Source organism: Corynebacterium sp. LK2537, from assembly GCF_040946485.1.
Classification (GTDB): Bacteria; Actinomycetota; Actinomycetes; order Mycobacteriales; family Mycobacteriaceae; genus Corynebacterium.
Genome location: NZ_JAYWLQ010000005.1, coordinates 1 through 55,331 on the forward strand (window position 1 = coordinate 1; position 55,331 = coordinate 55,331).

Below are 55,331 nucleotides of genomic sequence, written 5' to 3' on the forward strand. Positions count from 1 at the left end.
GTGTCCACGATTTGCGGGCAACCCCAGAGACAGACCGCATGACCGGCGTCGACGATGACGAGGACGAGTTCTTCCCCTTCATTGACACCATTGACCTTGCCAAGCAAATACTCGACCGTGGCCCCTACAACCTACCGGCACTCCTTAACCGCCTAGGGCTAGACAACCCCGACGCGCACGCAGCAGTAGCCGATGCGACCGCCACAGTAAACATGCTCCACGCCCTCTTCGGGTTCAAACGCGGCGAAATTGGCCGCAAGATTCTGCGCCAAGGCGAAGCATTCCACGCCACCAACACCTGGCAGAAAAGCCACGCCACACCACTACTCCCCCGCAATATATAGGCCTACTACCAGCACCACCGCTGACATAGCCGAGACGAGCACGTGGCCATATGCTTTAGCATATGGCGGAACATACGCTACAACATATGGCTAAACATATGTCCTGCCATATAGCAGGACATACTAGGTGTTTTACGGCTGCTGCGTGGTGAGCTTTTCGTAGTTGGCGAACAATAGCTCCTGGCGCTGCCGAACAGTTGTCAGCTTTCGGGGCGCGCCAAACGCCTTATCCACCTCACGGTCGAGCACGTCGTGGGCTTTCACGAGTGCAGGATCCATGGCCAGCGGGTTGTAGTGCTCCGCGAGCGAGCGCTCTGGGTGTAGCGCGCGGGCATTGAGCACCTTTCTGCCTGCCTTAATAATGTGCTGCCGCGCCTTCTCTCCCGTTACTGATGCGGAGAAATATTTTGATCAAGGTATTAGTGAAACAGAGTCCCAGTTTAATTCTTCCCCCGCTGCTTGTTGACAGATGAAGAATGCAGGTAATGACGGCACCAAGATCGTTCATAAATACCCTAATTATGGGGCAAAAGAAATAATTGGTAACCGGATTTTATAGCCTAAGGGGTGAGGCTTGTTCACTTGATAAACAGGCTTAGTGGATGGGTCGGTCATGTGAGTTTTGTTTTCACCCTGAGGGAATGGAGAGCATGAGAAATAAGGTCAAACGGCTTACGCTGTCGGTAGCAGTCGCTGTTTCGGCAGCGTGTGTCCCTGTCGCTGTAGCCCAAGCAGATACGAAGGCTGATCTCAACATTGATCGTGTTATTAGTGTTGAGAAAGAACGACAAACCTCAACGCGAAGTGCTTTTACGGAGCAAGCAAGTGATGCGGACAAGGAGAGTGCGCGGGTTTCTGAAGAGGGGATCGCCTTTTCTCTCGGGGAAAATCAGGGGGAAGCTCAACTATCGGCGGGAGGTGCTCTTACTGACGCTGTCCAATCAAACAAGAATGGGGATAACTGGGTTGCCGACTCCAGCACCGTCTATCGCGATACAGATGATGGAGCTGCTGCATACGCTCTTATTCCCAAAGGAGAGTCCTCAACGGAGTGGGAATTGCAGCTTCCCGAAGGGGTAGACGCGAAGGTAAATCCCTCTGGAGAAGTAGAGTTCCAAAAAGCCCTCCAAGAGGGAGGAAATATTACGTATGATGCTTACTTAGAAAAGCCGTGGGCTGTAGATCGTAAGGGGGAAGAAGTTCCGACCTGGTACGAAATCGAAAACGGCAAGATTGTACAAAAAATCGAACGCTCTGACCCTAACGAAGAGGTCCTCGCCGATCCGCGAATTTCTTATGGGAGAGGTGTGTACCTAAATGCTTGGGGACACGAATTTAGGACGCTCCACAGTATGACTACTGTGGGAGTTACTGGTTCCTTCCTTGTTGCCTGTAATGTCTCGAAGCTCCCCACTCCTGCCAAACTGGTTTTGGGCCCCGTTTGTTTGATTGGTGGGGTAAACGCACTTGATCTTGTTAACGTAGTAAAGGCAGTCCCTGAATACGAGCCTAGCACCTGCTATCAGATTAGGATTGCACCTAACATGGGAGATCGTCCGAATCCAGTTGGGGCGCATGAATGCAAAAGATAAAACCTAAGAAATATCACCCAAGACTTACCTGGATCATATTTCTTGTATTAGCGATACTTTTGGGACTATTTTTCGGGTTGGTCCTAGATTTAGGCACCGGTCCTAGGACAGTGGTAGCCCTAATCTTGTTCTGTATTTGGTTCTGGGTAGATTGGACTATGAGAAAGAAGTATCCAGTTGATGAGGACTAATCCTCTCTCTAAAGCCGATATGGGGCATTCCGCTTTAGCGGAAGTTTCCCCATATTGCGTTGCTTTATCCCTTGCTTTCAGCTGGTTTAGGTTGAAAACCGGCAGGTGAAACTACATGTCGGCGAACATGTATTTAAACATATGGCAAGGCATACGGCAGGCCTGACACCTACACATAACTCGACACGCGACGACACAACTTCCTGCCCATAACGGGCAAGAGAAGATGGGCACCCCAGTGCGGGAGTATTGCGAAACCTCCGCGCGCGCATTAGCCTAAAACATGACAGCACAGTTCATCCCTGAATTGCCGCTGCACAATAAAAGGGCCCCAACGAGTGCCAGCTCGTTGAGACCCTCGGGCCTAAAGACCCACGTGAAGCGTCACTGCAATGAGCTTCACGGTTACGGTCGCAAGTGTTATGACCTTGATTGCCACATCGAGCCAGCTAAGCTTCGTGGCGTCAAGGTCTTTTCTTTTTGCGACCGGGTGTATCCAATGAGTGCTTACCCATTGTCTACCTCCCCTTGCGTCGTAGGGTTGTCCGCTCGCCTGAAAAAAGGGCGCGCGGGACAGCCCACGTCACGCGCGGGCCAACCGCGCACCGACGAGGAAGTCACGCCCACGCCCCACTACAAGTAGTGGGGTGTGATTGTGAACCGAAAATAACGTTAGCAGCCGCACCTGACGAGACCTAGAAGCGTGATTCCGCTCCTGCCTTTATAAAGTCGCCCACGAGGGAAAACGCGCACAGAGCTACCCGTAACCATGCTTAAATTCGTCAATTTCTGCGCCTATATCGTGGAGATAAGTACGCGACCGTGCAGGTGTCACTACATAAATGAGGACATATGTTATAGTGTATGCCTTGCCATATGCTTAGGCATATGTCCTGCCATACGGCAGGCACCGTGGGTGCGCAGATTTACCCTCACGCCGCCGACGCTTAGACGTTCTTCAATGCCCGATACACCGTAGGCCGGGTGACCCCGAATTCTCGCGCCAAGGCTGCTTTCGACTCCCCCGCCAGCACGCGCCGCTTAATCTCCGCCACTTGCTGCGGGCTAAGAGCAGGCTTGCGGCCTTTGTACTTGCCAGCCTTTTTCGCCAACGCAATCCCCTCCGCCTGCCGCTCCCGGATAATGGCCCGCTCAAACTCCGCAAAAGAACCCAAAATGCCAAGCATTAAATCCGCACGTGGATCTGTGGTGTCTTTCGCAAAGACAAGATTCTCATGCAGAAAAGTAACAGTCACACCCTTGCCGGTAAGCTCATCAACAATACCGCGCAAATCCGCTAGCGAACGGGCTAAGCGGTCAATCGACGACACGACAAGCTCGTCACCGTCGCGCACATACGCCATACACTCGACAAGCCCAGGGCGCGCAGCCTTGGTGCGGCCGGAAATCTTATCTTCAAAGAACCGGTCAATCCTGCCGGAAGCATTGAGCAGTTCTTTCTGACGCTGATTATTCTGCTCCACCGACGAGACACGGATATAGCCCACCCGCTGCCCACGCGAACCAGAGTCATTGTCCATCAGTCTTCTCCCTGCGGGGGTTTAAAGGCAGCATTCTCCTGGGCAATGACCGCATCACGATACGACTCAACCACCCGCGCCAAGTCAGACAACTGTGCCCCGTCGAGACCATCAGCGTCATGGAAACCGTCAGACGACAACACCACACTCACCACATTCTGTAAGCCTAGGGCTTAGACCCCACTAGACACGTGTAAAACAATGCTAGGAACGACCCTATTTTACAGCAAACATTCTGCCGCAGGCACGTGTAACAATAGGGTGTACCGTTTTAGCCATAGTGAAGACTCATGCAATTTAACCAAAGTTATGCAGCCTAGTGAAATACGGAGTGTGAATTATGACGGAAACGTGGAGTTCAGAAATTTTTTACCAGGAGATACGCCATTTACTAAAGAGGTATTTTCCCTCAGAAAATTGTGTGTCTCCCGATGATGTCGAAGTACGAGCTACCTGGAAAACGTCCAAGTACGCATATTGCGTATTTTCAGTTAAATCCGCGCAAGGACTTGCATATGTTGGCATGGAATTTGCGCTGATTCCACGACACACTCTTGAATCGGGTGAAAGCTACTCATCAGAGGGGAGAACCGCTGTTACGGGGTGGGGAGATCAGTTGGCAGGAAATGCTGTTGCCCCGTATTTAGATTACGGTTCCGACGATAAGATTGAATGGATTGGTGGCGAGAGAGACTACGATCCGAAGCATTTTACGGAACTAAAAAAAATGAAAAGCGAAGGGGCAGATATTTATCTACCCCTAGCCACTCACAACTAGTCAGACAGACTAGCCCCTTCGTCTTTTAGTCGATATTGTGTTCCAAGTTAAACCACCGAGGAGCTACGTCACTACCACCATTGGAACCACGCAGCGGGAAAAGTGTCTTCAACCCACGGGTCTCTTGCGCACCTTCAATGTGAATAGTAGTTTCTACTATTCCCCGAAGTTCAAATGATCTTCCAGATCCAACCTTTAACTGTTCGCTTAGAGTGTAGCTTATAATTCTTCCCAGCCTGACTGGGCTGGATGTTAGATATCCAGCAAACAAGGGTCAGGCCCGTTTTCCGTCAATCAGACCATTAAGTCGACGGTTCTGGCCGTGTCGGGTAGCAGCTATTTACGATGACCTGATGGCGGATACGAGTCATCTCGTATTAAGTGGTCAAGTTCCTTCATGACAATAGTCAAAAGGAAAATCCTTTAATCCTGCATCCATATTTGATTCGAAGCATCATTAAAATCGAGCAAGTCGTTCCATGTAGAAGGAACGAAACTTTTCCTATCTGTTTTCAACCAAGTGATACGGTTTGGATCCTCAAAATCGAGTTCTTTAAGAAATGGTTCACCAGCAATTTCGTATGCCCATAAGTCGTGGACATTTTCATACTCAACCGAGTATTCTCGAAAAGTTCCCTCAGGGTGGAAGATGGCTTCAAACCCCACAAAGGCTGTACCGTTAGGTGTTTCTACTTTCAAAATAATGTATAAGAAGGTATTAATCCAAGCAGCGGCGCCATGGAACCTTGGCAATGATGTGGCGGCTTCACCCCTAAACTTATTTTCACTCAAAGCATCCTTATTAAGGATTTCCGCCAAACAAAATGCAGCAGTCTTTAAATCAAAATGACGCTCTGGGGTTACTGCCATTTCCATAAATCCAAAGTGGGAATATCTGTACTAAACCAGCTGGGGGCCTTGTCGCTCATTCCGTGAGTACCAGTATTGTGAACGGGATACATAGTAGTAATTCCGCGTGGCTCTGAAGCGTTTCCACGAGGTTTCGGCTCAACAATCGCACGGTATGTAAAAGATTCACCAGTGAGCCGGCAAACTGCTCCTACCGGATCAGAGCATTTGACTTGATAAACATCTTCTTCATATTTCATAGAAGGGCCCTGAACCTCTCGTACACAAGAGTTATTAAGCACGGTTTTTATAGACCACAAACTCCAAATGTTGTGTTTATGAACAATTTTGTCGTATCCCCATGGATATTTGTCCGTCGTGTTAAACCATCCACGTCGCAGGAGTATGGGCTCACCACACATATCCCTAGTCTCCAGAAGAAGTTCATCGGTGTAGTCATTGCCTCCAGCAGGTCCGCTGCCCTGTAGGGTAGGTGTATCTTGCTCGAGCCCTGCCCCAGGGAGGTACTCTGGGAAAAACTTTTCTAGCTGGAAACCATAAATTTTTCCTTTTTCAAAGGACTGCTGCTTCCACCCCTCTTGAAAATCTTGTGGATCTCCGGTGGGATACCCCTGATCTTCTCCGATTGCTTCTGCATACACCCACTGCAGTAGTACATCGCCTGTTATAGCGTGAGCGCCGAATTTGGGGTGCCAAACCATAATTCCTTTTTGGAAAAGGTTGTATCGCCCAATCCCGTCAGGTGTTTTTTCTTCGCTGCTGATAGGGAAACCTAAGGTACTCTTTTGGGCTCCCATGTCCTGCCATTTGTCATAGATTCGCCCCTGAATTCCTGCTTGTACTGCAGGAATGGAGTTTCGTGTGTAGATGTAGCCACCTTGGTATTTCTGCTTATACCAGCTATCTCCGAGAGCGATATCATTAGTCATTGGGTACCCGAAGTGCCCGCGTTCCCAACCATGCTTTGCCCACACGACGGTTGCAGGAATGCTAACAGTATGAGCACCTGTCTTTGGATGCCAATAGATAAACCCGTTGACGAATTCGGACCTTTTACCAATACCGTCAGGATTCGTTAGCTCGTTGCTTTTAGGAAACGTTAGAAAGCTTTTCGGTCCGCCAACGGAATCATAAAGTTCCCGGATTGCACCGCATACTTCAAAAGGAGAAGGCCAGTAAACTTTGCAGCCTGGGGCAGAATTTAGGGTCGGATTGTCTTCTTCTTGCAGCTGTGCTTCTTTTGTTTCTGCAAGATCCGCCTCTTCTTTGGTGAAATCACCCGGTATTTCTTCCCTATCGCTACGCATTTCGCCAGGGCGTACAGTAGATTTAGGAGATTTCGTCGGAGTCCACTCGGAGACCTCTTCCGGTGAAAGTTCAGTCTCTACAGTTTCAGACGAAGCCCCCTTAGCCCACTCTGGCAGTACTGGAGTGGGGTATTCATCTGACGTTTCTTTACTGTCGATTTCCTCTACGGAATTTTCACTAGAATCAGCAGGAAAAGTATCCTGTGACGCTGATGACGATAATGAATCAGAAAAAGATGATTGTGCGACTGCAGTGCCGGGGGTGGTACTGATTAATAAGCTTGCTGAGACGAAAGCAAGGAGTTTGCGTGAGAGAGCTTTCATTGGTGGTCCTTAGATGAGAGTGAAACAAGGAGTTGTTCTACTAGGTCAGCTTATAGCTTGGTGGCAGGCTACGCTGGTTAAGTGAAAAAGTTCTCCTTTCTAATCTCGTGGGGTAACCATGAAAATAGTTAAACTCGGTCTTTCTTCTCTAGCCTGCGTATTTACTGCGCTAGGGGCTTGCTCTTCGGTGGCTGTTGCTGCAGATAATGACTTCGCTTCATTGCAGGCAAGCAGTACTGTGCCGGTGAATGATAATCGTATTGCGGCTTTATGGTCGGTAACTCCGAGCTTGGATGACTCACAGCAACAACGTGTTCGGCGTGATTGCACGGCCAGCTATGTAGGGGACAATTTCTGGTTGACCGCGCATCACTGTGTGTCTAATTCACCTTTTATGGATGGTTTTCTCCGCCAATCAGATGGTGAAGTAGCAGGTATCGCTGCCATTTATACCAAGTCTTCTACTGAAGATGTTGCGCTTATTAAAGTCGGTGACGGAATCAATGCCGATTCATTTACCGTGGCCACAGAGCCGTTGAAGATCGGGGATCAAGCCGTACTTACTGGTTATGGTCAACCCCATGACTATGCTTCTTCGGCGGAAACAGTCATTTCCGAAAAAGTAGACTCCTTAAACTTTGGAAACGTTACGTATACCGATCTGCTCAAAGGGAAATCGTCAACGGACTCACGCTCCTGCGGCGGAGATTCAGGAGCACCTATCTACAAAAACAACACTCTCTACGCAGTACACACTGCCGGCGGATTTAACCCAGAATGCATCGATGGGAAAGATAGGCCCATGTGGCATACAAACCTTCCTCCGAGGGCTGACTGGGTACATGAAACCATCCACTCTAACGTGGGACTTTCCCCTCAAGAAAAAGTTAAAGCAGAAAACGGCCTTAAGTATGCTCCCCCTGTAGCTCATCCGCCCGTTGAGCCCCATGTCCCAGATACTCATAAAGAAACACGAAAGAGCTCTTCTGCAATGTCCTCGCTATCAAGCTCAAGCCATTTTTAAAACATCAATACCCCGAGTAAAAGAAGTATGCTCTATATAGTTCCTGGAATACTAGTTGGAATAATTTTTTATCTTATTCTTACAGTAGTGAGCTGGCTCCTTGGGAGTGTATGGCCAAAGAATCAACGACTACATGCACATAGTCGTCTTGCTATCCATTGTCTAGCCGCTATAACGTTTACTATTTTCCTTGTTGTTTCCGGTGGCGGCGGGAATTGGGCTACTCACTTGCAGATTAGCGGTTTCCTATTTGCTGGATGTATGTTGAGCTTCATAACATCAATCCGAGACAACCCTCGTCCTCAGCAAAAAGAAACAGGCAAGTACCTGACGAAAAGTGGAGACAAAAACTCTATTTCTCAGCTATAAGTAACAATGCCAACACCAGTCCTGGGCGATTCTCTGAACTGCTCTCGCTCGCTCTAGGCGCTGCCATCGGCGTACTGCTTGCCGACACCATGACCGCCATACACAGCTGGACGGAGCTGCTCGATCTGCTCGTCTTCTGGCGCTAGCGGCAACACACTATTGGCACTCTTAGTGACACCGGAGCATAATTCATCCAACCTAATCTTGTTAAGAGAGGTTTTACTTAACTGCCTAACGGCAGGGGAACCGTATATTGCTTATGGTGTGACCCCCCTACTCCGGGATTGCCCCTTCAGATCGGAGCGTTCTCAGATGCCGTTTCACGGTTGCCTCTGACAATCCCGTTTCAGTCATAATCTCTCGTCGTGTAGGGAGGCGGTCCATTTCAACCCAAAAAGCCGTCACGAACTGGCCAACAGATTGCTTATTACTAAGCCCTTGTACTTTCTTGCGCTTGTGTGTCTTTTTCATAACGCTTAAGCGGCCTTGTGCGTAATCACCGTCAGGGGCTGTTTTCCAGCGCTCTGCGGCTTTCTTACCGCCTCTGCGGCCCATGGTGGCTAGTGCTTTGCGTTCGCTGCTGGTAGCTTTACCTGGCGCACTAGAGCCGCTGTAGGCCTCGCTCTTGGACTGAGTGACGTAGCCTCGCACTCGCCTTGCCATGGTCTGGCGGTCACGCATCGGTGGCATCTCGCTGCTACGTCCTGCTCCGCCGTGGGCTTGTGCGACGTTGTAGGCATGCTCGTATGCGTCGATAATCGCCGAATCAGTCAGGCGCTGCCTTTGCTGGCGCAAGCGGTGGCCGGTCTTGAGCGCATGGCGGAAAGCGGTTTCGTCGCGAGCTGCGGTGCCTGGGGTAATCCACAGCACGCGCACCCCGTCAATAAGCTCCGGATCGTACTGGTCGAGTCCTCCAGCGATTTCAGCGTCCACGTCTTGGGCCAGGGCTTTGAATGCTTGGGCTTCCTAACGCCGGGCCTTGACCGCGTTGATAAACTCACGGCCAGTGGAAAACTGCTGGTGTGGGGCAGCTTCGAACTGGTCGTGTCCTGCCAAGTCCCTCACCTTTTTACCAAGTCTCCAAGACGCATCACCCTATTGTGCTGCCTGTACCAACGATAAGCGGTCGGAGCTTTGCCCGTGTAAAAAGGGTTTCGGCTAAACCGGTGGGAAAAGTGCGGGTCATGGTCTAAAAGCTCCCCCAGTACGCGCGTAGTTGCTGCCAGTAGCTTCATCTGCGCTGATTTACCATCACGGTAGGCGTAGACGGGGTCGATAAGCCAGATGAACTGGGCTTTCCCGTTCGTGGGGTTGATTCCACCCCAGGCCGGCCCGATGTTGTTCGAGATAAGTGAGCGCACCACGCTACGTACAAAGGGTTTGAGCCAAACCGCCTTAGTAGGACTTCGGCGGGACCGAGCGCTGTTCTTCACCGACGTAGGCAGACAGCGGACGGATGAGCGAGTTGTTCTCGTTTTGCTCCACGATGTGGGCGGTCCAGCCGGTGATGCGGGACATCACGAAGATGGGCGTGAAGAACTCAATGTCGAAGCCCAGGATGTGGTAGGCCGGGCCGGCCGGGAAGTCCAGGTTCGGGCGGATCTTGATGGAGGTGTTTTCGTACATGGTCTTCGCCATGATGTCGTACATCTCGACCCACTGTTCCTGGCCGTGCTCCTTGGCCAGCTCCTTGAAGGCGGCCTCCATGGTGGGCACGCGGGAGTCGCCGTTCTTGTAGACGCGGTGGCCAAAGCCCATGACCAGTTCCTTGTTGGCCAGCTTGTTCTTGGTCCACTCCTCCGCCTTGGCCGGGTCGCCGACCTCCAGGAAGTTCTTCATCACGGCCTCGTTGGCGCCGCCGTGCAGCGGGCCCTTGAGGGCGCCGATGGCGGCCACGATGGCGGAGTAGGTATCCGACATGGTGGAGGTGACTACGCGGGCGGAGAAGGTGGAGGCGTTGAAGGAGTGCTCCGCGTAGAGGATGAGCGACTTGTCGAAGGCCTCGATATCAGCGCGGTTGTTGGCCGGGGAGCCTTCCTCCTCGCCGAAGACCATCCACAGGAAGTTCTCGGCGAAGCCCTTCTTGCGGGACGGCTGGATGTAGTCCTCGCCGCGGCGGCGGCGGATGTCCAGGGCGATGATCGTCGGGATCTTGGCCATCAGCTCTAAGGCGGTGCGGCGGATGTGCTCGGAGTCGCGGGTGTAGGCCTCCGGGTCCTGGGCGCCAATATAGGAGATGGCGGTGCGCAGGACGTCCATCGGGTGGCAGGACAGCGGCATCGACTTGATCAGGTCGATGAGGTGGCGGTCCAGGTGGCGCAGGGCCTTTTCCCGGGCGGAGAAGCGGATGAGGGATTCCTGGCCGGGCAGCTTGCCGTTCCACAGCAGGTAGGCGACCTCCTCGAAGCAGCAGTAGCGGGCCAGTTCCTGGACCGGGTAGCCGCGGTAGGTCAGGGAGTTGGTCTCCGGGACGACCTTGGAGATGGCGGTCTCGTCGACGACGACGCCGTAGAGGCCCTTGCGGATCTCCGGTTCCTGGTTCTTGGTATCAGCTGCGGTATCAGACATGGTGAATGCCTCTTTCTTTCAACGAAGGTGGGTGGTGGGGTTTAGAAGGTAGGACGGTAGGAGTCCTTGGAGTAGGTGAACACCGAGTTGTCGAAGGCGTTGTACTCGTCGTAGCGAACCAGCTCGTAGAGGCGGGAGCGGTGCTGCATGCGCTCGAGCCACTCGGTCTGCAGGCCGGTGTCCGCCATGTCGCGGAGGAAGTCCTCGGTCGCGCCCATGGCCACGCGGAAGGTGGAGACCGGCCAGATGACGGCGTTGTAGCCCAGATCCTGCAGTTGCTGGGCGCTGAGCAGCTCGGTCTTGCCAAACTCCGTCATGTTCGCCAGCAGCGGGGTGTCCACCGCGGCGCGGAACTTCTCGAAGTCCGCGGGGCTGTAGAGCGCCTCCGTGAAGATCAGGTCGGCGCCGGCGTCGGCGTAAGCCTTGGCGCGCTCGATGGCCTCGTCGATGCCGTGGATGCCGGCGGCGTCCGTGCGGGCACAGATGACGAAGTTCTCGTCGCGGCGCTCGTTGACGGCGGCGGTAATGCGGCGCACCATCACGTCGGTTTCCACGACCTCCTTGCCGTCCAGGTGGCCGCAGCGCTTCGGGTTGACCTGGTCCTCCAGGTGGCAGCCGGCCAGGCCGGCGTCTTCCAGCGCGGCGATGGTGCGGGCGGCGGACATGGGCTCGCCGAAGCCGGTGTCGGCATCGACCAGCACCGGCAGGTCGGTCACGCGGGCTATCTGCCCGGCGCGCTGGGCCACCTCGGTCAGGGCGGTCAGGCCGATGTCCGGCAGGCCCAGGTCGTTGGCCAGCACGGCGCCGGAGATATAGACGCCGCCGAAGCCGCCGATGTCCTGGATGAGCCGCGCGGTCAGCGGGTTGAACGCGCCGGGCAGCGTGGTGATGTTCTCGTCCGCCAGGGCTTGGCGCAGCGCCTGGCGCTTCTCAGTATCGGTGACGGTGGAACCAAACAGGCCAGCCATTAGAAGAGTCCTTCCGGGGTGTTGGGGGCTTGGGCGAGGGCGGCATCGTTAAGCCGGACGTTGAGCTCGCTCAGATCGGTGAGTTCGCGCAGGTTCTGGGCGGCGGCCAGGAATCGGTCCTGCTCGGCCGGGTCGACCTGCCCTTCGGCGAGGGTGCGGAACTTGGCGATGTAGTTGTCGCGCTCGAACGGGCGCGCGCCCAGCGGGTGGGCATTAGCCACGGCCATCTCGTCCTCGACCACGGTGCCGTCGTTGAAGGTGATGACGGCCTTGGCGCCGAAGGCCTTCTCGTTCGGGTCGTGGGAGTGGTAGCGGCGGGTCCACTCGGGGTCTTCCACGGTGGAGATCTTGTGCCACAGCTCCACGGTGTCCGGGCGGGCGGCGCGCTCCGGCAAGTAGGAGTCCACGTGGTGCCAGCCGCCGTCCTGCAGGGCCACGGCGAAGATGTACATGATGGAGTGATCCAGGGTCTCGCGGGAGGCCTGCGGGTCCATCTTCTGCGGGTCGTTCGCGCCGGTGCCGATGACGTAGTGGGTGTGGTGCGAGGTGTGCAGGACGATGGACTCGATGTCAGCGGTGTCCAGGCCCTTGTCCGCCAGGGTCTGCTTCATGCGGATGGCCAGGTCGATGGGCGCCTGGGACTGGTATTCCGCGGAGTGCTCCTTGGTGTAGGTGTCCAGGATGGCGCGCTTGGCCTCGCCGGGGGCCGGCAGCGGCACAGTGTAGGTGCGCTCCGGGGAGTGCAGCATCCAGGCGATGAAGCCGTCCTCGCCCTCCCAGATGGGGGCCGGCGCGCCCTCGCCGCGCATGGTGCGGTCGACGGCCTCGATGGCCATCTTGCCGGCGAACGCCGGGGCGTAGGCCTTCCAGGAGGAAATCAGGCCCTTGCGGGACTGGCGGGTGGCGGTGGTGGTGTGCAGCGCCTGGCCCACGGCCTGGTAGATGGTCTCGGTGTCCAGCTCCAGCAGGGTGCCCAGGCCGGCGGCCACGGACGGGCCGAGGTGGGCGACGTGGTCGATCTTGTGCTCGTGGAGGCAGATGCCCTTGACCAGGTTGACCTGGATCTCGTAGCCGGTGGCCACCGCGCGGATGAGCTCCTTGCCGCCCAGGCCCTTATGCTGGGCGACAGCCAGCAGCGGCGGGATGTTGTCGCCGGGGTGGGAGTATTCCGCGGCCAGGAAGGTGTCGTGGAAGTCCAGCTCGCGCACGGCGGTGCCGTTGGCCAGGGCGGCCCACTCGGCGGAGTAGGTGCCGTCGATGCCGAAGACGCTGGCGCCGCCTTCGGTAACCGGGTGGCCCTCGGCCATGCTGCGCGCAGAGGTGACCGGGCGGCGGGTGACGGAGGCAACCGCCACGGCCGCGTTATCGATGATGCGGTTGATGATCATGTCCGCGACCTCGTCGTCGACGGCCACCGGGTCCGCGGCGACCTGCGCCACCTTGTAGGCCAGGTGCTCCTCCAGCGGGAAGTCCTCCGCGGACTTGTGGGTGCGTACTTGGTGCTCGATCATGGTCTGCCGTGCCTGCCTTTCTAGGCCCCCATTGTGAGGGCCGTAACACTTGTTTGCGTTTCACATCACACTAGGCGCTTGCCGCGGGCCCAGACCACAAGTAAAGTTTGCGGAATAGAGTGGAATATGACGGCAATTCCCGCAAAAGCTGTAAAAACCGCAGCACACGGGCTCCAGAGGAAGGTTAAAAACGATGAGCAAGCACTACGCAGGGGCAAGGATCCACGCGCTCCGCAAGTCCCGCGGCCTCACCCAGGTCGCCATGGCCAAGGAGCTGGACCTGTCCACCAGCTACCTCAACCAGCTGGAAAACGACCAGCGCCCGCTGACCGTGACGGTACTGATGCAGCTGACCCAGCGCTTCGGCGTGGACCCGACCTATTTCTCGCCGGTCAAGGACGTGCGCACCATCTCCGACCTGCGCGCCATCTTCCCCCAAGCGCCCGAGTCCACGCTCTCCGAAATCGCCGCCCGCTACCCCGAGCTCATGCCGGAGCTCGTCGACATCGCCCGGCGCGCGCCCGACTCCCGCCCTGCCGGCTCCTACGAGGTCGTGCGGGATTTCTTCTACGACACCAACAACTACATCCACGAGCTCGACGTGCTCGCCGAGGAGCTCTCCGGCCGGCTGGGTGACAGCCTCTTCCGCCTGACCCAGCTGTCCACGCTGCTCGACCGCGAGCTCGGCGTGCAGGTCCGCTTCCGCGCGGCCGGCCCGCACCTGCGCCGCCACTACGACCCTGAGACCCGGCAGCTGGATCTGCAGGACGGGCTGACCGATGCCCAGCTGTGCTTCCAGATGGCCCTCCAGTACTGCCTTCTGGCCTACCGCGACGTCCTGGACAACCTGGTCTCCGAGCTGGCCGATGCCGGCTCCCGCGACCTGGCCACCTACGGCCTGGCGCAGTACTTCGCCGCCGCCGTCACCATGCCGTACACCGCCTTCCTCGAGCAGGCCGAGGATTTCCGCTACGACGTCGAGCGCCTCGGCACCGCCTTCGGCACCAGCTTCGAGGCCACCGCTCAGCGGCTAGCCACCCTGCAGCGGCCCGGCGCCCAGGGCGTGCCGTTCTTTTTCATCCGCACCGACCGCGCGGGCAATATCTCCAAGCGCCAGTCCGCCACCAGCTTCCACTTCTCCCGCTCCGGCGGCTCCTGCCCGCTGTGGGTGGTCCACCGGGCCTTCGAGACCCCCAACCGCATCACCCGGCAGGTCGCCACCATGCCCGACGGGCACAGCTACCTGTGGATCGCCCGCCACATCCAGGGCCAGGTCCAGCCCTTCGGCACCCCGCGCAAGGAGTTCTCCGTCGGCCTGGGCTGCGACATCTCCCAGGCCCACCGGCTCATCTACTCCGACGCCCTCAACCTCAACCCGGCCGCCGCGACCCCCATCGGACCCGGGTGCACCACCTGCCCGCGCAGCGCCTGCCCCCAGCGCGCCTTCCCGCAATCCGGCGTCGAGGCGCACCACGACCTCAACGCCAGCCCCAACGGCCTGCGCTTCTAGCCGCGCCGCGGCCCTCGCCCCGGACAACACCGCTGCAGCGGTTGACGCCTGGGCGGGAGTTTGACAACCTTGGTGTTACTATCGCAGAAATAAACGAACCCAAAACGAAGAATGGACGCTCGCCGTGACGATTACGCCCCGCCTGCCGAAGACCGCCGCCATCACCCTGCTGGCCGTAGCCGGGCCGTCGCCCTGCTCGTTGCGGAGGCCGGGGCCGCCTTTCGCGTGACGGAATGGGTGACACTCGTCCTCGCCGGGGTATCGCTGGTGGCCATCCTGGCCCGCCCGCAGGCGCCGCGGATGCCGAAAATCGTGGGCGGCCTCGGCTCCGCGCTCATCATCGCGGGAGTGGGGTCCTTCATCGCGCTGACCGGCACCGCGTCCATCAACCTAGCGGGCCTGGCGGCCGTGGCCGTGGGCTTTATCGCACTACTGGCCTACCTCTTCCTGCCCCGGGCCTAGGCCGCGAGGGCGGCGGGAGCCCGGAGGAAGCGCAGCAAAAAAGGCAGCTGGTCTGACCAGCTGCCTTTAATTTATGCCGTCGGGGCCGCCGCGGGTGGCGTTTGAGTGGTGCCTACTCCAGATCGTCGTGGGCGACCAGGCGGCGGGCGGCCTCGGTGATGGTGCCGGACAGGGACGGGTAGACCGCGAAGGAATCCGCCAGCTGGTTCACGGTGAGCTGGTTGGTCACGGCGACCGCGATCGGCAGGATGAGCTCGGAGGCCGTCGGGGCGACGACCACACCGCCGATGACGCGGCCCGAGGTCTGGCGGCAGAACAGCTTAACGAAGCCGTGGCGCAGCGAGCGCATCTTGGCGCGCGGGTTAGTGCTCAGCGGCATGGTGATGGTGCGGGCGGCGACGTCGCCGTTTTCGATCTCGGCCTGGGTGAAGCCGACGGCCGCGATCTCCGGGCGGGTGAACACGGCGGTGGCGACGGTCTTCAGGCGCAGCGGGGACACGCCCTCGCCCAGGGCGTGGTACATGGCAATGCGGCCCTGCATGGCGGCCACGGAGGCCAGCGGGAACAGGTCGGAGCAGTCACCGGCGGCGTAGATGCCGGCCACGCTGGTGCGCGAGACACGGTCGACCTCGATGTGGCCGGACTTGGTGGTGGACACGCCGACGTTTTCCAGGCCCAGGCCCTCCGTCTTCGGGATGGAACCAATCGACATCAGGGCGTGGGAGCCGAAGATCTCGCGGCCGTCGGAGGTCTTGACGCACACGCCGCCGTCCTCGGTACGGGTGATGGTGTCCACGCGGGCGTGCTTTTCCAGCTCGACGCCGCGCTCAGACAGGACGGTCTCCAGCACGTCGGCCGCGTCGGCGTCGTCGTGCGGGAGGATGCGGTCGCGGGAGGCGACCATGGTGACCTTCACGCCCAGCTCCGCGAAGGCGGAGACGAACTCCGCGCCGGTGACGCCAGAGCCGACCACGACGAGGTGCTCGGGCAGGTCCTGCAGGTTGTAGACCTGCTGCCAGGTCAGGATGCGCTCGCCGTCCGGCTGGGCGCCCGGCAGGATGCGCGGGGTCGCGCCGGTGGCAATCAGCACCAGGTCCGCTTCCAGGACCTCTTCCTCGCCGCCGTCGTTGTGCACCGCGGTGACCTTGTGGCACGCGCTGGCGCTGGCAGTCTGGTCCTCGCCGAAGTAGCCGCGGCCGTTGATGACGCGCACGCCAGCGCGTTCCATGTCGTTTTGGATATCGCCCGACTGGTTGGCGGCCAGGGCCTGCACGCGCTCGTTGAGGGCCTGGAGCGCCAGCGGCATGTGCCCCAAGTGCTCGTTGAGCCCCATGGCCTCCGCACGCCGCAGGTCGGTCTTAATGTTGGCGCCCGCGATGAAGGACTTCGACGGCACGCAGTCCAGCAGGATGCCCGAGCCACCCATGCCTTGATCCTCAATCAGGGTGATGTCGGCGCCATACTTGGCACCGGCCAAAGCTGCTTCATAACCTGCGGGGCCGCCGCCGATGATGACAATTCGCTGCGACTGGTGAGACACGTAGAAAAGCTCCTTTAAAAAAATTCAGGCGATTAAGTCACGGGGAAATAGAGACACGACAAGTGTCGAGATGATACTTCCCGGCCTACTCTACCGCCCTAGCCTAGGTCTACGCCCTCCGAGTTCGCGAATTGCTCCACCACGGAGCCAAAGAGCTTGATGCCCACGCCGATGGCGCGCTCGTCCACCACGAGATCCCCCATGTGCAGATCGAACTGCTCGCCGTCGCCGGACCAGCAGCCCAGGCGCGCCATGGAGCCGGGGACGTGCTCGAGGTACCAGGAGAAATCCTCCCCGCCGGAGGACTGCGGGGCCTCCACCACGGCCTGCGGGTCGATGTGGCTGGCCGCGCTGGCCAGCAGGGCGGTGGCCACGTCGTCGTTAAGCACCGGCGGAACGCCGCGGTGATAGGACAGGACGTGCTCGACGCCGACGGGGGCTAGGATCTGCTCGATGAGCTCGGTGACCAGCCCCTGGATCTTGCGCCAGACCCCGATGTCGGCGGTGCGCACCGTGCCCGAGGCCGTGCCGGTCTCCGGGATGGCGTTTGGCGCGTAGCCGGAGTTGACTTGGCCGAAGACGGCGACCGTGCCGGTGCGCGGATCCACCCGGCGCGACAGCAGCGCCGGCAGCTCCGTTATCACCTTGCCCAGCGCGTAGACCACGTCCGCGGACAGGTGCGGGCGGGAGGTGTGCCCGCCCGGCCCGTTGATGGTCAGCTCGACGATGTCGGTGGCCGAGGTGATAGCGCCGGTGCGCACGCCGATGCGCCCGACGCGCAGCTTGGGTTCCACGTGCACCGCGAAGATGGAGTGCACGCCCTTGAGCGCGCCCCATTCGATGACGTCGGTGGCCCCACCCACCCAGACCTCCTCGGCGGGCTGGAAGATGACCCGCACGCCGACCGGCAGGCCGAAGGCCCGGTCGTAGTCGGCGATCGCGCAGGCCAGGCCCAGCACCACGGTGGTGTGCACGTCGTGGCCGCAGGCGTGCGCCACCCCGCGGACCTCCGAGGTAAATTCCAGGCCGGTGACCTCCGTGACCGGCAGGGCGTCGATGTCCGCGCGGAAGGCCACGCGCCCGCCCTCGGTCTCCGGGCCGATGTCGGCCATCAGGCCGGTCTCCGGAAAGCGGTGGGCGCTAACGCCGTACTCGGCCAGGCGGGCGGCGATATACCGGGTGGTCTCTACCTCCCGGTTTGCCGTCTCCGGGTGGCGGTGGATGTGGCGGCGCCAGCCGTGGATCTCCGCCCGGTGCTCCTCGAACCAGGCGCCGACGAACGCGCTGATTGACTGTGGGACCGCCGGGTCTCCCGTCTGGTCTGCCATTAATGGCCTCCTCACCGCGTTAGGCAACTGCTCGTTTAGTACTCGCCACAGTCTACAACTAGACCATGCTGTTCAGTTAGTCGCCCAGTATAACCGCCCCTCCCCCGCGCGCCAATAGCCCGCCCCCTTAGCTTGCCCGCGCGGCCGGGAAAGGCTGGCTAGTCGCCTCGCGGCGGCGCTGGCGCACGTACGCCGGCGAGAAGGCGGCGACATCGGAGACCTCGGCCACCAGCGAGCCCGCGAACTGCCGGGTGTACGGCAGCAGCACAGCCGGCGGGATCTCCAGGGCCAGGGCCAGCTTGTAGACCGTGGAGACCGTCGGATCCGCGGCGCGGGCGCGCTCCAGGTTGCCGATCTGGTTGCGGGAGACGCCGGAGATATCCGCCAGCGCCCGCTGGGACAGGCCGCGGCGCACCCGCGCGGTGCGCAGGTTGCTGGCAAATAATTCCCCGCAGGATTTCCAAAAGCTCAAGGCCGGACGCGCAGCCGTAGTCAAAACTTCCCCACCCCCGTGGAAGACGCTCGATGATGTGCGCCTTAAAGCCTAGCTTAGAAGTCGATATTGCGCGGGCCGTAGAGGCGGTCGCCGGCATCGCCCAGGCCGGGGACGATGTAGGCGTCCTCGTTCAGGCTCGGGTCGATGCACGCGGTGACCAGGCGCACCGGCAGGCCCGAGTTGGCCAGCGCGTCCACGCCCGGCTGCGCCGAGACCATGCAGATGGCGGTGATGTCGGTGGCACCGCGGTCGGCCAGCAGCCGCAGCGAGTGCAGCAGCGAGCCGCCGGTGGCCAGCATGGGATCGACTACGAAGACGGTGCGGCCGGACAGGTCCTCCGGCAGGGCCTCCAGGTATGGGACCGGCTCGTGGGTCTCCTCGTTGCGCGCCATGCCGATGAAGCCGACCTGGGCGTCGGGGATCATCGCCAGCGCGGGGTCGATCATCCCCAGGCCGGCGCGGATGATCGGCACGATGATCGGCGGGTCCTGCAGGCGGGTGCCTTCCGCCACGTCCACCGGGGTCTGGCAGTCGAAGTGCTCCACCGGCAGGTTCCGCGCGGCCTCGTAGACCAGCATGGTGCCCAGGTCCTTCAGCGCGGCGCGGAAGGCCGCGTTATCGCTGCGGGCGTCGCGCATCAGGGTCAGGCGGGACGCCGCGAGGGGGTGATCAACAACGTAGGTTTCCATGTCCCCCATCGTAGGGCATCGGCGGCATGCAGAAAGTGGCGGGAACCGTGTCGGCGCCCGCGCAGTCTAAGAAGGCATGAGCATTCTCGACGTTGACCCAGACCTGACCCGCCAACTAGCCACCGACGTATCCCGCAACGCCCAGGGCAGCCTGCCTGCCCCGCCCGCGGTACCCCGGGATGCGGCCACGCACGACTTCGGCGCCCACCTGGCCGCCGCTGTGACCAATATCAACCAGCGCACCGAGCGCCTGCGCGCGGACCTGGCGCATATTTCCCGGGCCGGCTACGCCCTGGCCGCGGCCGCGGCCGCCACCGACGAGCACACCGCCGGCCGCCTTGCCTCCCACGCGGGAGGTTCCTAATGCAGGTCATCACCCAGGCCCTCAAAACCATCTCCGAGATGCGCCCGGCCGACCTCCCCGCAGGCTTGGAGCTGCCTATAAACCCCGATGTTGCCGCGGTGGAGCCGCTCGCGCGCATCAGCCAGACCGACGCCACCCCGGTGCTGGCCGCCGCCAACGCCCTGGCCAGCGACCAAGAGTCCCTGCACCAGGCGCTCGCCCGCGGCCGGGACCTGGTCTTTGCCGCCGGCGGCGACATCGTGGGAATCGCCGTGGAGCTAGGCCGCCAGGCCCTGCCTATCGCGCTGGGCATGCTGACTATCAACCCGGCGGCCCGCGCCGCGGCGGCCGCCCAGCTGGCGGCCCTGGCCCAGCAGTTCGTCGCCCGGGCGGGCGCCCGCGTGGCCCAGCTGGTGGAGGAACTCGCCGCCGCCGCGCAGCCGCTGGCCGATATCGCCGCCTCCCACGTGGGCTCCGCCCTGCCCTCCGAAGAACGCGGCGTGCACGCGGTCGCCGCGCTCGAGGAGAAGGCCGCCTCCCCCGGCGCCGGCGGAGGCCGCGGGCCGGAGGCCCTGCCGGAGACCGCGCCGGAGCACGAGATCGAACCGGTCGCCCACCAGGAAGATACCGGCGGGGAGGACGAAGGCAGCGCCGCGGGCAAGGCGGCGGTTAAGGCCGCGCTGTCCCAGCAGGGCACACCCTATGTCTGGGGCGGGACGACCCCGAACGGCTTCGACTGCTCCGGCCTGACCCAGTGGGCCTACGCCCAGGCCGGGGTCGACCTGCCGCGCACGGCGGACCAGCAGGCTGTCGGCCGGCAGGTGGACGCCAGCGAGCTGCAGGAGGGCGACCTGGCGGTATGGGACGGGCACGTGGCTATGTACGCCGGCAACGGCCAGATGGTCGAGGCTGGCGATCCGGTCCAGGTCAACCCGGTGCGCACCTCCAATATCGGGATGCAATTCCTCGGATTCTGGCGGCCTACTGGCTAAAGCCCGGGCGGGTCGCCGAGCCGGGCGGGAGGTTTGGGTAGACTTAAACGCCATGAGCACCCGCGCGATCGTTCCCGTAAAGCTGAGTTTGCCCGCCGGTGATTACTTCACCCTGTGGGCCCCAAAATGGCGCCAAGACGGTGCCGAGTGGCAGGCCTTCTTAGGCAATGACGAATCCGTCCTGCTGTTCGGCTCCGCCGCCGAGCTGCTGTGCTACGTGGAATCCGACCACAAACACGATCTGCTCGATCACCCGGAGTGGCAGGCCTTCGCCGCCCGCGGCGAGGACCGCATCACCCCGGCCACCCGCGACGTCTACGACCTGGTGGACGTGCCCAACCGCCTGGCGGGCGCGCCCAGCCACGACAACGTCGGCACCGTGGCCCGCAACTTCGAGCTGACCCAGTCCCTGGCGGAAGTCTCCGGCGCGGAGCACTCCGTGATCTTCTTCGCCAGCCACTCCCTGCTGCGCAACGTCGCCCGCGGCGCCGACCACTACGCCGGCCCGCAGGGCATGAGCGAGTGGACCGGCGTCGGCAGCGTGGTCGCCGGCAACTGGGCCGAGGTCCTAGACGACCTGGAGGCCCACACCCAGGTGGTGGACAGCTCCGAGTTCGACTCCGCGCAGGTCGAGGACGCCGACAAGCGCATCACCGCGGCCGCCGCGGCCACCCGCCAGGCCCGCGAGGACGCCGCCGCGGCCCGCAAGGCCGAGGAAGAGGCCGCCGACCCTTATGACAAGTCCATCTGGGCGGCCGCCGGCATCGACCCGGTGAAAATCACCATCGACCAGAAGTCCGTGTACACGCTGCGCACCTACCTGGGCTCCTCCCCGGTCTTTTTGGGCAAGTGGGGCGAGATCTTCACCTTCCCCACCGGCAAGCACCTGGCCCGCTGGGTCATCGAGAACGACGACCACGACCTGGCCCGCGTGTCCACCTGGGAGGACATCGTCAACGCCGGCAACGCCGGCGAGCTCGAGGTCACCGTCCACCCGGACAACCAGTACACCTTCAACGGGATCGCCCGGGACATCGAGAAGGGCCCGGAGCACGTCGACTCGCAGCAGATGAACCGCTGCTACGAGATCTGCGCCGACGCCGCCGACTGGGCCGGCGACGACTCGGTGAACTCCTTCTTCCTGTCGCACCCGCGCTTCCAGGACTACCTGGGCTACATGCTGGGCTCGACCGAACAGGCCGGCTACGTGCCGTCCAAGCCGTTCAACGACCACGCCGAGGCGTGGAAGGAGCTCGAGGAAATGCTGGTCAAGCGCTTCTCCAAGTTCTAGGCCAAGATTAGGCCCCGCCGCCGGCGGAGAAAGCCTGCCGGCACAGCGAAAGCCAGCACCGAGTAATCTTCTTCGGTGCTGGCTTTTTGCTTTTCTTTTAGCGCAGCGCGGCCAGGACGCGCTGGGCCAGCGGCTCCGAGGAGACCGGGTTCTGGCCGGTAAACAGGTGGCGGTCCTTGACCACGTTGGGCTGGAGGGGATCCGCGGCGCGGTAGTCCGCGCCCAGCTCCCGCAGGCGCTGCTCCAGGCTCCACTTCGCCTTCGCCAAGGTCTCCTCGCCCTCCTCGACGTCGCTGAAGGCGGTCATCTCGTAGCCGGCGAACGGCCACTGACCGTTCTCATCGGCCGGCACGGCCAGCAGCGCCGCCGGCGCGTGGCACAGCAGCGCCAGGGGACGGCCGGCCGCGTGGCGGCGGGCCAGCAGGGCCGCCGAGGTGGCATCCTCAGCCAAGTCCTCCATCGGGCCGTGGCCGCCCGGGTAGAAGACGACGTCGTAGTCGGCCTCGTCGACCTCGGCCAGGCCCAGCGGCTGAGACAGCTCGTAGTGGATGGCCGCGAGGTAGTCCTCCTGGGACTCACGCTGCATCTCGTTCAAGCTCTCCAGGCTGGCCTCGTCCACGACGGGCTCCTCCCCGCCCGGGGTGGCAAAGGCGATCTCCCAGCCCGCGTTCGCAAAAGTGCGGTGCGGGGCGACGAGCTCCTCGGCCCAGAAGCCGGTCTCACGCGTGCTGCCGTCGGCCAGCGTCCATTCCTCGGCCGCGGAGATAACAAAGAGTACTTTCGACATGGTTTATACCTCTTCTCCTGGGGTTTCGGCAGCACCGTGGGTGTCTTCGGCACCGTCGCTATCGTGGTGGTCCTCGGCGAATTCGGCGTCGGAGAGCTCCTCGTAGGCCGGCAGGAAGACCGTCTCCAGCAGGTGCTGGCGGTCCTCCTGGTTGGCAAAAGAGTGCTCTATCGCGTTGACCGACAGATCGAAGAATTCCTCCAGCCCGTAGCCGAAGGTCTCCGCCAGGGCGCTGAGCTGCTCGGTCATGGTGCCGGTTCCGAACGCCCCGGAGCTGACCGCGCAGTTAAAGCCCAGCTGCTGCAGCAGCTGCAGCGGGTGGTCGACTAGCTCCTCGATCTCGCCGCGGGCGACCTCGAAGCGGGGTGCCGCATCCAGCAGGATGTGGCGGTCGCGCAGCCAGGCCGAGACCCGGCCCGGTTCGATGCCCTCCAGCGTCGCGCTGAAGTCATCGATGATGCCGGCGGTCAGCGTCAGCCGCGTCGCGCCCGCCTGCAGCGCCTGGCCGATGTCCTCGGCATCCCCGGCGGCCGTCAGCCGCACCGCGAAAGGCACGTAGGCCTCGCGCAGGGGTTGCAACGCCGCGGCGAAGCCGGCAAGCGGCGCCACGGCCTGGCCGTCCTGGCCGTTATCCGCGGCGAGCTCGAAGCCGACGACCTTGCCGCTGTGCTGGGCCACGGTGAGCTCGGCCAGCTGGGTCACGGCGGCGTCCTGCGCGCCGCGCTCGGCGGTGACGATGATCCGGGCGTCAATGCCCTCGACGTCCAGCCCGGCCACGGCCGCGGCCAGCGCCTCTTCCGCCGCCAGCTGGGTGCGGGCCGGGTTAAAGCGCAGCTCCGCGTAGACCACGTGGTCGTTCACCAGGTGCTGCAGGTGCGCAGAGACCGCCGCGGTGAGCTCCGCCGGGCTGCCGGCCTGCGCGACCGTGGCGCCGAGCTCCTCGAAGAGCGTGATCTTCGGCAGCTGGGCGAAAACGTCCGCGTCCGCGTCTTTATTTTCCGGACTAATTAATGGTGCGTCATGCATACCGGCCATAGTAGGTGTGCCTTTAAGATATGTCATGCCATGAAAAGAATTATCACTGCAGCTCTAGCCGCAGCCCTCGTCGCGCCCGCACCCGTCGTGGCGGCCCACTCCCCCGCCGGAGTCGCCGCCCAGGCCCAGGCCCAGGAGGCCGGGCCGGGCGATCCGGCCGCCGAGGTGCCCGAGGGTTTTGAGGACCCCGCCGCCCACCTGACCGACGCCGAGGCCGCCGAGGGCCTGCAGGACGACGGTACCGGCGACGAGCCGAGCAGCTCCATCCGCACCACCGCGCCGGATACCAACGACTGCCCGCACTCGCTCGTGCCGGCCGAGCCGAGCACCACCTCCGAGAACCTCGCGCCCGGCCAGGAATCCCCCGCCCCGCTGCCGCCGGTGGAAGGCGCGGCCTGCGGGGTCACCGCGCCGGAGGGCTTCGATCTCAACCCCGAGGTCGTCGCCAGCGCCTGGATGGTCAGCGACATCGACACCGGCGAAATCATCGCCCAGAAGGATCCGGACGGGCGCTACCGCCCGGCCTCCATTATCAAGGCCCTGCTGGCCCTAGTCGCCATCGACGAGCTGGATCTCAACAAAGAGGTCGTCGCCAACGAGGAGACCGCCGGCATCACCGGCTCCTCCGTCGGGATCGGCGCCGGCGGGCGCTACACCATCGAACAGCTCCTCCAGGGCCTGCTCATGGCCTCGGGCAACGACGCCGCCCACGCGCTGGCCCAGGAGCTCGGCGGGGACGAGAAGACCTTGGAAAAGGTCAACGACCTGGCCCACGAGCTGGGCACCACCTCGACTTTTGCCGCCTCCTACTCCGGCCTGGACGCGCCCGGCATGTCGACTTCTGCCCGGGACATCTCCCGCATCTACCGGGCGGCCTACGCTAACCCGACCTTCGCGCGGATAGTCAACACCGAGTCCGTGGATTTTCCCGGCTACGAAGACCACCCCGGCTACGAGCTGGGCAACGACAACGGGCTGTTCATGCACGATCCGGACGGAATCGGCGGCAAGACGGGTTATACGGACGACGCCCACCACACCTTCGTCGGCGCCCTCGACCGCGACGGCCGCCGCCTGCAGGCCGTCCTCCTGGACACCACCATCGAGCACGGCCTCCGCGCCTGGGAGCAGGCCCAGATGCTCCTCCACGCCGCCTACGAGGTCCCGGCCGGGTCCGGCATCGGCAGCCTGGATGAAAAGGATGCGGACAAGAAGGAAAAAGATAGCGCCGCCCAGGACGCTACCCCCACTCCCGCCCCGCCGGCGGATTCCGACCCCCACCAGCGCGCCAGCTGGATCGAGAAATCAGACAGCTGGCTGGGCATCGCCGCGGTGGCGGCGGTGGCCGTTATCGTTATTGCTGCCGCGGCTTTTTCGTTACTTCGGCGTCGGCCCAGCGGTCGTGGGAACCACGCAGCTCGTTAGACGGGCTGATAGAAGCCAGCACGAACAGGGAACCACCCAGGGAGACCAGCGAGCCCAGGCCGGGGATGATCTGCACGACGCGGAACCACTGCCGCTTGGCGGACTCTCCCAGGGTCAGGTTGCGGCCGGTCTCCACGTTGGCGACCTTGTAGCCCATCATGCGCTTGACCGGGGTGCCGCCCATGTAGGCCTCAAAGCCTAAGAAATAGGCGATGAAGAGCAGGGTGAAGACCACAACTCCCAGCGTGTCGTTCATCGCGTCGGAGAGCACCCCACCGCCCGCGGCCAGCAGGCCGCCGACCAGGCCGGAGGCGACGGTGGCCAGAAAACCGTCGAGCAGGGCCATGCCGAAGCGCCCGCCGGCGCTCGGGCGGGCGGCGATGCGCTCGACCTCCGGGTTGGCCGCCACCGCGTCCGAGTAGCGCTGGGCCGCCGGCAGGTTCGCGTTGTGGACCGCCGGAACGTTCGCGTTGTTAGTCGCCACCTGGTGCGGGTTGAAGGGCTGCGCGTACGGGGACGCCGGCGGGGCGTACTGCGTCTGCGGCTGCCCGTACGGCGAGGCCTGCGGGGGCTCCGGTTTCCGCTGCGGCTGCGGCTGTTGCGGCGGCTGCTGCTTGTCGGCCTGGGTGACCGGCCGGGCAAGGTTCGGATCCGGCCAGCGGTCGAAGTTGGCCAGGTGCTCCAGGTCGGACCAGTCGACGCTGCGGCCGGCGGAGATGGCGGCATCGTAGAGCTCGCGGCGCTGCGGGTTGGACAGCACGGCGAAGACCAGCTGGGCCTCGCGGCGCTGCGGCGACTGTTCGGATTCGCCCAGGCTCTGTAGGCGCGCGTCCCGGCCGGCCATGATGATCCCCAGGGATTGGCAGCTATCGCTGGTATCAAGGTGGTGCGCCTGGTAGAGATTGTGCGCAATGGCCATCCGGGAAAACCTCGCTTAAATTACCTCGTCGAAAATTATTTCTTGCGGTTGAGGAGTGCCAGTATACCCGCGGCGGCAGCGCCCATAGCCGCGCCGGCGCCCAGGGTAACACCGGTGTTCGGGCCCTCGTGGATCTCGTTGCGCACGCGGATGACGGCCGGCTCCGGCGCCGGCAGCGGGGTCTGGGCCAGCGACTCGTCGGTGGTCGCGGTCCAGGCAGACACGTAGAGCACCACGCGCCAGATCAGGTACATCACAATCATCAGCACGATGACCGGGCCGAAGACCGCGCCGGCCGGGGAGCCGGTGGCCGAGGACATAATGACGGTGGACAGCTGCTTGATGACCTCGAAGGCAATAGCACCCAGCAGCGCGCCCTGCAGGCCCGACTTGGTCGGGACCTTGGTGCGCGGCAGGATGACCACCAGCCACCAGATGACCAGGAAGTTGGCGATGAGGCCGACCACCAGGCCGGCGGCGAAGAGGACGAAGTTCATGCCGGGGAAGGACTCGATGCCCACCCACTCGAAGACCTTCTGGGTAAGCCCCGAGGTACCGGCGGCGGTCACGCCGAAGGCCACGGCGAAGGCCAGCAGCAGGCCGATGAGGCCGATCAGGTCGTTGAGCTTTTTGACCACGAAGTTGCCGCCCTCCGTGGCGTCGATGCGCCACATGGCGGAAATGCCCACGCGGAGGTTGTTCATCCAGCCCAGGCCGGACCACAGGGCGGTAATACCACCGATGCCGAACATGGCGCCGCGCTGGTCAACGGCTGTCTGCAGGACCTCATTGAGGGTATCCCCCAAGTCGCCGTCCACGGCGTTGGTGATTTGGTCCTGGACCTGCTGGAACAGGTCCGGGCGGTTGGCCAGCACGGCGGCGACGGCGGCCATGGCCAGCATGAGGATCGGGAACATCGCCAGCACCGAGTAGTAGGTAATGCCGGCGGCAAACTGGTTGCCGCCCTCGGCGGAATAGCGCTCCTGCATGCGCATGGCGCGCTCGACAATCCGGGACTTGTCTCGCAGCTTGTCTACGGCGCCGGGTTCATCCTGGCGGGTGCGCTCGATGCCGTACTGGTCGGTGTTCTCGCGGCGCGAGGTGGTCTTGGCTGCCACGACGGGCTCTCCTCTTAGGTTCGGGGGACGGGCTTGATTGCGGGCTAAGTTATTTTCTGCGGCTGTCTTGACAGCTTAACCGGAATTGCTTATCGGCGCGCAGGCAGGAAACCTACCTTGGCGTAGACGTCGTCTACCAGCGGCTGGGCCACCTCGGCGGCGCGCTCGGCGCCGCGGGCCAGGATCCGCTCGATCTCGGCCGGATCCGCCATCAGCTCGTCGAAGCGCGCCTTCAGCGGGGTGGTGAAGGCCTCCAGGGCGTCGGCGGTATCCACCTTCAGATGGCCGTAGCCCTTGCCGGCGTAAGACTCCACCAGCTCGTCGATGGCCTTGCCGGTCAGCGCGGACTGAATGACCAAAAGGTTGGACACGCCCGGCTGGGTCTCGCGGTCGAAGGCCACCACGCCCAGGTCGTCCGTCACGGCCGACTTGATGCGCTTGGCCGAGGTCTTCGGCGGATCCAGCAGGTTGATAATCCCCTTCGGGTTGTCGCCCGACTTGGACATCTTCGCCGTCGGCTCCTGCAGGTCGTAAATCTTGGCGGAGCCCTCCGGGATGAAGGCCTCCGGGATGCGGAAGGTCTCGCCGTACTTGCCGTTGAAACGCTCCGCCAGGTTGCGGGTCAGCTCCAGGTGCTGGCGCTGGTCCTCGCCCACCGGCACGTAGTGCGGCGAGTAGAGCAGGATGTCCGCGGCCATAAGCACCGGGTAGGTAAACAGGCCCACGGAGGTCCGTTCCGAGCCCTGCTTGGCGGACTTGTCCTTGAACTGGGTCATGCGGGAGGCCTCGCCGAAGCCGGTCAGGCACTGCAGGACCCAGGTCAGCTCCGCGTGGGCGGGCACGTGCGACTGCACGAAGAGGGTGGACTTGTCCGGGTCAATACCCAGCGCGATAAGCTGCGCGGCCCCGGCCAGGGTGCGCTGGCGCAGCTCCTCCGGGTTCTGCTCGACGGTAATGGCGTGCAGGTCCGGGATGAAGTAGAACGCCTCGTGGTTGTTCTGCAGCTCGATCCACTGCTTCAACGCTCCCAAGTAATTGCCCAGGTGGTAGGAATCCGCCGTGGGTTGGATGCCGGATAGTACTCGGGTGGTCGCGGCCTCGGCCGCGTTCGCGTTCTGATCAGTCATGCTCCCAGTGTAATCCCTGTTACCCTGGCCCGAGTCACAACGCCCCCTTCCGCGTGCGGCGCCGCCGGCGGGGTGGCAGCCTATAGGGCGCGGCCAGCAGGCATGAAAAAACCGCCGAGCAACGCGGTGCCGGGCGGTTGGTGATTGCTGGGAAAGCTTAGAGCTTGCGGCTGGTGGGGCTCTTGACGTCCATCAGGACGGCCCAGCCGGCCACCATGAACGCGCCACCGATACCCATCGTGATGGTCGGGAGCAGGAAGGCAAAGGACGGGCCCATTGCGGTCCACCACCAGATACCGAGTGCCAGCAAGACAGCACCGAGCACGAAGTAAATGATTGCGCGCGCCATAGTTTCTATTAACTCCAAGTTTTCCGGGAAATATTGTGCGTGCCATAGTTTAGCACCCGGGCACACAGATTGCCTTAATCGTTCTGCTCCCACTGCCCCTCATCCGGGCGGCTGCGCCGCGGCAGCCCACCCTTCGGCAGGCGCGGCCACTTGGGCTTGGGCTTTTTGGGCGCGGCGTTCTTGCCCGGCGCGGCCTGGCGCTTCGGGTCCGGCTTGGCGTGCCGGGTGGGCTGAGCGGCCTTGCGGGGGCGCTGGATGACCCACTGCTGCTGCGGATCGCGGTCGCGGCTGCCGCGGGCGTGCTTGCCGGTCTGGCGGTTGACCGAGGTGTAGGCGGAGGCGTCGAAGCGCAGGCTCCGGCCGCTGGCCAGGCTGCCGGCGCGGCGCTTCATCGAGCGCGCCCCGTCGCGCACCAGGCGGGCGGACAGGCGCAGACGCGGGTCGATGGGCTGCTCGGCGCCCTTGTACTCGAAAACCGGCAGGCCGCGCTTGGAGTAGATGGCCCACAGGCGGGCGCAGAAGCCGAAGATGACGGTGGCGATCGCGGTGATCTCCACGCTCAGGCCGGCCTTAAGCAGCAGCATGTAGACCGCGGTGGCGGCCAGGGAGATGGAGGCGTAGAACTCACCGGAAAAGACCAGCGGCACGCGGTCGGAGAGCAAGTCGCGCAGGATGCCGCCGAAAACACCGGAGATGATAGCGGCGACGGAGGCGATGACAAACCCGTGGCCTAGGTTGAGCGCCGCCTGCGTACCCAGCACCGAAAAGACCGCCAGGCCGAGCGCGTCCAGGATCAAAAACAGGTGCCGGAAGTAGTGCATCAAAAACGACATCCACACCGTGATGAGGGCCGCCACCAGCACGAAGACGAGGTATTTGGGCTGGCCCACCCAGGTCAGCGGGTAGTCGTCGAGCACCATATCGCGCACGGTGCCCCCGCCCAGGGCCGTAATCGCGGCCAGCAGGGTCACGCCGAAGAGGTCGAGTTTTTGCCGCCCGGCGGACAGCGCGGCTGTCATCGCCTCGGCGGTGATTCCGATGATGTAGAGGACGCTAAACAGTGGGGTCAATCTATTCTCCCGCCGTTTCTACGCGTAGGTCACCAGCAGCGGGGAGTGGTCGGACCAGCGCTGTTCCACCGTGGGCGCCTTGTCCACGCGGCTTGTCTGGGCCCGGTCCAGCATGGCCCGGGTGGCGGCCTGGTAGTCGATGCGCCACCCCGCGTTGTTGTTGAAGGCCTGCCCGCGGTAGGTCCACCAGGTGTAGGGGCCGTCCTGCTCCGGGTCCGGGTGCAGGCGCCGGTCGACGTCGAACCACACCGGCTCCGCGGCCGCGGTCCAGACCTTACCGCCCGGGTAGTCCACTACCCCGCGCCAGTCGCCCAGGCCGGCCTTATCCTGCGGGTTAGCGTCCGGGAAGCTGCCGAAGACGTGGTCCATGAAGGCGCGCTCCTCCGGCAGGTGGCCGGAGACCTTCTCGTTGGGCTTGTTGTTCTTCAGGTCCTGGGAGCGGTGGCAGATATTCCAGTCGCCGCCGATGACCATCTGCGGGTAAGCTTCCGCGCGCTCGGCCAGGACCTCGGAGAACTGGCTCAGGAAGCGGTACTTCTGGTCCTGCTTTTCGGTGCCGGTGTCCCCGCTCGGCAGGTAGAGCGAGGCCACGCGCAGGGCGCTGCCGCCGGCGGCGGCCGCCGGGTCCTCGACGGTGGCCTCGATCCAGCGCCCGGAGTCGCCGAAGGTGCCCAGCCCGACGACGACGTCGCTCAGCGGGGTACGGGACAAAATGCCCACCCCGGCCCGGCCCTTGGTGCCCGGGTCCAGGGACTCGGCCATCGCCAGGTGCCAGCCGGCCTCCAGGGCCGGGGCCAGGGCCTTTTCGGTCTGGGCTTGCGATGCCCGCACCTCTTGCATCAGCACTACGTCAGCATCAGTGTCTTGCAGCCAGGCGTTCATGCCCGGGTTGTTCTCGTTGCGCTGTTTGCAGGCCGCGCGGATGCCGTTGACGTTGACGGTGGCGATGGTAAAGCTCATGCTGCAAAGCTTAACGCGCGCGCTGCGCGAGCGCCCAGATGCCCACGGCAATGGCGGCGAGCACCGCGCCTGCCAGCGCCGGGGAGCCGTAGCCCCACCCCGCGCCAACCACGGCCCCGCCCAGGGCGGCGCCGGCCGCGTTGGCGGTGTTCAGCGCGGACTGGTTCAACGCGGCGGCCAGGGTCTGGACCTTGCCCGCGTAATCCAGCAGGCGCACCTGCAGCGGCGGCTGCAGCGCCATGCCGAAAACGCCGATGAACATGAACGTCACGATGGCCGGCACCACCGCGGTGGAGGCGAAGTAGAAGGCCAGCAGGGAGATGTACAACAGCCCGACGCAGAGCACCAGGCCGCGCTCGACGTTCCAGTCGGCCAGCCGGCCGCCCAGCCAGTTGCCGGCGGTCATGCCCAGGCCGAAGAGCATGAGGATGAGCCACATCCAGCCCGCGTCCAACCCGGCGCGCTCGGTCATCACCCAGGTGATGTAGGTGTAGACGGCGAACATGCCGCCAAAGCCCACCACGCCGATGGCCAGGGTCAGCCAGACCTGGCGGTTGGCCAGGGCGGAGAACTCAGTGCGCAGGGAGGTCGCCGGCATGAGCGTCATGTGCGGCATAACCACCCACAGCAGGGCCAGGGCCACTGCGGCCAGGCCGGCGACGATCCCGAAGGCGGCCTTCCAGCCGACGGCATCGCCCACGGCCTGGGCGGCGGGCACGCCGAAGATGGTGGCCACGGTCAGGCCGGTGACTACGAAGGCCAGCGCCCGCCCGCGCTCCTTGGGCGGGGACATCGACGCCGTGGACAGCATGGCCACGGAGAAATACGCCCCGTGCGGGATGCCCGCCACAAAACGCGCGCCCAGCAGCACCGGGAAGGAGCCGGCCACCACGGACAGGGCGTTGCCGGCCACGATCACCGCCAGCAGGACGATGACCAGGCGCCGGCGAGGCTGCCGGGCCGTCAGCGCGGCCACGCCGGGCGCGCCGACCACCACGCCCAGGGCGTAGGCGGAAATCACCGCGGAGGCCTGATCCTCCGTCACGCCTAGGTCCCCGGCGATAAGCGGCAGCAGCCCCATCGCGGCGAACTCGGTAGTACCCAGGGCGAACGCGCCCAGGGCCAGCGAGAGCATGACCACCTTCCGGCGGGCCGGGGTGATCTCGGTTTGGACAGGCCGCGGGCGCCGGCGCAGCGCCGGTTGCGGGACGTGGAGACGGGACATGAAAAATTCCCTCCTTCCGGACAGCGGGGACTAGAAAGGCGCAGGCGGCGCGGTACTGCAGCCGGACTGCGCTTGGGAAGGCCGTAGCAGGCCTGTAAGCTAGCGGGTTTTCGCGGCGCGGGCCTTGGCGGCCTGGGTGATGAACCAGATGACGATGGCGCTAACCGCTAGGCCCGCGCCGGCCAGGGCCGGGCTGGCGTAGCCGAGGCCCGCACCGACCACGGCCCCGCCCAGCGCGGCGCCGGAGGCGTTGGCCAGGTTAAGCGCGGAGTGGTTGAGCGCGGCGGCGAGCGTTTGGGCATCGCCAGCGACGTCCATGAGCCGGATCTGCAGCGAGGGCACCAGGGAGGAGCCAAAAAAGCCGATGATGCCGAAGTTCAGCACGCCTAGCACCGGCGACTGGGAGGTGAAGTAGAAAGCCACGAGCACGACGGCGATCATCACCAGCGAGAACAGGATGCCCTTTTCCAGGTTGCGGTCGGCCAGGGTGCCGCCGAAATAATTGCCGGCCACGTTGCCTATGCCGTAGGCCATCAGCACCAACCAGATGAGCGACGGGTCTAGGCCGGCGCGCTCGGTCATGGTCCAAGAGATATAGGTATAGACCGCGAACATGCCACCGAAGCCGACGGTGCCCATCGCCAGCGTCAGCCAGACCTGGCTGCGGCCGAAGGCGCCCAGCTCAGTGCGCACGGACGTGGCCGACATGCGGGTCATGTGCGGCATGAGGAACCACAGGGCCACCAGGGTGGCCACGCCGATGAGCGCGACCAGGAGGTAGGCCGCGTGCCAGCCGGCCGCCACGCCGAGCGCCTGGGCGGCGGGCACGCCGGCCACGGTCGCCACGGACAGCCCCATGCCCACCAGGGCCACGGCCTTGCCGCGTTTGCCGGCCGGGGCCATCGAGGCCGCGGCTAGGCCGGCGACGGAGAAATACGCGCCGTGTGGCAGGCCCGCGATGAAGCGGGCGCCCAGCAGCTGCGGGTAGTTGGCAGCCACCACGGACAGGGCGTTGCCCAGAGTGAAGGCGATCATCAGCAGGATCAGCAGCCGGCGGCGCGGCGTGCGGCCGGTGACCGCGGTAATCAGCGGCGCGCCGACCACCACACCCAGCGCGTACGCGGAGATGGCGTGGCCGGCCTGGTCCTCGGTGATGCCGAAGTCGTCCGCGATGAGCGGTAGCAGGCCCATGGAGACGAACTCCGTGGTGCCGATCCCGAATCCACCCAGCGCCAGTGCGACCATAACCACGCGGCGGCGGAGCTCGGAGATCTCGGTCTGCCGCGGCTTCGGCTGGCGGCGCAGGGCCCGCCCGGGCTGTCGCTTCTGGGGTTCTGATTGGTTGCGCATCGGGCTCAGAGTACGCCGCGACAAATATATTCGCACGTCAGCGCCATATTCCCGTGAACTTTCCAACGCGCACGCGCAACCGGTGACGCACATCACCTAGGCGTGACTAGGGCGCACCCGGCCCATACCGCTAAAGTAGGTAACCCTAAGCAAGCCCCACCTAGGAGGTTCCCTGACATGAGCAAATCTCATCTCCCCTCTGCCGCCCGTCGCCGCGGCCTCACCGGCCCCGGCCGTGCCGCCCGCACCGCCGCAGCCATCGCCACCGCCGCCTGCCTATCCTTCGGGCTGGCGGCCTGTTCCAGCGATGAGGCCGGCAGCGACTCGTCGACCAATTCAGCCTCCGGGGAGAGCGCGGCCAACGACGCCGACGCGGCGCAGTTCCCCACCACCGTGACCCACGCCTTCGGCGAGACCACCATCGAGCACGCGCCGCAGCGCGTGGCCACCGTCGGCTGGTCCAACCAGGAGGTCCCGCTCGCCCTCGGCATCGTGCTCGTCGGCATGGCCAAGGTGACCTGGGGCGACGACGACAACGACGGCATGATGCCCTGGGTCAAGGACAAGATCGACGAGCTCGGCGGCGAGCAGCCCGCGCTCTTCGACGAGACCGACGGCATCCCCTTCGAGCAGGTCGCCGACACCCAGCCGGACGTCATCCTGGCCGCCTACTCCGGCCTGACCCGGGAGGACTACGAGACCTTGTCCAAGATCGCCCCGGTGGTCGCCTACCCCGACATCCCCTGGGCGACTTCGCTGGAGGACATGGTCACCCTGAACTCCCAGGCACTCGGCAAGCCTGACCAGGGCCGCGAGCTCCTGGAGGATCTGGAGTCGCAGGTCGACGCCGCGCTCGAGAAGTACCCGAAGCTCGGGGGGACCAAGCCGCTGTTCACCGCCTTCGGGGGCGCGTCCGACAAGTCGAAGATCGGCTTCTACACCACCGGGGATACCCGCATGGGCTTCCTCGTGGACCACGGTTTCGAGGCCCCGCAGATCGTCAAGGATCACTCGGAGAACACCGAGAGCTTCTGGGAAGAAGTCTCGGCCGAAAACCCCGAGCAGTTCGAGGACGTCGACTTCCTCATCGCCTACTCCTCCGGCAACGCGGACGAAGACGCCAAGGCCATCGAGGACATGCAGAAGGATCCACTGCTGTCGAAGATCCCCGCCGTCCGCGACGGCCGCATCGCCCTGCTGCCCGACGGCCCGCTAGGAGCGGCTGCTAACGAGTCCCCGCTGGCCCTGCCCCAGACCATCGACGATTACTTCCGAATTCTGAACGACGCCGTTGAAGATTAGAAATTCCGCTGTTGTCGCCCTGCTGATCCTCGCCGCCGTCGCGGCGGCGGTCAGCTCCGTCATGTTCGGGGCCCGTTCCATCGGCGTCGCCGACGCCCTCGACGCCCTCCGCGGCCTGTCCGCCACCCCGGAGCAGGCGGTGGCCTATACCCGCCTGCCGCGCACGGTCATGGCGCTGGTGGTGGGGGCGGCCCTCGCCGTCAGCGGCACCACCCTGCAGGCCGTCACCCGCAACCCGTTGGCCGATCCGGGGATCTTCGGGGTTTTGTCCGGCGCGTCCTTGGCCGTCGTCATCGGCATCGCCTTCGGCGGGCTGGCGAGCGCGCTCGGCACCATGGTGGTGGCCATCGTGGGCGCTTTCGCCGCCGCCGTCTTCGTCTACGTGGTCGGCTCTTTGGGGCGTGGTGGAGCCACCCCGCTCAAGCTCGCCCTGGCCGGGGCGGCCACCGCGGCGGCCTGCTCCGGGCTGGTCAGCGCCATCCTGCTGCCGCGCACCGACGTCATGGACCGCTTCCGCTTCTGGCAGATCGGTTCCGTGGGCGGCGCCCAGTGGGACCTGCTCGGGATAGCGGGCCCGCTGCTGGTGCTGGGCCTGCTGATCGTCGTGGTACACACGGGCGGGCTGAACGCCTTGGCGCTTGGCGACGACGTGGCCACGGGGCTCAGCGTCAAGGTGCTGCGCACCCGCCTGCTGGCCACCGTCGGCGCCGTCATTCTGTGCGGCACCGCCACGGCCCTAGCCGGGCCGGTCAGCTTCGTCGGCCTCATCGTCCCGCACGTCATGCGGCTGCTGATGGGCCCCGACAACCGCTGGCTGGTGCCCGCGACGGCCCTGGCCGGAGGCGTGCTGCTGACGGTGGCCGATACCGTGGGCCGGCTTATCATCCGCCCGGAGGAACTCGCCGTCGGCATCATCACCCCGCTCCTCGGCGCCCCGCTGTTCATCTGGATTGTCCGCCAAGTCAAGGTGCGTGAACTCGCATGACAACGCTTCCTTCCCCCGCGCTCAGCGCCGAGCGGCTGCGCGCCCAGCGCAACCGCCGGCGGGCCCGCTACGCCGTGACCCTGACGCTACTGGGCATCGCCGTGCTCGCCCTGTGGTGGATAACCCTCATGGTGGGTGAGACCACCTACTCTGCCAGCGAGGTTTTGGGCGTTCTGCGCGGGCAGACGGTCCCGGGCGCTTCCTTCACCGTCGGTGACCTGCGCCTGCCGCGGGCTACCGCGGCGGTCGCGGCCGGGATCGCCTTCGGCATCGGCGGCGCCACCTTCCAGACCCTGCTACGCAACCAGCTGGCCTCCCCGGACATCATCGGCATCTCCGCCGGGGCCTCGGCCGCCGGGGTCACCGCGATCACCTTCCTGCACCTGTCGCAGACGGCCACCTCCGCCCTCGCGCTGGTGGCCTCGCTGGCGGTCGCGCTCATCATCTACCTCACCAGCCTGAAGTCGGGCTTTTCGGGCACGCGCCTGATCCTCGTCGGCATCGGCTTCGCCGCCCTCCTCCAGGCCTGGGTCAACTACGCGCTGTCCCAGGCCGCCGCGTGGGATCTGAACACCGCCACCCGCTGGATCACCGGCTCCCTCAACAACATGAGCTGGGAGCGCGGCCTGCCCCTGCTGGTCGTGGTCGCCGTCGTCGCCCCCGGCATGCTGGTGCTCTCCCACGTGCTCAACCTGCTGGCCTTGAACGACGAGCTAGCCATTGGCTTCGGCCTGCGCGTCAACCTCTCGCGCGTGCTGCTCATCCTGGGCGCGGTCACGCTGATTTCCGTGGCCACCGCGGCCACCGGCCCCATCGCGTTCCTGGCCTTCATGTCCGGGCCTATCGCCCGCTGGCTGATCCCGCGCGGCTTCCCCGTGCTGGGGCCCGCCGCCTTAGTCGGCGCGGTACTGGTGCTGGCCGCGGACCTAGCGGGCCAGCTTTTCTTCGGCACCCGCTACCCAGTCGGCGTTATCACCGGCGTGCTGGGCGCGCCCTTCTTAATCCTCGTTCTCATCCGATCCCACCGCTAAACCGATCCCTGCGTTAGGAAAGTCATGACCGGTCAATTACACGCCCGCGACCTCCGCCTCGATTACGGGCACGGCACCATCCTGGACGGCCTCGAGGTCACACTCACCCCCGGCGCGATTACCTCCATCGTCGGCCCCAACGGCTGCGGCAAGTCCACCCTGTTGCGCTGCCTGTCCCGGCTGCTGGCGCCGACCTCCGGGCAGGTGTGCTTAGACGGGCACGACATCAGCTCCCTGCCCACCAAGCAGCTGGCCCGGCAGCTGGGCCTGCTGCCGCAGTCGCCGGTCGCCCCGGACGGGATCATCGTGGCCGATCTCGTGGGCCGCGGGCGCACCCCGCACCAGGGGCTGCTCGGCCGCTGGTCGCAGGAGGACTACCGGGTAGTCGCCGAGTCCCTGGAGGCCACCGGCACCGCCGCGCTGGCCGAGCGCGCCGTCGACGAGCTTTCCGGCGGGCAGCGCCAGCGCGTCTGGATCGCCATGGCCCTGGCGCAGCGCACCGGCATCCTCCTGCTGGACGAGCCGACCACCTACCTCGACGTCAAGCACCAGCTCGAGGTCCTCGACCTGCTCACCGACCTCAACCGGGACAACGGCACCACCATCGTCATGGTCCTCCACGACCTCAACCTCGCCGCCCGATATTCGGACGAGCTGGTGGCGGTCTCCGGCGGCGACATCTACGCCCACGGCGCGCCCGCGGAGGTCATTACCCCCGACGCCGTCCGGCACGTCTTCGGCATCGACTGCCAGGTCATCACCGACCCGGTCTCCGGTACGCCGGCCGTCATGCCCATGGGCCGGCACCACGTCAAAGAGCAACCGCGCTAGACAGCACTAGTCCCACTCCGCCTACTCCACTACCCCATCGACTCCATCGAGATTCTTAGAGGTCTACCCCATGCCATTTCTGCCCTTCCTCGCCCGGGTCCGGGCCAGCCAGCGCATTAGCCCCAACTTCCAGCGCGTGACCTTGTCCGGGCTGGCGGACATGGGCCCGGCCGGGCCGATCCGAGACCTGCGCATCAAGCTCATCATCCCCGGCCCCGAGCCGCTGACCGGTTTCGCGGGCGCGGCGGATTGGTTCGCCACCTGGCGCGGCCTCGATCCCCGCGTGCGCGGGGACATGCGCACCTATTCCATTCGCGCCCGCCGCGGCGACGAGGTCGATATTGACTTCGCCCTGCACGCCGGCGCCAACCCCGGCCCGGCCTCCGCGTGGGCCGAGTCCTGCCAGCCCGGCGATACGCTGTGGCTGATCGGGCCGACGGCGGATGATTCCACCGGCGCCGGCATCGAATTCCAACCCGGCAGCAGCGAGCGCGCCCTGCTCTTCGGCGACGAGACCGCCCTGCCCGCCATCGCCCGCATCCTCGACGAGTGGCCCGAAGGGCTGGCCGGCCACGCCTTCATCGAAGTGCCCGATGCCGCCGATGCCGAGGCCCAGGCCCGCGACATCGCGCTGCCCGACCGGGTGGAGCTGACGTGGCAGGTCCGGGACAACGCCGCGCGCGGGAGCCTGCTCACCGACGCGCTGCGGGAGGCGGTCACCGCGGGGTCGGCAGATGCTGCGGCAGGCGAGGCAGAAAAGACTACATCGGCAGCCAAGCCGGCTCCCGCGGGAAAAGCTCGTGACGCCGCTGAGTCCGACGGGGGCGCCGCCCTGGTGTGGGAGACCCCCCCAATTTTCGTCATCGGGCGAGACCCTCCCGCCCGCGGGTCCGGCATTGCGCGATTATTACTGGATCGCCGGGGAATCGGGCGTGGTGACCGGCATGCGGCGCTACTTGGTGAAGGAATGCGGCATCGACCGCCGGCAGGTGTCTTTTATGGGGTACTGGCGCCTGGGCCGGGCGGGTTCCTAAAAATCCATAGAATTCGGCGCTGGGGCGGGGTAAACTGGTCCAAGCTGTACTTTAGTTAATCGACACTACGCAAGAGGAGATACTTACCTTGGCTAAAATCATGTGGACTCGCACCGACGAAGCGCCGCTGCTGGCGACCTACTCGTTCAAGCCGGTCGTCGAGGCATTCGCCTCCACCGCTGGGATCGACGTCGAGACCGCGGATATCTCCCTGGCTGGCCGCATTGTCGCCCAGTTCCCGGAGCGCCTGACCGACGAGCAGAAGCAGGACGACGCCCTGGCCCAGCTCGGTGCCCTGGCCAAGCGCCCGGAAGCCAACATCATCAAGCTGCCGAACATCTCCGCCTCCCTGGTCCAGCTGAAGAAGGCCATCGCGGAGCTGCAGGCCGCCGGCTACAACCTGCCGGACTACCCGGACAACCCGTCCACCGACGAAGAAAAGGACATCGCCGTCCGCTACGACTCCGTCAAGGGCTCCGCCGTGAACCCGGTACTGCGTGAGGGCAACTCCGACCGCCGCGCCCCGGAGGCCGTGAAGAACTTCGTCAAGAAGCACCCGCACCGCATGGGCGAGTGGTCCGCTGATTCCAAGACCAACGTCGCCACCATGTCCGACGGCGACTTCCGCCACAACGAGAAGTCCGTCATCATCGACGGCGAGGACTCCCTGACCATCAAGCACACCGCCGCGGATGGCACTGAGACCGTCCTGCTCGACGGCCTGAAGGTCCAGGACAAGGAGGTCATCGACGGCACCTTCATGTCCGCCAAGGCCCTGGACGAGTTCCTGCGCGCCCAGGTCGCGCGCGCCAAGGAAGAGGGCGTGCTCTTCTCCGCGCACCTGAAGGCCACCATGATGAAGGTCTCCGACCCGATCATCTTCGGCCACGTGGTGCGCGCCTTCTTCGCCGACGTCTACGACAAGTACGGCGAGGAGCTGCTGGCCGCCGGCCTGAACGGCGAGAACGGCCTGGGCGCCATCTACGACGGCCTGGAGAAGCTGGACAACGGCGCAGAGATCAAGGCCGCTTTCGACGCCGCCTACGAGGCCGGCCCGGACCTGGCCATGGTCAACTCCCACAAGGGCATTTCCAACCTGCACGTGCCCTCCGACGTCATCATCGACGCCTCCATGCCGGCCATGATCCGCACCTCCGGCCACATGTGGAACAAGAACGATGAGGAGCAGGACACCCTGGCCGTCATCCCCGATTCCTCCTACGCCGGCGTCTACCAGGCCGTCATCGAGGACTGCAAGGCCAACGGCGCCTTCGACCCGACCACCATGGGTACCGTCCCGAACGTCGGCCTGATGGCCCAGAAGGCCGAGGAGTACGGCTCCCACAACAAGACCTTCAAGTCCCCGGCCGACGGCAAGATCGAGGTCGTCAACTCCGCCGGCGACGTACTCATCTCCCACGACGTCGAGGCTGGCGACATCTGGCGCGCCTGCCAGACCAAGGACGCCCCGATCCAGGACTGGGTCAAGCTGGCCGTCAACCGCGCCCGCCTGTCCGGCATGAAGACCATCTTCTGGCTGGACCCGGAGCGCGGCCACGACGCCAACCTGATCTCCCTGGTGGAGAAGTACCTGGGCGACCACGACACCGAGGGCCTGGACATCGAGATCATGGATCCGGTGGCCGCCACCAAGACCTCCGTGGAGCGCATCCGCCGCGGCGAGGACACCATCTCCGTGACCGGTAACGTCCTGCGTGACTACAACACCGACCTCTTCCCCATCCTGGAGCTGGGCACCTCCGCCAAGATGCTCTCCGTCGTCCCGCTGATGTCCGGCGGCGGCCTCTTCGAGACCGGTGCGGGCGGCTCCGCCCCGAAGCACGTCCAGCAGGTCGAGGAGGAAAACCACCTGCGTTGGGACTCCCTGGGCGAGTTCCTGGCCCTGGCCGAGTCCTTCCGCCACGAGCAGCAGTGCAACGGCAACGAGAAGGCCGGCGTCCTGGCCGCCGCCCTGGACCGCGCCACCGAGCGCCTGCTGAACGAGGGCAAGTCCCCGTCCCGCAAGGTCGGCGAGATCGACAACCGCGGCTCCCACTTCTTCCTGGCCGCCTTCTGGGCCGACGAGCTGGCTAACCAGTCCGACGACTCCGAGCTGGTTGAGAAGTTCGCCGCCGTCGCCAAGGAACTGAACGAGCAGGCCGACGAGATCGCCCAGGCCCTGCTGGACATTCAGGGCTCCCCGGCGGATCTGGGCGGCTACTACCTGCCGGACGAGGCCAAGGCCACCTCCGTCATGCGCCCGGTCGACAAGTACAACCAGATCATCGACGGCCTGAAGGCTTAGGGAACCACTTCGCCTTCTCCGCCTAGCGCGCACTAAGCCCCGGGATTTCCCCGGGGCTTTTCGCATGCCTTGGGGCGGGAAACCCGGTCGCCCAGCTTCCCGCCCCAAGCGGCGCCGGAGTCCCAGGACGGTTTCCCGCCGGGAAGCCGGCTTTGCCGTTATCCTGAAGGGCATGGATAAAGGCACCCACGACCGTGAATTCGACATCGTCCTGTTCGGCGCGACCAGCTTTGTCGGCACCACCACCGCGCGCTACCTGGTGGACCACCACCCGGAGCTGAAGATCGCCGTGGCCGGCCGCAACGCGGACAAGCTCGCCGCGTTGGACCTGGGGGTGGAGGCCATCGTCGCCGACGCGAAGGACGCCGCGGCTATCGATGCCCTGGTCCAGCGCACCGCGGTGCTGATCTCGACGGTGGGGCCATATACCCGCTACGGCGACGAGGTCGTGCGCGCCTGCGCCCAGTATGGGACCCACTACGTGGACCTGTGCGGCGAGGCCCTGTTCATCCGCCGCACCATCGACCAGTGGCACGCCACCGCCCAGGAAACCGGGGCGAAGATCGTGCCCTCGTGCGGGTTCGACTCCGTGCCCTCCGATATGGGCATGTTCCACCTGTTTAGCTCCGCCGGCTACCCGGAGTTCGCGGAGGTGACCATGGCGGTCGAGCACCTCCAGGGCGGGCTGTCCGGCGGCACCATCGACTCGATGCGCGCGGTCAGCAAGGACGCCAAGGACATGCCCAAGGGCGGGGCCATCCTGCACAGCCCGCATTCGCTGTCCCCGGATCACAAGCAAGAGCCGGATCTGGGGCCCGAGCCGGACCTGGTGGTCGATTTCGACAAGCTGCTGCAGCAGTGGGCCGGGCCGTTTTTCATGGCCATGTTCAACACCCGCGTGGTCCGCCGCAGCAACTCCCTGCTGGGGCACGCCTACGGGCCCATGCGCTACCGCGAGGTCATCCCCACGGGCACGGGCCTTGCCGGCAAGATCAAGGCGCACCTGCTCAAGGCCGCGACCGCCGCCGGCTTCGCCATCATTATGGTGGACAAGCTGCGCCGGCCGCTGTCCCGCTTCATTCCAGAGCCGGGCGAGGGCCCAAAGGACATCGACGCCGGCGGCTTCGTCATCTCCCACACGGGGCTGACCACCGACGGCGCGCTGCACACCTCCCGCGTGGCCGCCGAGGGCGATCCCGGGTACAAGACCACCGCGATGATGCTGGCCGAGGCGGCCGTCACGCTGGCCACCCAGCCCGCGGATCTGCCCGAGACCAGCGGCGTGCTCACGCCGGCCACCGGCCTGGGCCGGCCGTACCTGCGCGCACTGCAGGCCCACGGCATGCGTTTTAGCTAGAGTGCCCGACTAACACTGCGGCCCGCAGCCAGGCCGCATGTACTCGGTCATCGCCGTTTTCTTCCGGGTGGAAGCTCAGCGCGGTGACGGCCCCGGCGCGCACGCCCACGATGGCGGGTTCGCCGTCCGGCCCGGGCACGCGGGAGAGCACCTCCACTCCCTCGCCCACGCGGGTGACAATCGGCGCGCGGATGAAGCTGGCGTCGACGGTCAGGTCCGCGCCGACGGGCACCGCCTGCTCCGCGGAGTGGCGCTGGGAGCCGAACGCGTTGCGGCGCACGGTCACGTCCAGCACCCCCAGGGTCTGCTGCCCCGGGGCGGGGTTGTCCAGGTCCCGGGCACAGTAGATGAGCCCGGCGCAGGTGGCCAGGGTGGGCAGGCCGCCGCCTATGGCCTCAGCCAGCGGACCTGCCAGGCCGAAGGTGCGGGCCAGCTTGTCGATGACGGTGGACTCGCCGCCGGGGATGACTATCCCGTCGAGGCCGTCCAGGTCCCGCGGCATCCGCACCCGGCGGGTCTCGGCCCCAAGGCCGCCCAGGATTTCTAGATGTTCTTCCACCCCGCCTTGCAGGGCAAATACGCCAATGCGCATGTGGGGCTTACCAGCCGCGCTCGGCCAGGCGGTGCGGGGCCGGGACGTCGGCGACGTTCAGGCCGACCATGGCCTCGCCCAGGTTGCGGGAGACCTCGGCCAGCACTGCCGGGTCGTCGTAGGCGGTGGCGGCCTTGACGATGGCGGCGGCGCGCTTGGCCGGCTCGCCGGACTTGAAGATGCCGGAGCCGACGAAGACACCTTCGGCGCCCATCTGGCGGACCAGGGCGGCATCGGCCGGGGTGGCCACGCCGCCTGCGACGAAGAGGACCACCGGCAGGGATCCGGTCTCGGCGACCTCGGCGACCAGGTCGTAGGGGGCCTGCAGCTCCTTGGCGGCGACGTAGAGCTCGTCGCGGTCCAGGTTGCGCAGGCGGGCGATTTCGCCCTTGATGGTGCGCAGGTGGCGCACGGCCTCGGAGACGTCCCCGGTGCCGGCCTCACCCTTGGAGCGGATCATGGCCGCGCCCTCGGTGATACGCCGCAGGGCCTCGCCCAGGTTGGTGGCACCGCAGACGAAGGGGACGTCGAAGTCCCACTTGTTGATGTGGTTGGTGTAATCCGCCGGGGAGAGCACCTCGGACTCGTCGATGAAGTCCACGCCCAGCTCCGCCAGGATCTGGGCCTCGACGAAGTGGCCGATGCGCGACTTGGCCATCACCGGGATGGACACGGCATTGACGATGCCGTCAATAAGGTCCGGGTCGGACATGCGGGCCACCCCGCCCTGGGCGCGGATATCGGCGGGCACGCGCTCGAGCGCCATGACGGCGCTGGCGCCGGCGTCCTCAGCGATCTTGGCCTGCTCCGGGGTCACCACGTCCATGATGACGCCGCCCTTGAGCATGTCGGCAAGGCCGCGCTTGACGCGGGTGGTGGCGGTCTGGGCGCCGGCCGGGGCCTGCGCGTTCTGGTTAGCGTTCTTCTGGGTTTCAGTCATGGACTACATCCAACCCCGCTAAAGTGGTTTATGACAAGAGCCACTTTTGGCGTGTTGAATTGGACCACTTACTATGGATTTTTATGCACACCCTGCCCCTGCCCGCCCGGATCGCCGCTGAGCTGCGTGAGCAGATCACCCACGGCGTCTACCGGCCGAACGAGAAGCTGCCGTCCACCCGCGCCCTGGCCCACCGACTGGGGGTAGCCAGGGGCAGCGTGGTCACCGCCTACGAGCAACTCATCGCGGAGGGATACCTACTCGGCCAGCACGGCTCCGGCACCCGCGTGCACCCGGATATAAGCCCCGCTCCCCCGCGGCCCGCCCCCGCGCAGCCAGCGCCCGAGGAAAAGGCCGCGCTGCTGCAGCTGACCCCGGGGCTACCGGATACCGCGCGCCTTATCACCCCCGCCTGGCGAGCGGCGTGGCGCACCGCGGCGGCCGATGCCAGCCGTCTCACCGAGCAGGCGCCGGACGGCCTAGCGGAGCTGCGCCGGGAGATCGCCGCGCACCTGCGCCACATGCGCGGGCTCAACGTGGATCCGGCCCGTATCATGGTCACCGCCGGGGCCCGCGAGGGCTTGGGCCTCCTGCTGCGCGCGGTGGGCGGGCGCCTGCGCGTCGGCGTGGAATCCCCGGGGTATCCCAGCCTGCGCCAGATCCCGCCGGCCCTGGGCCACGCGCTCGTGGAACTGCCCACCGACGACTACGGCCTGCGGGTGCCCGAGCACATCCCCGCCGGGGGGCTCGACCTGGCGCTTATCACCCCGAGCCACCAGTACCCCTACGGCGGCTCCCTGCCGGCCGCCCGCCGGACCGAGCTGGTCGCCTTCGCCCGCCGCCACGACGTCCTCCTGGTCGAGGACGACTTCGACTCGGAGCTGCGCTACGCCGGCCAGCCACTGCCGGCCCTGGCCGCGCTGGGCCCGGAACAGGCCGTCCTGCTGGGCACGTTCTCCTCGGTAATCTCGCCTTCCATCGCGTGCGGCTACCTGGTGGTCCCCGACCGGCTCATCGCCCCCATCCGCCAGGTGCGCGCGGTCACCGGGCAGCCGGTGGCGGCCATCACCCAGGCGGCCCTGGCGAAGTTCCTGGCCAGCGGGGAGCTGCGCCGGCACACCGGGCGCGTGCGGCGCGACTACCGGCGCCGCCGCGATCTGGTGGTCTCCGCGCTCGGCCCGGCCGTGCGCCCCATCAGCGGCGGCCTGCACGCCGTGGTCATCTGCACCCGCCCTGCCCGCGAGGTCGTGGCCGCGGCCGCCGAGCGCGGCCTCGCGGTGACCGCCCTGACCGACTACTGGGGCGGCACGGCGGCCGACAACGGCATCGTCATCGGCTTCGGGCACTTGAGCGACGCTGAGCTTGCTTCTGCCCTACATGTTTTTCAGGAGATTCTCGGTCAATCCCCCGCACATTAGCTCCGCGATGCCCCGCCCACCGTTACTTGGGCTGGCTTTGGTGGGCGTCTTTGAACCCCTTGGAAAAGGTCCCCAGACTCTCCATGAAGCCGCCCATGATGTCGATGGGCAGAGGGAAGACGATCGTCGAATTCTGATCCGCCCCGAGCTCCAGCACGGTCTGCAGGTAACGCAGTTGGAGGGCAGCTGGGGCCTTCCCCAACTCGTCAGCAGCTTCCCGCAGCTCCCGGGAGGACTGCAATTCGCCGTGGGCGGAAATCACCTTGGCACGGCGTTCACGCTCTGCCTCGGCCTCGCGCGCCAAGGCCCGCTGCATCAGTTCTGGGATTTCGACGTCCTTGATCTCCACGATGCGAGTTACCACGCCCCAACGCTTGGTCTGTCCATTGATGATGTTGGCCAAGTCTTCATTGAGTTCCTCGCGGTGCGCCAGCAGGTCATCGAGATCCGCTCGGCCCAAGAGAGTACGCAGCGTAGTCTGCGCGATCTGGGAGGTCGCCACAGCGTAGTTCTCGACTTCGAGCACCGCCTTTACTGAGTCGGTCACCTCGAACATGACCACCGCATTTACCCGGACGGAGACGTTGTCCTTGGTAATGATTTCCTGCGGCGGGATGGTTAAAGTCACGACCCTCTGGTCCACGCGCTCCAGCTTGTCGATGCCCGGCCACAGGAAGTGCAGCCCAGGCTCCATCAGCGGCCGCAAGTGCCCGAAGCGGAAAGTCACGCCGCGTTCGTACTGCTTGATGACCTTGAGCGAGTAAGCGGCGAATGCCACAAGCAAGGCTATAACGATGCCAATGACAACCGGCCAGAATACAAAAGCAGACATTAGGTAGTTTCCCTTTCCATGTCGGACTTCTTGCGGCCCGAAGCGAATTTCGACTTTCCGTACTTCGACCCATACCTGTCGATCTGTGCGGCCAGCTCAGCTTCACGGTTATCAAGCTCAGGCACGACGATCTTGGGCGCGTTAGACGGGGTCCTCCACAAATGCCGGGACAGCGGGTACACGCCAAGTGCGGAAATAATCAGCACGGTAGCCAAGATGATTAACACCTCAGACAGCGAATGGTTGGTAATCAAGGAGCACAGCGGTAGTAGGTAGCCCATGGCAGCGACAGCTAGAGCAATCCCGCGGTGGAAACGCCCCGCATCAGAATGCGGCCACGGGTCTAGCTGGCGGGTGACCTCGCGGCCGTGGTGCGACACCGTGCAGGAATCCTTGACCGGACAAGTATTGCAGACGGTCGGGTTTCCCCGGTACCGCATAACGCGGTTTTCGGGATCGAAGCTCGACGGCCACAGCCACTGATCCTCGGGGCACTGCCAGGCGTCGTGTTCCTCCAGGTAACGAAAGGTTCCCGCCCGGTTCGCCATCGTGCGGTTCGACGTTTGCTTCGCCATGCCGTCAAAGGCCCAAGCAATGGCCACGAGGAAAAGCCCATAGACCACTGCTAGAAGGGTGAAAATGCCAGGAGCTTCCATCACTTCCCTGCCCTAGTTCTTTGTGTCATCGGAGGGGTCGGAGTCTTGGACCGAATCGGACCGGTAGGTACCGCCCCACTTCGAGTTGTACTTTCCGCCCCAGTTGGTCTTCGATTCAAAGCCAGGGGACCACGGGCCTGTCGGTGCAGAATCACCGCGGCCGGAATCCGGAGATTCTTCTTCGACAAACGCACCGCGCTCGTCGATATAGCCATAACGTCGACCGGCCACACGCCCACCGTTGTTCCCGGCACGGCGGGAATCAACACGCGCCTTGCCACCGGATACCAACCCGACCGACGAAGAGGCTCCCAGCGCGTGGGAGACGTCGTACTCTTCCTCCTCAGCAGTGACGATACTGAAGAGCGGATCGGCAGGATGCTCATCGACGGTCGGAATGTGCTTGTTGTACAGCACGCCCCGAAGCGCCGCGATCAAGAGCGGAATGATCCCGACGAGGAACAGGACGTCGCCAGGCATACGCAGCCACTCCATGATGGCGTTGCCAGGTTCGGTGATATAGCCCAGGGAACGAGCTTCCACGTAGCCAGATGCCACGGACTCATAGAGCTGGAGGATGCCTAGCGGCAGCAAGGAAATCACTACCATCCACAGCAACCCGAGGTTCTGCAGCCAGAAGGCCCAGGCCATCCCCTTTTCCGACCACTTGTCCGGTGGCGTCAGATAGCGCAGCGCGAAAACGGATAGTCCGACAGCCAAGAAGCCGTACACACCCATCATGGCGCCGTGGGCGTGGTTAGCGGTCAGGGCGGTGCCGATCTCGTAGTAGGACACGATCGGCAGGTTGACCAGGAACCCGAAGATACCGGCGCCGAGGAAGTTCCAGAAGCCCACGGCGACGAGGAACATAACGGCCCAGCGGTGCGGGAACGGGCGCTCACCGGAAGCGCGCTGGCGAGAGCCGAGCTGCATAAAGGTCCACGCCTCAACGGTCAGCAGGGTCAGCGGCACAACCTCAGCTGCCGAGAAGAAGGCCCCCAGCGCCATGTGCTCGACCGGCGTGCCGGAGAAGTACAGGTGGTGCATCGTACCTAGCACGCCGCCGGTGGAATAGAGGATCACGTCGAGGAAAATGATGCCCAACGCAATCTTTTCGCGGATCACGCCCAGTAGGACGAAGACGTAGGCGACCATGACCGTCGTGAATAGTTCCAGGAAGTCTTCCACCCACAGGTGAACGACCCAGAAGCGCCAGAATTCCGCTACCGAAATATGCGTTTCCGAACCCGCCAGGTTACCCACTGCGTAAAACGCTGGGATGGCAATTCCCGCGTAGAAGAACAACCACGGCATGTTGGATTTGTGCTCAGTTTTCAGCCGGCTGCGCAGTTGCCGGAAGATGATCCCGATCCACACGAACATGCCGATGGTGAGCAGGATTTGGAAGAACCGCGGCAGGTCAAGGAACTCCCACTGCTGAGAGAACAGAGTTCCTTCTTCGATGTAGCCCATCGTAGAAAGCCACTCAAACGCCATGGACCCAAAGACGACGAACGCGATTGCCCCCAGCAGGAACCAGACCAACCAGTGCTGTCCCTTCGGCTCTTTCTTGCCGACGAATGACGACAAGAAGATGCCGGCAGCAAGCAGTCCCCCGGCCGTCCAGAGCAGCGACAACTGCAGGTGCCACGTGCGGGACACGTTGTACGGGAGCAATTCCTGCAAAGGGATTCCAAAGAAGCCCGTGAGCTCTGTTCGGTAGTGCTGCGACGCTGCGCCCAACAAGGCCTGGATAAGGAACAGTACCGCAATCACCAGGATGAACCAGGCGACAATCTTTTGGGATTTGGTCAGCCCGACTTCCCCCGGCTGGGTGAAGTCGAGATTAGGCGTCTCCTCAGCGTGCCAGCCAATAGACTTCGACCAGCGTCCGTAGATGGCGAAGATCAGGCCGGTACCACCGATCAGCGCGATCAAGGAAAGCACCGACCACACTACGAGGTCTGCGGTCGGGCCGTTGTCCACGCGGGGTTCTGCCGGCCAGTTGTTGGTGTAGGAATAGTCTTGACCCGGGCGCTCCGCCGCCGAGGCCCAGGCGGTCCAGCCGAAGAAGCCGGTCAGGTTGTTGATGTCTTGCGGATCGGTAATGAATTCCGACGGCAAGCCCTTTTCGCTGGAAAGCGGACCAAAGTATTCGGCGTAATAATCCTTCGCGGCCTCAAATGCCGCTATCTGGTTATCGGTCCACTCGAGAACCCCGGTTTCGGGGTCATAGCGGTTAGCGCGAAATTCTTCTTTTACGGCTTCCTCGGGAGTTGCTGCGTCATCGACGAACTCGGGAATTCCATTTTCGCCGTTGAGCTCCCGCGCCTTTTCCAACGACATACGCAGGTATTCAGCGGTGTAGTCCGGGCCGAGATAGGCACCATGCCCCATGACGGAGCCATATTGCTGTAGGCCACGTGCCTGATAGAGCGCCTGACCGTTGAGGATTTCATCTTTCGTGAGAATCGTTTCCCCCGAGGACTGGGAAACGATTTTGTCGGGAAGCGGCATCGAGGCTGTGTAGGTGCGATAAGCCAAGAAACCCATTACCAAGAATCCAAAAATCATCACCAGCGCGACGCCTTGCACCCAGACGTTGCTCACTTTTAGGACAGGTCTACGACGATCGTCCGTGCCAACTGTAGAGGACATAATTTCCCGTCTTTTGTCGGATTACCCGCATTCCAGAACGACAGTTGTCTGGCTGCGACAAGGCGGCACTGTGCCGGAAACCTCCCTTCGATTATCTACGGGTTTTCCCGTTTTAAATAGACGAAAAAGTGTTTTCCCCACTCTTCGAGTCATTCAAAAGATTGAATAGCTAAGCCTTACCCCAGCCCGCAAACCCCACGAAACAGCCCGGAAAAACCAACATTTCAGCACTATATTCACCCCTTTCACCCCTTCCACAAAACAACCAAACCCTACGCCCACCGCGGACTGTTATCTCGAACACACCACCGTCTTCGACGGGATATTTAAACCGGTTTTTCCCGTAGTATTTGAAATATGTCTTTCACGGAACACACAAAACGCAATTGGCTAATCACGCTATTTGCCGCCATTTTCCTAGCCGCCATCACGTCGATGATCTTCCTCAATAACCCCCACCAGACCGTCGTCGTCGCCATGGTCTTTCTTGCTGCGGCACTCATTTTCTTCGGCCTCATCCTCGGCGGCTGGTATCTCATCAGCGGTCGCAAGAAACGCCGCAAATAGACTGAAAGCCCACCCGCCAGGCGGCCACACTGAAGAAACCGACCGATTTGTCTATTTTTATTCCCGCTATTACCTGCACGTTTCCCGAAAGTCCTTCGTAATAGACAGAGCGGTTTAGTACGGTTTCTGGCATGACGACGAAATACGACAACACCGAATCCAACCCGAACTTCGCTAACTGGGACATCGCCACGCGTGCGCTGCACGTGGGCCAGGACCTGGACGGCAAGAACAACGCCCGGAACCTGCCGATTTACCAGACGACGTCCTACGTCTTCGACAACGCCGCGCACGCCGCGGCCCGCTTTGGCCTGTCCGATGCCGGCCCGATTTACTCCCGCCTGACCAACCCGACGCAGGACGCGCTGGAAAACCGCATCGCCTCCCTGGAGGGCGGCGTGGCGGCCGTGGCTTTCGCCTCCGGCCAGGCGGCCGAGACCGCCGCCATCCTGACGCTGGCCGGCGCCGGCGACCACATCGTGGCCTCCCCGCACCTCTACGGCGGCACCGCCACCCTCTTCACGGTCACCCTGCCGCGCCTGGGCATCGACTTCACCCTGGTGGACAACCCGGACGATCCGGAGTCCTGGAAGGCGGCCATCCAGCCGAACACCAAGGCTCTCTACGGCGAGACCTTCGGCAACCCGGCGGCCGACGTGCTGGACATCCCGGCGATTGCCGAGGTCGCCCACGCCGCCAACGTCCCGCTCATCGTGGACAACACCATCGCCACCGTCGCCCTGGTCCGCCCGCTGGCTCTGGGCGCGGACATCGTGGTCAACTCCACCACGAAGTTCTACACCGGCAACGGCTCCGCCCTGGGCGGCATCCTCGTCGACGGCGGCAAGTTCGACTGGACCGTCGAACGCGACGGAAAGCCGGTCTTCCCCGGCTTCGTCACCCCGGATCCGGCCTACCACGGCCTCAAGTACGCGGACCTGGGCGCCCCGGCATTTGCCCTGAAGGCCCGCGCCGGCATCCTGCGCGACACCGGTGCGGCCATCTCCCCGTTCAACGCCTGGCTGACACTCAACGGCCTAGAGACCCTCACCCTGCGCATCCGCCGCCACAACGAAAACGCCCAGGCTGTGGCCGAGTACCTGGAAGGCCACGACAAGGTCACCAAGGTCAACTACGCCGGCCTGGAGTCCTCCCCCTACCGCAAGATCAAGGAAAAGCTGGGCCTGGAATACACCGGCTCGGTGCTCTCCTTCGACATCGAGGGCGGCAAGGACGAGGCGTGGACGTTCATCGACGCCCTGCGCCTGCACTCCAACCTGGCCAACATCGGCGACACCCGCTCCCTGGTGGTCCACCCGGCAACCACCACGCACTCCCAGTCCGACGAGGAGGGCCTGCGCGTGGCCGGCATTGCCCAGTCCACCATCCGACTCTCGGTGGGTATCGAGGATGTCAAGGACATCATCGCCGACCTCGAGCTGGGCTTCGCCGCGCTGGGCTAAACCCTGCTGCGCTGCACCGGGCTGCACCGCACTGCACAGCGCAGCCCAACCCCGCCCGACCCGCACTGGGTCTAAGCACTCGCCGCCGATTGTCCCCACGCTCAGGAAGTAGTTGATTATGTCCGAATTTCCCCGCCTCGCCCCGCCCGGTCGCCGCACCACCGTTCCGGTGGGAACGGTCACCACGGAGGCCGGCGCGGAGATCCCGGACGTGGTAATCGCCTACCAGCGCTGGGGCAGCTTCCGCGGGGATCCGGCCGGCGTGAACAACGTGCTCATCGTCGAGCACGCCCTGACTGGTGATTCGGACGTGACGGACTGGTGGGGCGAGCTCATCGGCCCGGGCCGGGCGCTGGACACGGATCACTGGTGCGTTATCGCCACCAACGTCCTGGGCGGCTGCGGCGGCTCCACCGGCCCGTCCTCGCCGCACCCGGACGGCCGCGCCTGGGGCTCGCGCTTCCCGGCCGCGTCCATCCGCGACCAGGTCCAGGCCGAAAAGCTGCTGATCGATGCCCTGGGACTGAGCACCGTCCACGCCGTCATCGGCGGCTCCATGGGCGGGGCGCGGACCCTGGAGTGGTCGCTCATGTACCCGGCATCGCTCACCGCCGCCTGCGTCATCGCGGTCTCCGCGCGGGCCTCCGGGTGGCAGATCGGTATCCAGTCCGCGCAGATTTCCTCCATCGAAAACGACCCGCAGTGGCACGGCGGCGACTACTACGAGCTGGGGGTAGCCCCGGAGGCCGGCCTGGCCGCCGCGCGCCGGATCGCGCACCTGACCTACCGCGGTGAGCAAGAGATCGACGAGCGCTTCGGCACCACCGCCCAGCGCGGGGAGAACCCCCTGGGCGCCTACCGCGCCGGCGACCAGCGATTCGCGGTCAACTCCTACCTGGAATACCAGGGAAAGAAGCTGGTCGATCGCTTCGACGCCGGCTCCTACGTCGCGCTGACCGAATCCTTAAACCGCCACGACGTCGGCCGCGGCCGCGGGGGCTTAAACAAGGCCCTGGCCTCGTCGACCGTGCCGACGATGGTGGTCGGCGTCGACACCGACATCTTGTACCCCTATCACCAGCAGGAGCACCTCTCGCGCAACCTGGGCAACCTCCTGGCCATGGCCAAGGTCGTCTCCCCCGTCGGCCACGACGCCTTCTTGACCGAGACCCGCCAGATGGACCGCGTGCTGCGCAATTTCCTCACGCTGTCGGCCCCGGACGGCCTCGACCTGCCGGGCGGGCTGACCGATGGCGACTACGCCATCTAACTGAAACCGCTAGCTGCCCAGCGCGTCCACGGAGACGGCCAAGAAGACTAGCGCGGCCCCCACCACCGCGCTGAAAATGCAGTCGAAGCGGCGCGAGCGCACCGAAAAGACCCCGACCCGGCGGGAGTCGCAGGTCGCGCGCACGACCACCAGCCAGAGCATCGCCGCCCCTAAGGCAAACGCCGCCCGGCGCCAGTGCTCCAGCAGGGCAAAGACCCCGGAGAGCACCACCACGGCGACGAAGGCCCCGATCATCGCCCACTGCACCTTGGCCGGCAGCTTGGACGGCGCCACGTGCCGGTCGTGGGGATTATCCAGCGAGGTCTTGTCCAGCCCGGCGACTGGCCGCGCGGACGCGGCCTGCGCCTTATTAATCGGCGAGGCCATGAGCCTTTTCTGCCCGCTCGACAATATTGCGCACCAGGAACGCGCGGGTCAGCGGGCCCACCCCACCCGGGTTCGGGGAGACGAATCCGGCCTTATCCCAGACGTCGTCAGCAACGTCGCCAGCCAGCTTGCCATCCACGCGGGAAACCCCCACGTCCAGGATGGCCGCGCCTTCCTTAATCATGTCCGCGGTCAGCATGTGGGCCTTGCCGGCTGCGGCGATGACAACGTCCGCCGCGCGGGTCTCCGCCGCCAGGTCCTTCGTGCCGGTGTGACACAGGGTCACGGTGGAGTTCTCGCTGCGGCGGGTCAGCAGCAGGCCGATGGGCCGGCCGACGGTCACGCCGCGGCCGATGACCACGGTCTTGGCCCCGTCGAGCTCCACCCCGAAGCGGCGCAGCAGGTGGATGCAGCCGTTCGGCGTGCACGGCAGCGGCGCGTCCTCATTGAGCACCAGCTTGCCCAGGTTCACCGGGTGCAGGCCGTCGGCGTCCTTGTCCGGGTCGATGCGCTCGAGGATGCGGTTTTCGTCCAGGTGCTTCGGCAGCGGCAGCTGCACGATGTAGCCGGTGCAGGCCGGGTCCTCGTTCAGCTCATCGATGACCGCTTCCAGGTCCTCCTGGCTGATATCGGCCGGCAGATCCTTGCGGATGGAATTAATCCCCAGCTGCTCGCAGTCGCGGTGCTTCATCTTCACATAGGACTGGGAGCCGGGATCCTCACCGACCAGCACGGTGGCCAGGCCCGGAGTAATCCCCTTCTCCTTGAGCGCAGCCACACGCTGCTTGAGGTCTTCAAAAATCTCGTCGCGGTACAGTTTGCCGTCTAGTTTGGTTGCAGCCATGGCTTATATCCTAGTGGCAGGCGTAAGCCAAGACCCAGCAACAACCCCAAAGCAGCTCAAAACCGTCACTGTTTCTTGCGTAGGCACCGACCCCAGGGCCTCATTGTGACTTTTCTCTACTGGAAAACGCTGAATTCTTATGTAAACTATTGGTTGCTCCGACCAATCGAACTCACAGCAATGCGTTGGAGCTCAATTACGACAGGTAAAGCAACCAACTAGAGAGGTTGAGATTTGGTGAAAGGTACGCCTTCCACCCCCCAAAAGGCCAATTTTCGCTTCTGTAATCGCTGCCCTGACGGTAACGCTACTACCCGTCAGTTCCGCTCATGCTGCTGATCAACATCAACCAGTTTAGACACCCCCGGCTGTTGCCAACACTAATTCGGACAAGAGTGCAGAACTCACACGAGAGCTTTCCGAGAGTTTCGAAACAGTATTCACCGAAGTAGTCTCTGAACAACCCACGGGGCAATGGGAACCAAATTACGAAAACGCCGCTAAACACGGATTATCTGCCCAAGAGGCCGATGCACTAGCGGAGTTCATGGAAACGCCCCTCCCCCAAGAGAGCCACCCAGAGCAGCCGGACATTGCCACCCGAGATTTAGGCTCCTTTGCTGAATGCGTGGTCTGGAATATCGCTCCCGTACCAATGTCTCCCCAAGACGCACAAGCCATGGGTCGACTCCTCAAGGATAAACAATGGAGCCAAGCAGCTGAGAAAATCACTCAGGTTGCTGCCTTGAACGGCGCTACCGCAGCTCTTGATTACGGCATTTCAGCGATTGGTGGCCCTGTCGCTTGGGCAGCAAAACTGGCCCTGTACGCAGGGTCTTGCGTTTTGAGTGAACAGATGTAGGTAGAAAGGTTTCTTCGATGGGATTCGGCGGTGCTCTGCACAGAACGAGCAGTAACGGTGGACCGTGGGTACCACCGGCATGGTTCTCTTTTATTGTCCTACCAGCCATGGTCGTAGCAAGTTTCTACATCAGCCAAGTGACCGGCTGGCGCGGCGTAGCTTCACCCAACGAAAAAGGTGTCTCGTGGAGCGAGGTGAGCTCGGAAGGATTATTGGGCTATTCGGCGCAATTCCTTGCCTTCTATTACCTTCTGGTCCTGCCGTTTTTCCTTGTGCGTAGGCACAGGTGGAAAAAGCGCGACAATCGCGGGACCGGCGAATAAGAGAAACCGGTTTCTCAAGGCAGCGGGAGAACAAGAGGTGCGACTCCTTCCTCTGCCTTTCACCGACTACCCTAAAACCATGACCAACCTGCACATCGTCTTCGACAACCCCGTGATCCCCACCAACACCGGCAACGCCATCCGGACTGCGGCGGTCACGGGCGCGCACCTGCACCTCATTGAGCCGCTGGGGTTTAACTTCGACGACAAGCACCTCAAGCGGGCGGGGCTGGACTACCACGACCTGGCCGATATGACCATCCACCCCAAC

Annotated in this window: 55 protein-coding genes and 1 pseudogene (1 of these 56 running past the window's edge); 26 read left to right on the top strand and 30 right to left on the bottom strand. The window is 63.9% G+C overall.

The features are described 5' to 3' along the window. Nucleotides 1-344, top strand: a 344-nt coding sequence (locus VVS03_RS07530; protein ID WP_368534646.1) for an exonuclease domain-containing protein, incomplete at its 5' end; no start/stop codon positions are given. 132 nt (nucleotides 345-476) lie between these two features. On the opposite strand, the gene VVS03_RS07535 is transcribed toward VVS03_RS07530, so the two are convergent. After that, the gene (locus VVS03_RS07535; protein WP_368534647.1) at nucleotides 477-686 is read right to left on the bottom strand and encodes a type IIL restriction-modification enzyme MmeI; all 210 of its coding nucleotides are present in this window, start codon (nucleotides 684-686) and stop codon (nucleotides 477-479) included. Between the two features lie 308 nt (nucleotides 687-994). On the opposite strand from VVS03_RS07535, the gene VVS03_RS07540 reads away from it, so the two are divergent. Continuing rightward, on the top strand, nucleotides 995-1,936 hold the full coding sequence (locus VVS03_RS07540) for a hypothetical protein (RefSeq protein ID WP_368534648.1): 942 nt from the start codon (nucleotides 995-997) through the stop codon (nucleotides 1,934-1,936). 1,138 nt (nucleotides 1,937-3,074) lie between these two features. Here VVS03_RS07540 and VVS03_RS07545 read toward each other — a convergent pair. Further along, nucleotides 3,075-3,668: a recombinase family protein gene (locus tag VVS03_RS07545; RefSeq protein ID WP_368534649.1), complete on the bottom strand. Its 594-nt coding sequence runs from the start codon at nucleotides 3,666-3,668 to the stop codon at nucleotides 3,075-3,077. A gap of 340 nt (nucleotides 3,669-4,008) precedes the next feature. Here VVS03_RS07545 and VVS03_RS07550 point away from each other — a divergent pair, with 340 nt between their 5' ends. Further along, nucleotides 4,009-4,446 carry a hypothetical protein gene (locus tag VVS03_RS07550; protein WP_368534324.1) on the top strand — a complete coding sequence of 146 codons (438 nt, stop codon included), beginning with the start codon at nucleotides 4,009-4,011 and terminating at the stop codon, nucleotides 4,444-4,446. A gap of 423 nt (nucleotides 4,447-4,869) precedes the next feature. On the opposite strand, the gene VVS03_RS07555 is transcribed toward VVS03_RS07550, so the two are convergent. Together VVS03_RS07555 and VVS03_RS07560 are read right to left on the bottom strand one after the other, a co-directional pair. Then, the gene (locus tag VVS03_RS07555; RefSeq protein ID WP_035104384.1) at nucleotides 4,870-5,322 is read right to left on the bottom strand and encodes a hypothetical protein; all 453 of its coding nucleotides are present in this window, start codon (nucleotides 5,320-5,322) and stop codon (nucleotides 4,870-4,872) included. Next, complete coding sequence (locus VVS03_RS07560) at nucleotides 5,307-6,947, bottom strand: LGFP repeat-containing protein (protein WP_368534323.1); 1,641 nt, start codon at nucleotides 6,945-6,947, stop codon at nucleotides 5,307-5,309. Before VVS03_RS07560 ends, VVS03_RS07555 begins: the two co-directional genes overlap by 16 nt. 187 nt (nucleotides 6,948-7,134) lie before the next feature. Here VVS03_RS07560 and VVS03_RS07565 point away from each other — a divergent pair, with 187 nt between their 5' ends. Then, nucleotides 7,135-7,971 carry a trypsin-like serine protease gene (locus tag VVS03_RS07565; RefSeq protein ID WP_368534322.1) on the top strand — a complete coding sequence of 279 codons (837 nt, stop codon included), beginning with the start codon at nucleotides 7,135-7,137 and terminating at the stop codon, nucleotides 7,969-7,971. Between the two features lie 257 nt (nucleotides 7,972-8,228). Beyond that, the gene (locus tag VVS03_RS07570) at nucleotides 8,229-8,486 is read left to right on the top strand and encodes a hypothetical protein (protein WP_368534321.1); all 258 of its coding nucleotides are present in this window, start codon (nucleotides 8,229-8,231) and stop codon (nucleotides 8,484-8,486) included. 127 nt (nucleotides 8,487-8,613) lie between these two features. Here VVS03_RS07570 and VVS03_RS07575 read toward each other — a convergent pair whose 3' ends face one another. From VVS03_RS07575 to prpD, 5 genes are all read right to left on the bottom strand, one after another. Continuing rightward, nucleotides 8,614-9,273, bottom strand: coding sequence for an ArsR family transcriptional regulator (locus VVS03_RS07575; RefSeq protein ID WP_368534320.1), 660 nt, complete (start codon nucleotides 9,271-9,273; stop codon nucleotides 8,614-8,616). 128 nt (nucleotides 9,274-9,401) lie between these two features. Beyond that, nucleotides 9,402-9,773 carry a replication initiation protein gene (locus tag VVS03_RS07580; RefSeq protein ID WP_368534650.1) on the bottom strand — a complete coding sequence of 124 codons (372 nt, stop codon included), beginning with the start codon at nucleotides 9,771-9,773 and terminating at the stop codon, nucleotides 9,402-9,404. After that, nucleotides 9,736-10,908, bottom strand: a complete 1,173-nt coding sequence (locus tag VVS03_RS07585; RefSeq protein WP_368520091.1) for a bifunctional 2-methylcitrate synthase/citrate synthase — start codon at nucleotides 10,906-10,908, stop codon at nucleotides 9,736-9,738. Before VVS03_RS07585 ends, VVS03_RS07580 begins: the two co-directional genes overlap by 38 nt. A 41-nt stretch (nucleotides 10,909-10,949) precedes the next feature. Then, nucleotides 10,950-11,876, bottom strand: coding sequence for a methylisocitrate lyase (prpB, locus tag VVS03_RS07590; protein WP_368534319.1), 927 nt, complete (start codon nucleotides 11,874-11,876; stop codon nucleotides 10,950-10,952). Beyond that, nucleotides 11,876-13,387, bottom strand: a complete 1,512-nt coding sequence (prpD, locus tag VVS03_RS07595; protein ID WP_368534318.1) for a 2-methylcitrate dehydratase PrpD — start codon at nucleotides 13,385-13,387, stop codon at nucleotides 11,876-11,878. The genes prpB and prpD overlap by 1 nt, the downstream gene beginning before the upstream one ends. 193 nt (nucleotides 13,388-13,580) lie before the next feature. Here prpD and VVS03_RS07600 point away from each other — a divergent pair, with 193 nt between their 5' ends. Both VVS03_RS07600 and VVS03_RS07605 read left to right on the top strand, forming a co-directional pair. After that, on the top strand, nucleotides 13,581-14,897 hold the full coding sequence (locus VVS03_RS07600) for a short-chain fatty acyl-CoA regulator family protein (RefSeq protein WP_368534651.1): 1,317 nt from the start codon (nucleotides 13,581-13,583) through the stop codon (nucleotides 14,895-14,897). A 111-nt stretch (nucleotides 14,898-15,008) separates the two neighbouring features. Continuing rightward, nucleotides 15,009-15,359, top strand: coding sequence for a hypothetical protein (locus VVS03_RS07605; protein WP_368534652.1), 351 nt, complete (start codon nucleotides 15,009-15,011; stop codon nucleotides 15,357-15,359). A 112-nt stretch (nucleotides 15,360-15,471) separates the two neighbouring features. On the opposite strand, the gene VVS03_RS07610 is transcribed toward VVS03_RS07605, so the two are convergent. From VVS03_RS07610 to upp, 4 genes are all read right to left on the bottom strand, one after another. Continuing rightward, nucleotides 15,472-16,899 carry an NAD(P)H-quinone dehydrogenase gene (locus VVS03_RS07610; RefSeq protein ID WP_368520087.1) on the bottom strand — a complete coding sequence of 476 codons (1,428 nt, stop codon included), beginning with the start codon at nucleotides 16,897-16,899 and terminating at the stop codon, nucleotides 15,472-15,474. Nucleotides 16,900-16,997: 98 nt separating this feature from the next. After that, nucleotides 16,998-18,227, bottom strand: coding sequence for an amidohydrolase (locus VVS03_RS07615; RefSeq protein WP_368534653.1), 1,230 nt, complete (start codon nucleotides 18,225-18,227; stop codon nucleotides 16,998-17,000). Nucleotides 18,228-18,354: 127 nt separating this feature from the next. Next, nucleotides 18,355-18,699, bottom strand: coding sequence for a helix-turn-helix transcriptional regulator (locus VVS03_RS07620; RefSeq protein WP_368521694.1), 345 nt, complete (start codon nucleotides 18,697-18,699; stop codon nucleotides 18,355-18,357). Between the two features lie 77 nt (nucleotides 18,700-18,776). Then, a complete protein-coding gene (gene upp, locus VVS03_RS07625) occupies nucleotides 18,777-19,412 on the bottom strand; it encodes a uracil phosphoribosyltransferase (protein ID WP_368534317.1) in 636 nt (211 codons plus the stop codon). 76 nt (nucleotides 19,413-19,488) lie between these two features. Between upp and VVS03_RS07630 the strand changes: the two genes are divergently transcribed. From VVS03_RS07630 to VVS03_RS07640, 3 genes are read left to right on the top strand one after another with little or no spacing between them, the layout of a single operon-like run. After that, on the top strand, nucleotides 19,489-19,776 hold the full coding sequence (locus VVS03_RS07630; RefSeq protein ID WP_368520083.1) for a transducer protein Htr23: 288 nt from the start codon (nucleotides 19,489-19,491) through the stop codon (nucleotides 19,774-19,776). Continuing rightward, a complete protein-coding gene (locus VVS03_RS07635) occupies nucleotides 19,776-20,747 on the top strand; it encodes a C40 family peptidase (protein ID WP_368534316.1) in 972 nt (323 codons plus the stop codon). Before VVS03_RS07630 ends, VVS03_RS07635 begins: the two co-directional genes overlap by 1 nt. A 52-nt stretch (nucleotides 20,748-20,799) precedes the next feature. Beyond that, entirely contained in the window at nucleotides 20,800-22,038 is a 1,239-nt protein-coding gene (locus VVS03_RS07640; protein WP_368520081.1) for a hypothetical protein, read from the top strand. 97 nt (nucleotides 22,039-22,135) lie between these two features. Here the strand turns inward: VVS03_RS07640 and VVS03_RS07645 are convergent, their stop codons facing one another. After that, a complete protein-coding gene (locus VVS03_RS07645; RefSeq protein ID WP_368534654.1) occupies nucleotides 22,136-22,825 on the bottom strand; it encodes a type 1 glutamine amidotransferase domain-containing protein in 690 nt (229 codons plus the stop codon). Nucleotides 22,826-22,828: 3 nt separating this feature from the next. Beyond that, entirely contained in the window at nucleotides 22,829-23,851 is a 1,023-nt protein-coding gene (locus tag VVS03_RS07650) for an adenosine deaminase (protein WP_368534314.1), read from the bottom strand. 39 nt (nucleotides 23,852-23,890) lie between these two features. Here VVS03_RS07650 and VVS03_RS07655 point away from each other — a divergent pair, with 39 nt between their 5' ends. Then, nucleotides 23,891-25,285, top strand: coding sequence for a D-alanyl-D-alanine carboxypeptidase family protein (locus VVS03_RS07655; RefSeq protein WP_368534655.1), 1,395 nt, complete (start codon nucleotides 23,891-23,893; stop codon nucleotides 25,283-25,285). Here VVS03_RS07655 and VVS03_RS07660 read toward each other — a convergent pair. The 8 genes from VVS03_RS07660 to VVS03_RS07695 all read right to left on the bottom strand — a co-directional run bounded on the left by VVS03_RS07660 (nucleotide 25,215) and on the right by VVS03_RS07695 (nucleotide 33,403). Next, the gene (locus tag VVS03_RS07660; RefSeq protein WP_368534312.1) at nucleotides 25,215-26,204 is read right to left on the bottom strand and encodes an RDD family protein; all 990 of its coding nucleotides are present in this window, start codon (nucleotides 26,202-26,204) and stop codon (nucleotides 25,215-25,217) included. The genes VVS03_RS07655 and VVS03_RS07660 overlap by 71 nt on opposite strands. Nucleotides 26,205-26,239: 35 nt before the next feature. Continuing rightward, nucleotides 26,240-27,322 (bottom strand): YhjD/YihY/BrkB family envelope integrity protein, encoded by a 1,083-nt coding sequence (locus tag VVS03_RS07665; RefSeq protein ID WP_368520076.1) that lies wholly within the window; start codon nucleotides 27,320-27,322, stop codon nucleotides 26,240-26,242. An 89-nt stretch (nucleotides 27,323-27,411) separates the two neighbouring features. Next, nucleotides 27,412-28,449 (bottom strand): tryptophan--tRNA ligase, encoded by a 1,038-nt coding sequence (trpS, locus tag VVS03_RS07670; RefSeq protein WP_368534311.1) that lies wholly within the window; start codon nucleotides 28,447-28,449, stop codon nucleotides 27,412-27,414. 157 nt (nucleotides 28,450-28,606) lie between these two features. Then, nucleotides 28,607-28,798 (bottom strand): hypothetical protein, encoded by a 192-nt coding sequence (locus tag VVS03_RS07675; protein WP_368534310.1) that lies wholly within the window; start codon nucleotides 28,796-28,798, stop codon nucleotides 28,607-28,609. A gap of 74 nt (nucleotides 28,799-28,872) precedes the next feature. Then, the gene (locus VVS03_RS07680) at nucleotides 28,873-29,868 is read right to left on the bottom strand and encodes a trimeric intracellular cation channel family protein (protein ID WP_368534309.1); all 996 of its coding nucleotides are present in this window, start codon (nucleotides 29,866-29,868) and stop codon (nucleotides 28,873-28,875) included. Nucleotides 29,869-29,886: 18 nt separating this feature from the next. After that, nucleotides 29,887-30,828, bottom strand: a complete 942-nt coding sequence (locus VVS03_RS07685) for an exodeoxyribonuclease III (RefSeq protein ID WP_368534308.1) — start codon at nucleotides 30,826-30,828, stop codon at nucleotides 29,887-29,889. 10 nt (nucleotides 30,829-30,838) lie between these two features. Then, a complete protein-coding gene (locus tag VVS03_RS07690) occupies nucleotides 30,839-32,053 on the bottom strand; it encodes an MFS transporter (RefSeq protein WP_368534307.1) in 1,215 nt (404 codons plus the stop codon). Nucleotides 32,054-32,152: 99 nt separating this feature from the next. Then, the gene (locus VVS03_RS07695; RefSeq protein ID WP_368534306.1) at nucleotides 32,153-33,403 is read right to left on the bottom strand and encodes an MFS transporter; all 1,251 of its coding nucleotides are present in this window, start codon (nucleotides 33,401-33,403) and stop codon (nucleotides 32,153-32,155) included. Nucleotides 33,404-33,580: 177 nt separating this feature from the next. Between VVS03_RS07695 and VVS03_RS07700 the strand changes: the two genes are divergently transcribed. The 8 genes and pseudogenes from VVS03_RS07700 (at nucleotide 33,581) to VVS03_RS07735 (ending at nucleotide 42,248) form a co-directional block, all read left to right on the top strand. Continuing rightward, a complete protein-coding gene (locus VVS03_RS07700; RefSeq protein ID WP_368534305.1) occupies nucleotides 33,581-34,705 on the top strand; it encodes an iron-siderophore ABC transporter substrate-binding protein in 1,125 nt (374 codons plus the stop codon). Then, nucleotides 34,695-35,690 carry a FecCD family ABC transporter permease gene (locus tag VVS03_RS07705; RefSeq protein WP_368534304.1) on the top strand — a complete coding sequence of 332 codons (996 nt, stop codon included), beginning with the start codon at nucleotides 34,695-34,697 and terminating at the stop codon, nucleotides 35,688-35,690. The genes VVS03_RS07700 and VVS03_RS07705 overlap by 11 nt, the downstream gene beginning before the upstream one ends. Continuing rightward, on the top strand, nucleotides 35,687-36,721 hold the full coding sequence (locus VVS03_RS07710; protein WP_368534303.1) for a FecCD family ABC transporter permease: 1,035 nt from the start codon (nucleotides 35,687-35,689) through the stop codon (nucleotides 36,719-36,721). The genes VVS03_RS07705 and VVS03_RS07710 overlap by 4 nt, the downstream gene beginning before the upstream one ends. 24 nt (nucleotides 36,722-36,745) lie before the next feature. Then, nucleotides 36,746-37,552, top strand: coding sequence for an ABC transporter ATP-binding protein (locus VVS03_RS07715; protein WP_368520067.1), 807 nt, complete (start codon nucleotides 36,746-36,748; stop codon nucleotides 37,550-37,552). A gap of 70 nt (nucleotides 37,553-37,622) precedes the next feature. After that, nucleotides 37,623-38,252, top strand: a pseudogene (locus tag VVS03_RS07720) (siderophore-interacting protein); the annotation flags it as partial. Nucleotides 38,253-38,286: 34 nt separating this feature from the next. Continuing rightward, nucleotides 38,287-38,586, top strand: coding sequence for an SIP domain-containing protein (locus VVS03_RS07725; protein ID WP_368534669.1), 300 nt, complete (start codon nucleotides 38,287-38,289; stop codon nucleotides 38,584-38,586). An 88-nt stretch (nucleotides 38,587-38,674) separates the two neighbouring features. Next, on the top strand, nucleotides 38,675-40,891 hold the full coding sequence (locus VVS03_RS07730) for an NADP-dependent isocitrate dehydrogenase (protein ID WP_368534300.1): 2,217 nt from the start codon (nucleotides 38,675-38,677) through the stop codon (nucleotides 40,889-40,891). Between the two features lie 172 nt (nucleotides 40,892-41,063). Next, complete coding sequence (locus VVS03_RS07735; RefSeq protein WP_368521331.1) at nucleotides 41,064-42,248, top strand: trans-acting enoyl reductase family protein; 1,185 nt, start codon at nucleotides 41,064-41,066, stop codon at nucleotides 42,246-42,248. Here VVS03_RS07735 and pdxT read toward each other — a convergent pair. Further along, complete coding sequence (gene pdxT, locus VVS03_RS07740) at nucleotides 42,241-42,840, bottom strand: pyridoxal 5'-phosphate synthase glutaminase subunit PdxT (RefSeq protein ID WP_368534299.1); 600 nt, start codon at nucleotides 42,838-42,840, stop codon at nucleotides 42,241-42,243. The genes VVS03_RS07735 and pdxT overlap by 8 nt on opposite strands. A 7-nt stretch (nucleotides 42,841-42,847) precedes the next feature. Then, a complete protein-coding gene (gene pdxS, locus VVS03_RS07745; protein WP_368520062.1) occupies nucleotides 42,848-43,780 on the bottom strand; it encodes a pyridoxal 5'-phosphate synthase lyase subunit PdxS in 933 nt (310 codons plus the stop codon). A gap of 83 nt (nucleotides 43,781-43,863) precedes the next feature. On the opposite strand from pdxS, the gene VVS03_RS07750 reads away from it, so the two are divergent. Next, complete coding sequence (locus tag VVS03_RS07750; protein WP_368534298.1) at nucleotides 43,864-45,198, top strand: PLP-dependent aminotransferase family protein; 1,335 nt, start codon at nucleotides 43,864-43,866, stop codon at nucleotides 45,196-45,198. A gap of 22 nt (nucleotides 45,199-45,220) precedes the next feature. Here the strand turns inward: VVS03_RS07750 and VVS03_RS07755 are convergent, their stop codons facing one another. Genes VVS03_RS07755 through VVS03_RS07765 form a run of 3 tightly spaced genes read right to left on the bottom strand, consistent with a single transcriptional unit; the run spans nucleotide 45,221 to nucleotide 49,344 of the window. Beyond that, complete coding sequence (locus VVS03_RS07755) at nucleotides 45,221-46,030, bottom strand: SPFH domain-containing protein (RefSeq protein WP_368520060.1); 810 nt, start codon at nucleotides 46,028-46,030, stop codon at nucleotides 45,221-45,223. Next, complete coding sequence (locus VVS03_RS07760; protein ID WP_368534327.1) at nucleotides 46,030-46,686, bottom strand: hypothetical protein; 657 nt, start codon at nucleotides 46,684-46,686, stop codon at nucleotides 46,030-46,032. Before VVS03_RS07760 ends, VVS03_RS07755 begins: the two co-directional genes overlap by 1 nt. Nucleotides 46,687-46,698: 12 nt before the next feature. After that, complete coding sequence (locus VVS03_RS07765; protein WP_368534297.1) at nucleotides 46,699-49,344, bottom strand: nitric-oxide reductase large subunit; 2,646 nt, start codon at nucleotides 49,342-49,344, stop codon at nucleotides 46,699-46,701. A 357-nt stretch (nucleotides 49,345-49,701) separates the two neighbouring features. Here VVS03_RS07765 and VVS03_RS07770 point away from each other — a divergent pair, with 357 nt between their 5' ends. From VVS03_RS07770 to VVS03_RS07780, 3 genes are all read left to right on the top strand, one after another. Then, nucleotides 49,702-49,911 (top strand): hypothetical protein, encoded by a 210-nt coding sequence (locus tag VVS03_RS07770; RefSeq protein WP_368520058.1) that lies wholly within the window; start codon nucleotides 49,702-49,704, stop codon nucleotides 49,909-49,911. 131 nt (nucleotides 49,912-50,042) lie between these two features. Next, the gene (locus VVS03_RS07775) at nucleotides 50,043-51,374 is read left to right on the top strand and encodes an O-acetylhomoserine/O-acetylserine sulfhydrylase (protein ID WP_368520057.1); all 1,332 of its coding nucleotides are present in this window, start codon (nucleotides 50,043-50,045) and stop codon (nucleotides 51,372-51,374) included. A 118-nt stretch (nucleotides 51,375-51,492) separates the two neighbouring features. After that, the gene (locus tag VVS03_RS07780) at nucleotides 51,493-52,644 is read left to right on the top strand and encodes a homoserine O-acetyltransferase (RefSeq protein WP_368521337.1); all 1,152 of its coding nucleotides are present in this window, start codon (nucleotides 51,493-51,495) and stop codon (nucleotides 52,642-52,644) included. A 9-nt stretch (nucleotides 52,645-52,653) separates the two neighbouring features. Here VVS03_RS07780 and VVS03_RS07785 read toward each other — a convergent pair whose 3' ends face one another. Together VVS03_RS07785 and VVS03_RS07790 are read right to left on the bottom strand one after the other, a co-directional pair. After that, nucleotides 52,654-53,031, bottom strand: a complete 378-nt coding sequence (locus tag VVS03_RS07785) for a DUF3017 domain-containing protein (RefSeq protein ID WP_368520055.1) — start codon at nucleotides 53,029-53,031, stop codon at nucleotides 52,654-52,656. Further along, nucleotides 53,015-53,875: a bifunctional methylenetetrahydrofolate dehydrogenase/methenyltetrahydrofolate cyclohydrolase gene (locus VVS03_RS07790; RefSeq protein ID WP_368520054.1), complete on the bottom strand. Its 861-nt coding sequence runs from the start codon at nucleotides 53,873-53,875 to the stop codon at nucleotides 53,015-53,017. Before VVS03_RS07790 ends, VVS03_RS07785 begins: the two co-directional genes overlap by 17 nt. A gap of 547 nt (nucleotides 53,876-54,422) precedes the next feature. Between VVS03_RS07790 and VVS03_RS07795 the strand changes: the two genes are divergently transcribed. The 3 genes from VVS03_RS07795 to VVS03_RS07805 all read left to right on the top strand — a co-directional run. Beyond that, nucleotides 54,423-54,737, top strand: coding sequence for a hypothetical protein (locus VVS03_RS07795; protein WP_368534296.1), 315 nt, complete (start codon nucleotides 54,423-54,425; stop codon nucleotides 54,735-54,737). Between the two features lie 107 nt (nucleotides 54,738-54,844). Beyond that, on the top strand, nucleotides 54,845-55,060 hold the full coding sequence (locus VVS03_RS07800) for a cell division protein FtsW (protein ID WP_368520052.1): 216 nt from the start codon (nucleotides 54,845-54,847) through the stop codon (nucleotides 55,058-55,060). 79 nt (nucleotides 55,061-55,139) lie between these two features. Beyond that, on the top strand, nucleotides 55,140-55,331 hold the 5' end (the start) of the coding sequence (locus tag VVS03_RS07805) for a tRNA (cytidine(34)-2'-O)-methyltransferase (RefSeq protein ID WP_070769206.1). It continues 279 nt past the right edge of the window; 192 of the gene's 471 nt are visible here — the first part of the coding sequence; it begins with the start codon at nucleotides 55,140-55,142; its stop codon lies off the right edge, out of view.

What these genes read in the sequence shown, in the direction of transcription:
- VVS03_RS07755 (WP_368520060.1), bottom strand. Translation starts at nt 46,030, where the DNA reads ATGTCTGCTTTTGTATTCTGGCCGGTTGTCATTGGCATCGTTATAGCC.
- VVS03_RS07780 (WP_368521337.1), top strand. Translation starts at nt 51,493, where the DNA reads ATGTCCGAATTTCCCCGCCTCGCCCCGCCCGGTCGCCGCACCACCGTT.
- prpD (WP_368534318.1), bottom strand. Translation starts at nt 13,387, where the DNA reads ATGATCGAGCACCAAGTACGCACCCACAAGTCCGCGGAGGACTTCCCG.
- VVS03_RS07635 (WP_368534316.1), top strand. Translation starts at nt 19,776, where the DNA reads ATGCAGGTCATCACCCAGGCCCTCAAAACCATCTCCGAGATGCGCCCG.
- VVS03_RS07770 (WP_368520058.1), top strand. Translation starts at nt 49,702, where the DNA reads ATGTCTTTCACGGAACACACAAAACGCAATTGGCTAATCACGCTATTT.
- VVS03_RS07700 (WP_368534305.1), top strand. Translation starts at nt 33,581, where the DNA reads ATGAGCAAATCTCATCTCCCCTCTGCCGCCCGTCGCCGCGGCCTCACC.
- VVS03_RS07605 (WP_368534652.1), top strand. Translation starts at nt 15,009, where the DNA reads ATGGACGCTCGCCGTGACGATTACGCCCCGCCTGCCGAAGACCGCCGC.
- VVS03_RS07545 (WP_368534649.1), bottom strand. Translation starts at nt 3,668, where the DNA reads ATGGACAATGACTCTGGTTCGCGTGGGCAGCGGGTGGGCTATATCCGT.
- VVS03_RS07735 (WP_368521331.1), top strand. Translation starts at nt 41,064, where the DNA reads ATGGATAAAGGCACCCACGACCGTGAATTCGACATCGTCCTGTTCGGC.
- upp (WP_368534317.1), bottom strand. Translation starts at nt 19,412, where the DNA reads ATGGAAACCTACGTTGTTGATCACCCCCTCGCGGCGTCCCGCCTGACC.
- VVS03_RS07750 (WP_368534298.1), top strand. Translation starts at nt 43,864, where the DNA reads ATGCACACCCTGCCCCTGCCCGCCCGGATCGCCGCTGAGCTGCGTGAG.
- VVS03_RS07570 (WP_368534321.1), top strand. Translation starts at nt 8,229, where the DNA reads ATGTATGTTGAGCTTCATAACATCAATCCGAGACAACCCTCGTCCTCA.
- VVS03_RS07555 (WP_035104384.1), bottom strand. Translation starts at nt 5,322, where the DNA reads ATGGAAATGGCAGTAACCCCAGAGCGTCATTTTGATTTAAAGACTGCT.
- VVS03_RS07800 (WP_368520052.1), top strand. Translation starts at nt 54,845, where the DNA reads ATGGTCGTAGCAAGTTTCTACATCAGCCAAGTGACCGGCTGGCGCGGC.
- VVS03_RS07710 (WP_368534303.1), top strand. Translation starts at nt 35,687, where the DNA reads ATGACAACGCTTCCTTCCCCCGCGCTCAGCGCCGAGCGGCTGCGCGCC.
- VVS03_RS07540 (WP_368534648.1), top strand. Translation starts at nt 995, where the DNA reads ATGAGAAATAAGGTCAAACGGCTTACGCTGTCGGTAGCAGTCGCTGTT.
- VVS03_RS07650 (WP_368534314.1), bottom strand. Translation starts at nt 23,851, where the DNA reads ATGCATGACGCACCATTAATTAGTCCGGAAAATAAAGACGCGGACGCG.
- trpS (WP_368534311.1), bottom strand. Translation starts at nt 28,449, where the DNA reads ATGACTGATCAGAACGCGAACGCGGCCGAGGCCGCGACCACCCGAGTA.
- prpB (WP_368534319.1), bottom strand. Translation starts at nt 11,876, where the DNA reads ATGGCTGGCCTGTTTGGTTCCACCGTCACCGATACTGAGAAGCGCCAG.
- VVS03_RS07760 (WP_368534327.1), bottom strand. Translation starts at nt 46,686, where the DNA reads ATGGAAGCTCCTGGCATTTTCACCCTTCTAGCAGTGGTCTATGGGCTT.
- VVS03_RS07765 (WP_368534297.1), bottom strand. Translation starts at nt 49,344, where the DNA reads ATGTCCTCTACAGTTGGCACGGACGATCGTCGTAGACCTGTCCTAAAA.
- VVS03_RS07690 (WP_368534307.1), bottom strand. Translation starts at nt 32,053, where the DNA reads ATGTCCCGTCTCCACGTCCCGCAACCGGCGCTGCGCCGGCGCCCGCGG.
- VVS03_RS07715 (WP_368520067.1), top strand. Translation starts at nt 36,746, where the DNA reads ATGACCGGTCAATTACACGCCCGCGACCTCCGCCTCGATTACGGGCAC.
- VVS03_RS07655 (WP_368534655.1), top strand. Translation starts at nt 23,891, where the DNA reads ATGAAAAGAATTATCACTGCAGCTCTAGCCGCAGCCCTCGTCGCGCCC.
- VVS03_RS07645 (WP_368534654.1), bottom strand. Translation starts at nt 22,825, where the DNA reads ATGTCGAAAGTACTCTTTGTTATCTCCGCGGCCGAGGAATGGACGCTG.
- VVS03_RS07790 (WP_368520054.1), bottom strand. Translation starts at nt 53,875, where the DNA reads ATGGCTGCAACCAAACTAGACGGCAAACTGTACCGCGACGAGATTTTT.
- VVS03_RS07660 (WP_368534312.1), bottom strand. Translation starts at nt 26,204, where the DNA reads ATGGCCATTGCGCACAATCTCTACCAGGCGCACCACCTTGATACCAGC.
- VVS03_RS07795 (WP_368534296.1), top strand. Translation starts at nt 54,423, where the DNA reads ATGGAAACGCCCCTCCCCCAAGAGAGCCACCCAGAGCAGCCGGACATT.
- VVS03_RS07630 (WP_368520083.1), top strand. Translation starts at nt 19,489, where the DNA reads ATGAGCATTCTCGACGTTGACCCAGACCTGACCCGCCAACTAGCCACC.
- VVS03_RS07695 (WP_368534306.1), bottom strand. Translation starts at nt 33,403, where the DNA reads ATGCGCAACCAATCAGAACCCCAGAAGCGACAGCCCGGGCGGGCCCTG.
- VVS03_RS07775 (WP_368520057.1), top strand. Translation starts at nt 50,043, where the DNA reads ATGACGACGAAATACGACAACACCGAATCCAACCCGAACTTCGCTAAC.
- VVS03_RS07585 (WP_368520091.1), bottom strand. Translation starts at nt 10,908, where the DNA reads ATGTCTGATACCGCAGCTGATACCAAGAACCAGGAACCGGAGATCCGC.
- VVS03_RS07615 (WP_368534653.1), bottom strand. Translation starts at nt 18,227, where the DNA reads ATGGCAGACCAGACGGGAGACCCGGCGGTCCCACAGTCAATCAGCGCG.
- VVS03_RS07550 (WP_368534324.1), top strand. Translation starts at nt 4,009, where the DNA reads ATGACGGAAACGTGGAGTTCAGAAATTTTTTACCAGGAGATACGCCAT.
- pdxS (WP_368520062.1), bottom strand. Translation starts at nt 43,780, where the DNA reads ATGACTGAAACCCAGAAGAACGCTAACCAGAACGCGCAGGCCCCGGCC.
- VVS03_RS07640 (WP_368520081.1), top strand. Translation starts at nt 20,800, where the DNA reads ATGAGCACCCGCGCGATCGTTCCCGTAAAGCTGAGTTTGCCCGCCGGT.
- VVS03_RS07560 (WP_368534323.1), bottom strand. Translation starts at nt 6,947, where the DNA reads ATGAAAGCTCTCTCACGCAAACTCCTTGCTTTCGTCTCAGCAAGCTTA.
- VVS03_RS07675 (WP_368534310.1), bottom strand. Translation starts at nt 28,798, where the DNA reads ATGGCGCGCGCAATCATTTACTTCGTGCTCGGTGCTGTCTTGCTGGCA.
- VVS03_RS07685 (WP_368534308.1), bottom strand. Translation starts at nt 30,828, where the DNA reads ATGAGCTTTACCATCGCCACCGTCAACGTCAACGGCATCCGCGCGGCC.
- VVS03_RS07600 (WP_368534651.1), top strand. Translation starts at nt 13,581, where the DNA reads ATGAGCAAGCACTACGCAGGGGCAAGGATCCACGCGCTCCGCAAGTCC.
- VVS03_RS07725 (WP_368534669.1), top strand. Translation starts at nt 38,287, where the DNA reads ATGCTGCGGCAGGCGAGGCAGAAAAGACTACATCGGCAGCCAAGCCGG.
- pdxT (WP_368534299.1), bottom strand. Translation starts at nt 42,840, where the DNA reads ATGCGCATTGGCGTATTTGCCCTGCAAGGCGGGGTGGAAGAACATCTA.
- VVS03_RS07785 (WP_368520055.1), bottom strand. Translation starts at nt 53,031, where the DNA reads ATGGCCTCGCCGATTAATAAGGCGCAGGCCGCGTCCGCGCGGCCAGTC.